This window comes from Paenibacillus sp. 2TAB23, from assembly GCF_052115165.1.
In the GTDB taxonomy this organism is placed as follows: domain Bacteria; phylum Bacillota; class Bacilli; order Paenibacillales; family Paenibacillaceae; genus Pristimantibacillus.
Genome location: NZ_JBFRGD010000015.1, coordinates 115,343 through 173,013, shown reverse-complemented (window position 1 = coordinate 173,013; position 57,671 = coordinate 115,343). Strand labels below are relative to the sequence as shown.

General features: G+C 48.2%; 38 protein-coding genes (1 of these 38 cut by a window edge). 8 read left to right on the top strand and 30 right to left on the bottom strand.

What is annotated here, in order from left to right:
• Positions 1-305 carry the end of an SLC45 family MFS transporter gene (locus tag AB4Z29_RS21060; protein ID WP_441944957.1) on the top strand. 865 nt of this gene lie to the left of the window's left edge, so only the last 305 of its 1,170 coding nucleotides appear in the window; its start codon lies beyond the left edge, outside the window; it ends in the stop codon at positions 303-305.
• 61 nt (positions 306-366) lie between these two features.
• Here the strand turns inward: AB4Z29_RS21060 and AB4Z29_RS21055 are convergent, their stop codons facing one another.
• Positions 367-1,233, bottom strand: coding sequence for a YitT family protein (locus AB4Z29_RS21055; protein WP_441944956.1), 867 nt, complete (start codon positions 1,231-1,233; stop codon positions 367-369).
• 165 nt (positions 1,234-1,398) lie between these two features.
• On the opposite strand from AB4Z29_RS21055, the gene AB4Z29_RS21050 reads away from it, so the two are divergent.
• Positions 1,399-1,689, top strand: a complete 291-nt coding sequence (locus AB4Z29_RS21050) for a hypothetical protein (protein ID WP_441944955.1) — start codon at positions 1,399-1,401, stop codon at positions 1,687-1,689.
• Here AB4Z29_RS21050 and AB4Z29_RS21045 read toward each other — a convergent pair.
• From AB4Z29_RS21045 to AB4Z29_RS21020, 6 genes are all read right to left on the bottom strand, one after another.
• Positions 1,598-2,695, bottom strand: a complete 1,098-nt coding sequence (locus tag AB4Z29_RS21045) for a GerAB/ArcD/ProY family transporter (RefSeq protein ID WP_441944954.1) — start codon at positions 2,693-2,695, stop codon at positions 1,598-1,600. The genes AB4Z29_RS21050 and AB4Z29_RS21045 overlap by 92 nt on opposite strands.
• A 20-nt stretch (positions 2,696-2,715) precedes the next feature.
• Positions 2,716-3,927 carry a Ger(x)C family spore germination protein gene (locus AB4Z29_RS21040; protein ID WP_441944953.1) on the bottom strand — a complete coding sequence of 404 codons (1,212 nt, stop codon included), beginning with the start codon at positions 3,925-3,927 and terminating at the stop codon, positions 2,716-2,718.
• An 8-nt stretch (positions 3,928-3,935) separates the two neighbouring features.
• On the bottom strand, positions 3,936-5,363 hold the full coding sequence (locus AB4Z29_RS21035) for a spore germination protein (RefSeq protein WP_441944952.1): 1,428 nt from the start codon (positions 5,361-5,363) through the stop codon (positions 3,936-3,938).
• A 249-nt stretch (positions 5,364-5,612) separates the two neighbouring features.
• Entirely contained in the window at positions 5,613-5,891 is a 279-nt protein-coding gene (locus tag AB4Z29_RS21030; protein WP_441944951.1) for a hypothetical protein, read from the bottom strand.
• Positions 5,892-5,963: 72 nt separating this feature from the next.
• Positions 5,964-7,703 carry an ABC transporter ATP-binding protein gene (locus tag AB4Z29_RS21025; RefSeq protein ID WP_441944950.1) on the bottom strand — a complete coding sequence of 580 codons (1,740 nt, stop codon included), beginning with the start codon at positions 7,701-7,703 and terminating at the stop codon, positions 5,964-5,966.
• A 3-nt stretch (positions 7,704-7,706) separates the two neighbouring features.
• The gene (locus AB4Z29_RS21020; protein WP_441944949.1) at positions 7,707-9,434 is read right to left on the bottom strand and encodes an ABC transporter ATP-binding protein; all 1,728 of its coding nucleotides are present in this window, start codon (positions 9,432-9,434) and stop codon (positions 7,707-7,709) included.
• 217 nt (positions 9,435-9,651) lie between these two features.
• Between AB4Z29_RS21020 and AB4Z29_RS21015 the strand changes: the two genes are divergently transcribed.
• On the top strand, positions 9,652-9,792 hold the full coding sequence (locus AB4Z29_RS21015; RefSeq protein WP_441944948.1) for a hypothetical protein: 141 nt from the start codon (positions 9,652-9,654) through the stop codon (positions 9,790-9,792).
• A gap of 93 nt (positions 9,793-9,885) precedes the next feature.
• Here the strand turns inward: AB4Z29_RS21015 and AB4Z29_RS21010 are convergent, their stop codons facing one another.
• The 9 genes from AB4Z29_RS21010 to AB4Z29_RS20970 all read right to left on the bottom strand — a co-directional run bounded on the left by AB4Z29_RS21010 (position 9,886) and on the right by AB4Z29_RS20970 (position 25,335).
• A complete protein-coding gene (locus tag AB4Z29_RS21010) occupies positions 9,886-16,065 on the bottom strand; it encodes an S-layer homology domain-containing protein (protein WP_441944947.1) in 6,180 nt (2,059 codons plus the stop codon).
• 1,159 nt (positions 16,066-17,224) lie between these two features.
• Positions 17,225-18,079: an aminoglycoside phosphotransferase family protein gene (locus AB4Z29_RS21005; protein ID WP_441944946.1), complete on the bottom strand. Its 855-nt coding sequence runs from the start codon at positions 18,077-18,079 to the stop codon at positions 17,225-17,227.
• A gap of 51 nt (positions 18,080-18,130) precedes the next feature.
• On the bottom strand, positions 18,131-18,691 hold the full coding sequence (locus AB4Z29_RS21000) for a hypothetical protein (protein ID WP_441944945.1): 561 nt from the start codon (positions 18,689-18,691) through the stop codon (positions 18,131-18,133).
• A gap of 333 nt (positions 18,692-19,024) precedes the next feature.
• A complete protein-coding gene (locus AB4Z29_RS20995; RefSeq protein WP_441944944.1) occupies positions 19,025-20,173 on the bottom strand; it encodes an ABC transporter permease in 1,149 nt (382 codons plus the stop codon).
• Between the two features lie 2 nt (positions 20,174-20,175).
• Positions 20,176-21,294 (bottom strand): ABC transporter permease, encoded by a 1,119-nt coding sequence (locus AB4Z29_RS20990; RefSeq protein WP_441944943.1) that lies wholly within the window; start codon positions 21,292-21,294, stop codon positions 20,176-20,178.
• A gap of 28 nt (positions 21,295-21,322) precedes the next feature.
• Positions 21,323-22,261 (bottom strand): ATP-binding cassette domain-containing protein, encoded by a 939-nt coding sequence (locus AB4Z29_RS20985; protein WP_441944942.1) that lies wholly within the window; start codon positions 22,259-22,261, stop codon positions 21,323-21,325.
• 126 nt (positions 22,262-22,387) lie between these two features.
• A complete protein-coding gene (locus tag AB4Z29_RS20980) occupies positions 22,388-23,521 on the bottom strand; it encodes a sensor histidine kinase (protein WP_441944941.1) in 1,134 nt (377 codons plus the stop codon).
• The gene (locus tag AB4Z29_RS20975; protein WP_441944940.1) at positions 23,522-24,178 is read right to left on the bottom strand and encodes a response regulator; all 657 of its coding nucleotides are present in this window, start codon (positions 24,176-24,178) and stop codon (positions 23,522-23,524) included.
• A 605-nt stretch (positions 24,179-24,783) separates the two neighbouring features.
• Positions 24,784-25,335, bottom strand: coding sequence for a hypothetical protein (locus AB4Z29_RS20970; RefSeq protein WP_441944939.1), 552 nt, complete (start codon positions 25,333-25,335; stop codon positions 24,784-24,786).
• Positions 25,336-25,710: 375 nt separating this feature from the next.
• Between AB4Z29_RS20970 and AB4Z29_RS20965 the strand changes: the two genes are divergently transcribed.
• Positions 25,711-27,723 carry a cohesin domain-containing protein gene (locus AB4Z29_RS20965; RefSeq protein WP_441944938.1) on the top strand — a complete coding sequence of 671 codons (2,013 nt, stop codon included), beginning with the start codon at positions 25,711-25,713 and terminating at the stop codon, positions 27,721-27,723.
• Between the two features lie 91 nt (positions 27,724-27,814).
• Here AB4Z29_RS20965 and AB4Z29_RS20960 read toward each other — a convergent pair whose 3' ends face one another.
• The 7 genes from AB4Z29_RS20960 to AB4Z29_RS20930 form a co-directional block, all read right to left on the bottom strand.
• The gene (locus AB4Z29_RS20960) at positions 27,815-28,162 is read right to left on the bottom strand and encodes a VOC family protein (protein ID WP_441944937.1); all 348 of its coding nucleotides are present in this window, start codon (positions 28,160-28,162) and stop codon (positions 27,815-27,817) included.
• Between the two features lie 396 nt (positions 28,163-28,558).
• The gene (locus AB4Z29_RS20955) at positions 28,559-29,437 is read right to left on the bottom strand and encodes a carbohydrate ABC transporter permease (protein ID WP_441944936.1); all 879 of its coding nucleotides are present in this window, start codon (positions 29,435-29,437) and stop codon (positions 28,559-28,561) included.
• Complete coding sequence (locus AB4Z29_RS20950) at positions 29,431-30,288, bottom strand: ABC transporter permease (protein WP_441944972.1); 858 nt, start codon at positions 30,286-30,288, stop codon at positions 29,431-29,433. Before AB4Z29_RS20950 ends, AB4Z29_RS20955 begins: the two co-directional genes overlap by 7 nt.
• A 127-nt stretch (positions 30,289-30,415) precedes the next feature.
• Complete coding sequence (locus AB4Z29_RS20945) at positions 30,416-31,948, bottom strand: extracellular solute-binding protein (protein ID WP_441944935.1); 1,533 nt, start codon at positions 31,946-31,948, stop codon at positions 30,416-30,418.
• Between the two features lie 347 nt (positions 31,949-32,295).
• Complete coding sequence (locus tag AB4Z29_RS20940) at positions 32,296-34,092, bottom strand: S-layer homology domain-containing protein (RefSeq protein ID WP_441944934.1); 1,797 nt, start codon at positions 34,090-34,092, stop codon at positions 32,296-32,298.
• Positions 34,093-34,189: 97 nt separating this feature from the next.
• Positions 34,190-39,517: a DUF4962 domain-containing protein gene (locus tag AB4Z29_RS20935; protein ID WP_441944933.1), complete on the bottom strand. Its 5,328-nt coding sequence runs from the start codon at positions 39,515-39,517 to the stop codon at positions 34,190-34,192.
• 451 nt (positions 39,518-39,968) lie between these two features.
• On the bottom strand, positions 39,969-40,796 hold the full coding sequence (locus AB4Z29_RS20930) for an AraC family transcriptional regulator (protein ID WP_441944932.1): 828 nt from the start codon (positions 40,794-40,796) through the stop codon (positions 39,969-39,971).
• Between the two features lie 107 nt (positions 40,797-40,903).
• On the opposite strand from AB4Z29_RS20930, the gene AB4Z29_RS20925 reads away from it, so the two are divergent.
• The 3 genes from AB4Z29_RS20925 to AB4Z29_RS20915 all read left to right on the top strand — a co-directional run bounded on the left by AB4Z29_RS20925 (position 40,904) and on the right by AB4Z29_RS20915 (position 43,786).
• Positions 40,904-41,677, top strand: a complete 774-nt coding sequence (locus AB4Z29_RS20925; RefSeq protein WP_441944931.1) for a sugar phosphate isomerase/epimerase family protein — start codon at positions 40,904-40,906, stop codon at positions 41,675-41,677.
• Between the two features lie 25 nt (positions 41,678-41,702).
• A complete protein-coding gene (locus AB4Z29_RS20920; RefSeq protein WP_441944930.1) occupies positions 41,703-42,725 on the top strand; it encodes a Gfo/Idh/MocA family protein in 1,023 nt (340 codons plus the stop codon).
• A 398-nt stretch (positions 42,726-43,123) separates the two neighbouring features.
• Positions 43,124-43,786, top strand: coding sequence for a class I SAM-dependent methyltransferase (locus AB4Z29_RS20915; protein ID WP_441944929.1), 663 nt, complete (start codon positions 43,124-43,126; stop codon positions 43,784-43,786).
• Positions 43,787-43,835: 49 nt separating this feature from the next.
• Here AB4Z29_RS20915 and AB4Z29_RS20910 read toward each other — a convergent pair whose 3' ends face one another.
• From AB4Z29_RS20910 to AB4Z29_RS20880, 7 genes are all read right to left on the bottom strand, one after another.
• Positions 43,836-44,204, bottom strand: coding sequence for an iron chaperone (locus AB4Z29_RS20910; protein WP_441944928.1), 369 nt, complete (start codon positions 44,202-44,204; stop codon positions 43,836-43,838).
• Positions 44,205-44,283: 79 nt separating this feature from the next.
• Positions 44,284-44,427 carry a hypothetical protein gene (locus tag AB4Z29_RS20905; RefSeq protein WP_441944927.1) on the bottom strand — a complete coding sequence of 48 codons (144 nt, stop codon included), beginning with the start codon at positions 44,425-44,427 and terminating at the stop codon, positions 44,284-44,286.
• 227 nt (positions 44,428-44,654) lie between these two features.
• Entirely contained in the window at positions 44,655-45,281 is a 627-nt protein-coding gene (locus AB4Z29_RS20900; RefSeq protein WP_441944926.1) for a GyrI-like domain-containing protein, read from the bottom strand.
• 123 nt (positions 45,282-45,404) lie between these two features.
• The gene (locus tag AB4Z29_RS20895) at positions 45,405-46,361 is read right to left on the bottom strand and encodes a sugar-binding transcriptional regulator (RefSeq protein WP_441944925.1); all 957 of its coding nucleotides are present in this window, start codon (positions 46,359-46,361) and stop codon (positions 45,405-45,407) included.
• Positions 46,362-46,546: 185 nt separating this feature from the next.
• Entirely contained in the window at positions 46,547-52,240 is a 5,694-nt protein-coding gene (locus AB4Z29_RS20890) for a 5'-nucleotidase C-terminal domain-containing protein (RefSeq protein ID WP_441944924.1), read from the bottom strand.
• 454 nt (positions 52,241-52,694) lie between these two features.
• Positions 52,695-54,467, bottom strand: a complete 1,773-nt coding sequence (locus AB4Z29_RS20885) for an ABC transporter ATP-binding protein (RefSeq protein ID WP_441944923.1) — start codon at positions 54,465-54,467, stop codon at positions 52,695-52,697.
• A 12-nt stretch (positions 54,468-54,479) separates the two neighbouring features.
• The gene (locus tag AB4Z29_RS20880; RefSeq protein ID WP_441944922.1) at positions 54,480-56,222 is read right to left on the bottom strand and encodes an ABC transporter ATP-binding protein; all 1,743 of its coding nucleotides are present in this window, start codon (positions 56,220-56,222) and stop codon (positions 54,480-54,482) included.
• Between the two features lie 330 nt (positions 56,223-56,552).
• Between AB4Z29_RS20880 and AB4Z29_RS20875 the strand changes: the two genes are divergently transcribed.
• The gene (locus tag AB4Z29_RS20875; protein WP_441944921.1) at positions 56,553-57,656 is read left to right on the top strand and encodes a glycosyltransferase; all 1,104 of its coding nucleotides are present in this window, start codon (positions 56,553-56,555) and stop codon (positions 57,654-57,656) included.
• The last annotated feature ends 15 nt before the right edge of the window (positions 57,657-57,671 follow it).

Genomic DNA, 57,671 nt, shown 5'->3' with positions numbered 1-57,671 from the left:
CGATTTCGTTCGTGGAATCGCTGCTCCCCCTTCGCTTGCTGCTGCTCGCCGGGGGCATTTGCTGGGCATTGATCAACATCAATTCCTATCCGTTTATCATCTCGCTTGGGAAAGAGAAAAGCATCGGCACGCGTACCGGCATCTATTATTTGATCTCATCGCTCGCGGCCATCGCTTCTCCTCCTCTGATGGGCGGGCTAATTGATTTAATGGGCTACTCGATCTTGTTTTATTTCTCATCAGGAGGAATGGTTATTGCCCTTCTTTTCCTGCTGGGCGTGAAGGATATAAAGTCTGATGTCTAAACAAAAAAGTCCGGCTGCGCATCGCTTTTGCGATGCAGCCGGACTTTTTATTGGGCCAACGTTAGTGGATACTGCCTTTGCTGAATCCGCCGCCCATCACGTCGGATACATGCTCAATGGCGATAAACGCATTCTCATCAATGGATTGCACAATCGCTTTGAGCTTAGCCAGCTCAAGACGGGAGACGACGCAATAGATCATTTGAGTCTCATCCTTTGAGTAGCCGCCACGCGCTTGGATCAGTGTCGTGCTCCGTCCCAATCGATCAATAATAGCCTGCGATACCTCTTCGTATTCCGCAGAAATAATTGTAACCGATTTGGATTCATCAAGGCCTTCTACAACAATGTCAATCAATTTGATAGCAATATAGTATGTAAACATAGAATACATAGCCGAATCCCATTCAAACACAAAGCCTGCTATTACGAAAATGACAACATTGAAGATCATAATAATTTGTCCTACAGGCATGCGCATCTTTTTGGAGATGAGAATCGAAACGATTTCCACGCCGTCCAGTGATCCGCCGAATCGAATGGCAAGACCCACTCCAGCGCCGAGTATCAGCCCGCCGAACAATACCGCCAGCAGCTTCTCTTCCGTAAAGGCATCCACATGGTGCAGGAGCGATGTTGTGACCGACATTACGATAATGCCGTATAGCGTTGAGATCGCGAATGTTTTGCCGATTTGCTTGTATCCGAGGATGAGAAACGGAACGTTTACGATAAACAAGTAAACGCCCAGGGGCAATGGCGTCAAATGTGCAAGCATGATTGAAATACCGGCAATGCCGCCATCGATCACGTTGTTCGGTACGAGGAACAATTCCAAGGCTACGCCCATTAGAACCGATCCAATCGTTATAAATATAAACCGCTTGAAAATTTCTAAAAATGATAACCCCTTATGTACCTTTGCCAACAGTTCGACCTCCGTCTTTTCAACATTCTATCCTTTGACTTTAGCACAAAAATAGGATTTTTTCAAAAAGGAATCGATTTTGTTTCATGTAAGCGCCGCATATCGAGCACCTGAATCCGCCACAATAAGGACATGTCCAACATAGAAAAAGGAGGCTTTCCATCCATGAAACTGCCAGTCCTCGTCATCGTCTACGGGGTCGCGAATTTCCTATACGATTACATGATGAACCTGTTTAACGGCATGACCTACCGCGAGGCATGGCTCAGTCTTGGCACATATTTCATTATGCTGACCAGCACGGAGTATATCATACTATTCACAGCTCTGCTCATTCTTATAGTCAGCATGTTCGCCCCGAGCATCAAGCAGCGGCTCGCTTCTTCCGCATCCATGCAACGATTAACAGCACAATGGGGATCGCCGTCTGGAAAGGGAACGCCACGTAAGGATTAACAACATATCCCTCAATATAATTCTCCACTGCATTCTCCGCAATCATGATCGAGGAGAAAAAGACAATCATGCCAATCGGGATCACAACTTGCTGGATCCCCTTCAATTTCCACAAATCCGATACCGCCGCAACGGCTGCATAGAAATATACGACAGCTTTGAAAAAATAACTAATGACCAGCGTAGATAAGGAAATGCCGTCCATTTTCTGAATGAAGTCCCCTATATTAATTTTGGATGTGGTGGCAAGCAGCGGGATTGTTGAACGGCTAAGCAGGTCCGGTCCCAGCACGGCCGTGTTGAGCGCCATGGTATAACTAAGCACAAATCCCGAGAAAACTGCTGCAAGAGTAACTATTCTTACGACAGGCCGTGTGCTTGCCGTTTGCACTTTCGGGAAAAACATAAGGACGACAACCAGCTCGGCATAGGGCAAAAAATAAGTTAGCGGAATCGTATTAATAACCGTTGTCCATCCATTCTCGAGCATCGGGAGCAAGTTTTTCACATCGATGATGCCTGAAAAAACGACGAATAAATTGCCGATGACGACGAGTATGGCCATGACGATTAGAAAGGTCACGATTGTACGCGACATCGCTTCAATCCCCTGATAAACGATGTACATTAATGCAATCGCCATTAGCGCAAGCAAAGCAATGAGCGGCGTTTCATCATACACCGCAGTAGACATGACATTGCCAATCCCGCGGAAGTTGCGGACCGCTTGATACATGAAGTGGACGCTGTAAATAAAAACAAGCGGCTTCCCTAGGTAGGGCCCTACTATTTTGGGAATAAAGGTGGTTAAAGTATCCTTGGGATAAAGGGTATAGAGCTTTCCGTACACGTACAGGATACAGAGACCCGGAACGAGACCGAGCAGAATGGCGAGCCAAGTGTCCTGCTTGGCGTTGCCTCCAACGCCCAGCGCTATTACCCCTCCCAATTCGAACATGACCATGACGCTGAACAATTGAAGCTTGCTCATTTTACCTGTTTCCATAAGCAATCACCTTTAATCGTTTATTTCGATATATTGCTCAAATAGGATTTATTCCGCAAGCCCTGATGACGGATTTCAGTATGCACGGTTACCGTTATCTCACTATCCGCAAATACGTTATTCCAATCGCCCTTCCGCTTATTCCATTGTTTCGGATGTTCACGCCTGAGCATTTGCCCTAAACCGAACATATCGCACTTATCCGACTGAGCCTGCTTGATCGCCGCTTCCACCTCTTCGCGAATGGTTTCGGCCCATTCCTTCTCCATGCTGTCTATGCCGCCGGGTTTCGTCATATCAAAGGGAACTTGGAGCTCCGTAATGAAGCCTTCTGCATCAATATGAAAGTGAAAGCGCAGCTGACCATTAGTGAACTGTGTCTTCACCTTCGTTTTCCCCCTGCTTACCTCGATGCTGACGGATTTTGGTTTGCCCATTGCATCAATCGTCATGACGGAGCTTTCCATTTTGTTCCGCGCCCAGATTACGCCTCTTGCTAATCGACCGTCCAGCCACTTTTTGAATTTCCCCTCCTGCATGACCGCCATTCCGCTAATGTTCAGAATGGCTGGCGGATTGGTCTGTTCCACATTTTTTTTCTTTGCCGACATTTCCTTATCCCCTGCGAGCTTAACGCCGCTTATAAGGAGCACATTCTCTTCCGACACCATCATGTTTATGACATCATCAATATATACGGTGAAATTCTCTGACCATAGACGCGAGCTGTACGTCATCTTCCCCAGTACGGCATTAGCTGGAAGCTTCTCCATCGGGGTGAGCGTTCGAACCGCCTGCTCCGCATCTCCACCACGCGCTACTAGCACCATAGCCGTTAACCGCGTTTCGCGAGATCGGTCAAAGAAATCGAAGATATCCTGCATGCCTGCTTTCGCAAGCGACTCACCAATGACAACAAGGCGGATATGCGCAAAAAACAGCTGTCGTGGCACCGAGCGGGACGTTTTCCTTATCGCTTCATAAATAGAGCTTCCCGTTCCGCTATATACCATGACTGGAGCGCCATATGCGCTGCCGCCTGCAACGATGCCCGGGGCCACCTGGCCTGAATTCGCGATTTGAAAGGATACCTTATATTTGTTCCCAGGTGCTTTGTCGATGCCGAGCGCCATAACGATAGCAAGCTGCTTAGGCTCCCTGCTGTTCCAGCAGCCTGTCATCGGCAATGCAGCGACCAGCAAAATCAGCACATATACGAGTCTGCTCCGCATGCTCATGCTCATCCTTTTCCTTGTCCACGCTTTAGTTGAAACGTAAAATACGGCAAACCGAGCGATTTCAGGCTGGACAAATGAGCCGTCAATATGAATAAGCCAATCAATATGCCGAACAAGCCGAACACGCTCGACAGAATCATAAGGACAAATCGAAGGATGCGTACGGATATGGCGATGTTGAACGCCGGTGCGGTAAAGCTTGCAATACCAGTCGCGGCTACGATAATAACCATTGCCGCAGATACGATTCCCGCCTGAACAGCTGCTTGACCTAATATTAAAGCCCCTACAATAGAAACAGCTTGTCCAACCGCCCTAGGCATTCGAACGCCCGCTTCCCTCATCAGCTCGAAGCTCAGCTCCATGAGAAGTGCTTCAATAATTACCGGAAACGGGACGCCTTCCCGCTGTGCGACCAGACTGATAAGCAGCGGTGTCGGAATCATTTCCTGATGAAACGTCATCGCAGCAATATATAATGCAGGAAGAAGCAGCGAAATCAGATAACCTACATAACGTAAAAGCCGAATGAGAACGCCGATATCGGATAACTGATAAAAATCTTCGACCGATTGGAAAAACTGAAAAAAAGTAATCGGGGCCACCAGCACGAATGGCGTCCCGTCAACAATAATGGCAATTCGACCGTCCATTAGATGGCCGACAACGCTGTCGGGCCGTTCGGTATTGAAAATGGTCGGGAATGGTGTCAGCTTCTGATCCTGCAAATGCTTCTCAATCGTGCCGGATTCCAGAATGCCATCCTCGCGAATCGCATTCAAGCGTCTGCGGAGCTCCTCCACGGTGCTCTCGTCAGCAATGCCATGTACGTACATCATCGCGACATCCGTCTCCGTTATTTGGCCGATCGAAAACATTTCAAGCCACAAGCTTTCGTTTTTGACACGGCGCCTTACTAAGGAAACATTCGTGCTAAGCGATTCCGTAAAGCTGTCCTTTGGTCCCCTGATCGTAACCTGCGTCGTAGGTTCCGTAATGGTGCGCCATTCCATTCCTTGAGCGAATACAATAATCGCTTCGCTGCTTCCTTCGAGAAAAATAATCATGTCTCCCGAAACAACCGCTCGAATAATCGCTTTCCAGTTCGACGATTTAGCCGCGCTGCCTACCAGCGAAGCTTGGATCATCAGCCAATGCAATCGGTTGTGATGCTCCGTTTGCTCCGGAGCAAAGAGCCTATTCTCATCAAACATATGGGAGATTGCATCATCGATAGCTTGGCGATTGGAGAGGTTGGCATTGTATGCGACAGCTGCCGTTAAGCGTGGTTCCTTGTCCCTGTCATAGTGCCGGACCACATAATCAGGGCTATGACCCGTTGCCTGCAGCAAACGATCGATATTGAGCTTCAGCCTCTTGTCCAACAGATCCGTTTCTCCTGCAGGTCGATCAACGATGTTCTTTTCCATTCCATCACCCCATGAGTGAGTATTCCCGGGAATAAATGGGAGTATGCGCCTTTTCTCCTTATTAGCCAAGCAGCATGCCATAAGGTGAAACGGCTATCGCCATCCTTTGGCGGTGCGGCGCGTTTCATTCCGAGAAATATAGAGAATGTATAGCACAAGGATATACGTTCCTATATTAAAAAAAGAGCCGCCCCTGGCGACTTCTCGCCTTGGGCAGCTCATCTTCACTCTTGCTTACACGTTGAAATGTTAGTCTACGTAACCCGCAATTCCCTTATCCATCAGATAATCCATTTCGGCATCCAGAATGGATTCCACAACAAGCTCGTTCGATTTCACGTCCGGACGGCTAAGCACGTAATCAACCAGCTCGTCGCCGTCAATTTCCACCTCGCCGTTTTTATCTTCCTTCGCATCGTTGATGAACGCTGCCTCATGCTTCAATACCAGCTTGATCAACTGCTCATCTGCGTTTGTTTCGCTCGCTATATGCTTCACAAGCTCTTGCTCATTTAATTGCTCACTCATCGTTTGTCATCTCCTAATCGTTGCACTCGTCTCATTGTACCACAATCATTTCTCTAATATGAGCATGGGAGACTAAGCGTTTTGTAAAAGTGCATTGCCGTGCAGCTCATAGTAGAGTCCTCTTCGGGCAAGCAGCTCCTCATGACTGCCGCGCTCTGCGATTTCACCGTCTTTAATAAAGAGAATCTGGTCCGCATGGCGAATCGTGCTTAGACGATGAGCAATCACGAAGCTTGTCCGACCCTTGAGCAGCTTCTTCATGGCTTCTTGAATCTGCAGCTCAGCCAGCGTATCGACGCTGCTCGTCGCTTCATCCAAGATAAGGAGCGCGGGATCGCCCAATATGGCACGCGCAATCGTAATCAGCTGGCGCTGCCCATGGCTTACATTGCCTCCCTCTGCTGTCAGTTCCGTCTCGTAGCCCTGCGGCAGCCTGGCAATAAAGCTATCCGCATTCGCTTGCGCTGCGGCTGCTTCCACCTCTTCATCGGTCGCATCCAGCCGACCGTAGCGGATATTCTCGCGAATGGAGCCTGTGAACAGGTGAGCATCCTGGAGAACGATCCCAAGCTGGCTTCTTAAGCTATTTTTGTCCACCTCGCGAATATCCTCGTTATCAATCAAGATTTGACCGCTCTTGATCTCGAAGAATCGTCCGATGAGATTAATGATCGTTGTTTTTCCTGCTCCTGTAGGACCAACCAATGCAATCGTCTCTCCAGGCTTTGCCGTAAAGGTAATGTTCCGTAGCGCAGCCGTTCCATCCTTGTATTCGAACCGCACATCGCGGAACTCTACCTTGCCGGCAATGGTACCCATCAGGGCAGCTTTGCCTTCCGCTTCGTATTCCGACGGCACCTCCATCATTTCGAATACGCGCTCGGCTCCCGCAATTCCCGACTGAATTAAATTATATTGGTTGGCGACTTCATTAAGCGGACCGCTAAATTGCCTCGAATATCCGAGAAAGCTAATAATCACGCCGACGGTTGCCTGATCATGAACGGCAAGCCAGCCTCCGACGCCTGCTATGATCAAGTAGCTGATATGGCCGAACATATTCATGAACGGTCCCATCGTGCCCGAGTAGATTTGCGCTTTGATCCCGACCTTCTTCAGCTTTGTATTTGCAGCTGCGAACTGCTCAGCCATCCGTTCCTCCTGATGGAACAGCGCTACGACCTTCTGACCGGAAACCGTCTCCTCAATAAAGCTGTTAAGACTGCCCAGCTCCTGCTGTTGTCCTTTGAACTGCCGCTTCGTCACCTTCGCGATTTTTTTCGACACGAATACGATGACCGGAATGACGATAAGCGCTACCAGTGTAAGCCAGCCGTTTAACAGCAGCATCATCGTGAACGAACCGATGAGCATGATGACGCTCGAAATAATTTGGATCAAGCTTTGATTAAGCGTATTCGTTACATTATCAATATCGTTCGTTGTACGGCTCATCAGCTCGCCGTGGTTCCTGCTGGCGAAGAAAGGGATAGGCAGCTTCTGCACGTGGCTGAATAGATCTTTGCGCAAGCCCCATACCGTTCGCTGCGATACCTCAGCCAAGAAAAAGGCCTGCAGCCAGCCGACCAAGCTTCCTCCCGCATATACCGCGAGCATGAGCAAGCATAGCTGCAGGAGACCGTCGTACTGCTTCGCTACAATATAATCATCAAGTGCTGTTCCAAGTAAATAAGGACCTGTTAGCGTAAGCCCTGCCGCCGCTATTGTTAGAATAATAACCGTAATCAGCTTAGCCCGTTGATGAAGCAAATAATGACCGATTTTTTTCAGTGTTGCCCATGTATGATTCATGCGTTAAGCTCCTTGCTGCGATAGCGCCATTTGTTGATATAGCTTGCTTGTACGAAGCAGCTCCATATGTGTGCCCATCGCTGTGATACGCCCTTCCTCAAGCACGATAATTCGGTCGGCTTGTTGAACGGAAGCAATTCGTTGACCAATAATGAGACAGGTGCTGCTCTCCATAATGGTCTGAAGCGATTGGCGGATCAGCGAATCGGTATGGAGATCAACTGCGCTCGTACAGTCATCTAGAATGACAATCTTGGGCTTGAGCAATAAGGTTCTAGCGATGGACAAACGCTGCTTCTGGCCTCCGGAGAGGTTGACGCCGCGCTGTCCAAGCTCCGTATCGTAGCCGTTCTCCAGCTTCATAATGAATGAATGCGCTTCGGCGGCTTTGGCAGCAGCCTCAATTTCCTGCTGGCCGGCATCCGGCTTTCCGAAGCTGATATTTTCTCGGATCGTGCCGCTGAATAGATGCGCCTGCTGGAGCACCATGCCGATCTGCCCTTGAAGCTCTTCCGGAGCGATCTCGCCTATTGGGCGCGAATCGATGCGAACGACGCCTTTAGTCGGAGCGTAAAAGGCTGGAATTAAACTGACAAGCGTTGATTTCCCCGCTCCGTTCACGCCTACGATGCCAATCGTCTCGCCAGGCTCTGCCGTGAAATCAATATCGCGAAGAACGGCTTGCTCTGCGTGCCCCTCGTAAGTGAAGCTGACTTGCTCGAACGAGATTCGCCCCTCACTGATCGGCTCGGCCTTGTTGGCCAAGTCTCCACGTACGCGCTGCTGATCCTCAGCCAGCTCCAATATTTCATTGATTCGGTCAGCAGACGCCTTGGCACGGGAAATCGCCATCAGCTGGTTGCCAAGCCCCAAGGTTGAGAACAGCAGCTGAGTGATATACGTTAAAAAAGCCGCTAAGCTGCCTACCGACAAGGCTCCCTGCTCAGATAAAATACCGCCGTACCATAACGCAGCCACGATGCTAAAGTTTAGAATAATGGACATAAGCGGCGTATTGAGCGCCACGATTTTCGCCGCCTTCAAGCTCGCATGGAGCAAATTCGAGTTCGTTGTTTGAAAGCGCTGTTCCTCGTAATCCGAGCGTACAAATGCTTTGACGACCCGGATGCCGGTTAAGTTTTCCTGCATAACGGTATTCACCTGATCAAGACGCTGCTGCATCGCAGCGAATAAAGGAACCGTAATCCGGGTCGTTATGACAAGGAAAGCAGCGAGCAAAGGAATCATGGCAAGAAGAATAACCGACAGGCGCGGGCTAATTGTAAATGCCATAATCAAGCTGCCGGCAATGATGAACGTATCCCGTGCGAACACGCGCAGAAGCAACAGAACGAGGTTCTGAATTTGCGTAATATCGCCGGTCAGGCGCGTTACGATCGAGCCGGAGCCGAAGCGGTCAAGCGAGCGCAGCGATAGGGACTGAATCTTTTGAAACAGCTCCTGGCGCAAGTCCGCCCCGAAGTTTTGAGAAGCAATGGTCGCAAACACCGTACAGCCTACGCCGGCAATTAAGCCGATCAGTGCCGCTATCAGCATCTTAGGGGCCGTGCCCGTAATCGCTCCAAGATGACCTGCAATTATGCCATCATTGACGATTGACGCCATAAACCTTGGCTGCAGCAAATCCATGCATACTTCTAGCAGCATGAATAATGGCGCCAGCACGGCAGGCCATTTGTATTTTTTTAGAAATCTAGCAAGCTTTAGCACCTTTGCACCTCAATCTCTTGTTGTTTGGTGAAACCGCAAATAAAGAGGGCAGCGCCTCACGCACCCTCTTGCTCGTTTCATTATAGCATCGTTGGACGGTTCGGTACGCGAAAAAACAGGAGCTAGGCTCGTTTTTTCAGAACACTCCCTAGAAAGCTTGGGATGGCAATGGCATTGAGCAGCTTAGTGAAAAGTTTAATTGGGTGAGCAGTCGTGAATGAGAGGTATTATCTCGAAGAAGCTGGATAGTCCGTACGTGGAGGTGAAAGAGCATATATATTGGTTCAAAAAGCGCAAAGTGGTGAGGATCGTTGCCGAGGCGAGGTGGTTTGGCGTCCCGATCACCTATCTCACTTAAATGCTTAGCGCACAGAAGAGTGAACAAGAGGGTTCCTCTAGTTACAGGAACCCTCTTGACTATCCTTCTGCTGTTTACATCGATACCCGTATCTTACATTCGCTCTAAGATCGCATAAATAATAACAGCAGCCTGTGCTCTAGTTGCCTGCTGTTTCGGTGCAAATTCTCCATTACCCATTCCATTAATAATGCCTTCCGCTTGCATCGCTGCTACAGCTTTCTGTGCATAATCAGAAATCGTTTGACGATCTGTAAAGGCTTCAGATGCGCTGACGCTTAGCTGCAATTGTACATGTGTAGCTGCTTGATGAACCATAACAGCCATGTCCTGTCTTGTAATTTCTTCATGGACGCCGAAGCTTCCATTTGGTCTTCCACTCACGATGCCGAGCTCGTAGGCTGTTGCCACTTCATCATAGTACCAAGCGCCTGCCTTAACATCAGAAAGCGTTGTTGCTGCATTGGCATCTGTTAGGCCGAATACATTCATCAGCATCGTAATAAACTCAGCTCTGGTCACTTTACCGTCCGGGTTGAACTGTCCGTTGCCCATTCCGCTGACAATGCCTCTTGCCGCTAATGCTTCGATTGGATCCTTCGCCCATGCTTTTGTTACATCTTCAAAGCTTGCTTCCACATAGGCTGCTGCATACTTACCGAAGTGCTTAGGCTTGAATTCTACTTTGCCTGTTGCTGCATTATACATACCATTCGTTACAACCTTTAGCTCTCCGTTGTCGCTGATGTAGTAAATCACAACCTTATTCGGATGCTCACCTGGTTGAAGCTCGTAGGGTACAGCCACTTGCACGTCACTTCGACCATCAAACTCGCTGATCTTCTTTCCATCAACTGATAGGCTGAGGTCATACACGACAGCATCCTTCAATTGATCTTGTGTCTCAGCTGGTACACTGGAGATATCCGCTTTAGCTACCGAAATCGTCACCTTCTTCGCCGCTTCGGAACCTTTAGAAATCAACTTCGTGGATACCGTTACGGTAGCTAAACCTGTATCGAGCTCGATGTTGTTGATCGAACCATTTCCACTGCTTAATAGATCAACCACTGGAAGCTCGACTTCTAGTTCATTCATACTCGCAGCAGCTTCTACTTTAATTTGAAGCTTACCGCCTTTGGCTTGTTCAAGTGCTTTCTTCATCGTTCCAGCGCCCAGCTTAGCTGATGCTTTACCATTAGCATGTAACGTCGGTTTAATACTCACTTCACCGTTTTCATTAACAACTGCACCGTCTGAAATGTTTCCAGAGGAACTTGATCCAACGGATGATGCTGCCTTTGGTGTTCCCTTCACGCTGAAACCTTCGGATTCGATACCATAAGCATCGATGGTGCTGATGTGAATGTTATATTCCGTACCATTAGCAAGGTTTGTTACCACATAACTTTCTAAACCTTGATCCACCGTATAAACCGCCGTGCCGGTTCCACCGCTAACCACAAGCTTCACTTGTGTAAGATCCGCTGGATCCTCCCAGGTTAAAGCTAATTGCTGATCTCCAGGCACTACTTTAACGTTTGTAACATCCCCTGGTTTTGATACAGCCGCTTCTACCGTCACAGCTGTTGTTGCTGTTAAGCCTCCATCTACCGATGTAACCGTGATGTTTGCTGTGCCTGCTTTTACTGCGATGACAAAGCCTTTAGTGTCCACTGTTGCTACATTTTCATTGCTGGAGCTCCATGTTACTGCCTTATTCGTTGCATTCTCTGGCGCAACGGTTGCAGTTAATGGGGTTTGCTTGCCTTCTGTCAATGTAACTTCATTTTTGTCTAAAGTTACACCTGCAACGGGTACATGATTAACTGCTGCTTCTACCGTCACAGCTGCTGTTGCTGTTAATCCTCCATCTACCGATGTAACCGTGATGATCGCTGTTCCCGCTTTTACTGCGGTTAATAAGCCGTTAGCATCCACAGTTGCTACATTTTCATTGTCGGAGCTCCATGTTACTGCCTTATTCGTTGCATTCTCTGGTGCAGCAGTTGCAGTTAACGATGATTGCTCGCCTTCTGTCAATGTGACTTCAGTTTTGTCTAATGTTATGCCTGCAACGGGTACATGAATAACTGCTGCTTCTACGGTGAAAGAAACAGGCTGCGTATAAATGTCATACTGATTGCCCGCGTCAATCGTAGTTGTGTAGCGCAGCAGCGCATGTGCCGTCCCCGTCTGCTTGGCTGTGACCGTCCTGCCCTTCACTTCTACGAAGTCCTGGCCATCCAGCAGAACGATCTCGGGCGCTATAGTATTTAGAGTCCCCTTATAGGTTTGTATTTCAGCGGATACGTCGACGCTTTGATTCTCGGAAAGCGTGTACTTCTCTTGACCCGGTTTAATCGATTCGGTCCAATCGGAAGCCCAGTTCGCATAGTCGGTTGTCAGCCCCCAGGTGCCGTACATGAAGAAGCGGGTGAAATCGCTTCTGTTGTTGAACGTCCACGGCGAGACCAGGAGACCGCGGTGCTTCGCAGCTTCAAGGTAGTCCTGACTAAGCACCGAGTAGGGTGGATTATATCCCGCATTAAGATTTTGAACGGTAAGCAGTGTCTGGCGCAGGGCACGGCTCACATTCGAAGAGTCGGTGATTCCAGCATTGCCCAGCAACCCGATAGGCATCTCGGGCAGCTGTCCGTTCAATCTTTTGATTTGATTGCTGTCAAACGCAATCACGTTGATGAGATCCTCGGCATGCTTCTCCCTGACTTGCTTGACGAAAGCTTCGATGACGGCAGGGTTACCCGTCTTGATTTCGTTCATAATCATTTTGCCCGATTGTCTCGCGAGGTCGATTTGCTCTTCCAGCGTCGGAATTTGGACATTGTGAAACGCTAACGGAAACTGCTTGTTTGCATTCAACTGCTTGATTTGCTCCAGCGTATAATTCTCGATAAATCCGGTTCCGTTTGTCGTGCGCTCCAGCGAGCCGTCGTGCAGAATGACCAGATGGCCGTCTCTAGAAAGATATACGTCATTCTCGATAAAATCGGCCCCCGCTTCAATAGCCAGAACATTGCTCACAATCGTATTCTCGGGCGCAACGGAAGGCATCCCCCTATGACCGACAATATAAGGCTTGCGAACAAGCGTCGTCTGATTCGAATAAAGCTTCATGGCGTCGATTGCTTGAAGAGGCGAATCCGTCACAATGCCGTTCGCACCTGCGGTAATCAGCGTATGGATGGCCAAATTTTTCTCGGCCGGAGCAGCCTGCTCCTTGGTCCAGACGGTCATCGCACGCTTTTGAAGATAAGAGACATTGTCACGTGAAGCGGCGTTCTGCGGAAGCAGTATGATTTTGGCCAGGTTGGCGTTCATTTGACCGCGGATGTCCATCAACTTCTCCGGAGACCAGTCGGTATTGGCGGTAAAGTCCACGATTCCGCGAACGATCGGATAAGCTGCGCGAGCTCTTTTCACAAGCGCGACGTTGTCAGAAACGATGTCCGCATCCTCCAGTCCCACGTTTTGCAAATATTCGACCAACCGGTCCACCGTCTGTCCGTCCTTGACATAGAAGGCCGGTATCATCTTGGTGTCTATTGCCGCAAGCACGGAATCCAGACTACCGATTTCCGTCTGACCTGAAGGGTCGGTGACCGTTAGTTTGTCGTTTACATACAGGAACACTGTCGCCGGAAGCTTCGGCCCGGCGAGTGACGCCAATTGCTCGGCGCTAATCAGCTCGGTCACCACTGTTGGCGCAAGCGCGATTTTCGTTTCCGGCTCCTTCACTTGCACAAAACGGTCGGCTGGCAGCGGTGGCAGTGCGTCCTGCTGCAGCGTGATACGAATATTGTCCACCCTCATTTGGCTGCCGTTGGCCTGAAGGCCAATCCTTCCTTTGGTATAGGCGGAAGCTGCTTCGGAATCGATTATAACCTTATTGTTGATCGATGCCTGCACGCGGTTGCCGTATGCTTTAATCGTGTAGTGATACATTTTCCCGCCGTCAATTGCCTCACTGAACGAACCCGTGTTCCACACGTTCCAGGTGCTGTCCGGCGTCTGCTCGGATAATTCGACACCGTTGGCTGCCGTGGCGTCCTTCCTGACGGCCATTTGATAATACGGGTAGTCGTTATTTTGAATACGGTACATGATGGAATTCCATCGTGCGGTATCGTTCGCTGCCAAATTCGTAACATCCGCTTCGATTTTGTAATTTCCGAACAATTCCAAATAATTAGGAAGCAGCACGCGGGTAGGGTTGTCCGGTGTGGTTCTCGCATCCATTTCGAAAACGCCTGCCTTCACTGCGGCTTTACTTGCCGTTGAACCTTGCTTTCTCGTCCAGCCCTGCGGCATGGAGCCGTCGGCGAGCGAGTCAAAGTTCTCTTCGTACAGCACATATTCGGTGTCGGTCGGATTCTTCGCCACGACTTGCATAGTGACTGTAATGCCGTCCTTTTGCGCGGTGACCGGGTACACGCCTTTATGAAGGGCCGTCATCTTCCCATCCGCGAAGGAAATGCCGCTGTCTGCGGTACTCCAGAGCAACTGGTCGCCTTCAATCGTGCCGGACGTGAGATCGCTGAAATCGGCCTTGAAGCTGACAGAAGCGAGATCAATAGGAACACCGCCAACTGCCATTACATAGCCCTGATCGTGCTGGAGACTATTCACTTTGATGCCCGTGAGAGAAGGCGTGACAGTCATGTCCAGCGATGATACCGCATTCGCGTAAACCGCCGTCAGCTTCGCCTTACCCGGCTTGATCGGATACAGCTGATTGTTTATCACCTTGATGACGCTCTCGTCAGACGAATACAGCTTGAAGCGATCGCTTGTTATCTTTTCGGTAACTCCGTCCGAGTAAGTGACATTTCCGGTGAAGCCGACCGGTTCCGTAAGCGCTTCCAGCGTATCCGACAGCGTAAGCTCAAGCCGGTCGGCCGCAATCCTCGTTACTATAAGATTATCGAACGAAACTGTGCTCTGGTCGGCCTGCAGACCGATTTTACCTCTTTCCAGCAGAACGTCGGAGGACAGATTTTTGTCCGTTACGAGCGTAAAATCGGCATCGTTTTTCGCTTTCAGATACTCTTTGACATTGTTACCGAATACTCTAACCTTCATCGTGTAATCCGCACCTAGCGTCAATGGCTTCCATGTACCGGTTACCGGTGTCGGGGAGTACCATGTGCCATCTGGCTTTCTGTAGGCAACTTCATAGGCGCCGTTCTGGCGGATCGCCATTTGATTGTACGGATTTTTGCCGTTGGCGGCGCCCCGGAACATGATAGCGGCCCACCTAGCGGAATCAAGAACAGCATGAAATCTGACGTCCGCTTGAATCGTGTAATTATCCCACTCAATTGGGGCCGTTATTCTCGCCTGCTTGCCGCCAGCCTTGCCGTCGAAAGTCAGGCGCCCGTTCCCGGCTTGGTCCTTCACGATGCTGAACGGATTGCTGCCCGCATTCACGTCGGAAATCCAGCCGAACGGAATGCTGCCCGCTGCATAAGAGTCAAAGTTTTCATCCATAAGAACCGGACTTACATTCCCGGAGACAGGATTGTCGTCAACTAGCTGAATCACCCCGTAGCCGCTCGTATCGTTCGAAAAAGAGCTGGATTGATAAGCGCTCCAATAGTTCGTTGTCTGCTTGCTTTGATCCGAATCATAACGGTCCGTAGCTGAAAATTCCATGCCGAGCTGCTTCGACAGCATCGGGTCCATATGCAGCATATCCCAAGGCACCGCAACCTCGCTGGACCAGCCCTTCTCCGTCTTGTTGATCGCCCGCAAAATCTTCTTCTCGTCCTTGCCCGCATGGTTGTTCAGCGCGGCTCCGAAATGAAATTCCGGCGTCGTCGTACCCGGCTGATACACGAGGCCGATCTGCATGTCGTCGCTGGTGAAGGGAGCCGACTGATGCAGCGTCGGATCGATGAACACATTCATATTGTCCTGATCGAGCCAAGCTCCCGAAGCGCCTGTCATCATGCTGTCATCCTCTGTCTTCATTCCGATGTACAAATATTGATTGTCCCACAGCATTCCGAAACTGGACTCTCGCTTAGGAGCGTCGCCGACTTGCTGCGTCATGGGCTGATCAACTTTCCAAATCGTTTCGTCCAGCTTGCCGTCGATAACGGGGGTGGTTAATGTTCTGCTCACTTCCAGCCGGGGTCTCCCTCCATCGTCATTCGCAGCATGTACCTGCGTAGACGCCGATAGCGGAGATAGTCCGATTAACAACGTCGTAATGATAAAACCGTTCAAATAACGTGAAACCGATTTCAATTTTCTTCATTCCTCTCATTGAATAGGAGGCAGATTGGGCAAGGATTTCCTTACACCACCTCTTCTGCTCTCCTCCTACTTTTGTAGGGAGATTTTTGTACCGGCCACAAGTTGAACTGAAATAAATATTTTCAAAAAGTAGCTCATTTCTCGAAAAACACATGAACGTTTTCTGGGCCAAAACCAATGTTGTCCGTTTGATAGAATTTGGTATAGTAGCATTAAAAAGAAGAGAGACTCGTAATTCTAAACGCGAGAATTAGAATCAAGAAAACGAATAGAGTCAGCCGATACGCCGCACTCAGCACGCACCTGTCTGAAGATACGCTCCTCCCCCCCTGTAAAAAAGCATGATGTTTGTGTTGCCTATCAACTCCGACTCTCCATAAGCGACTTATCCTCCCTTTACGTTAACTACTTTGGAGAGGTTATTTGAGAGACTTCAGCCGGCCTCGCGGCATGATGCGTTTTGAAGCCAAACAGTACAGACCGAAAGTTCATCGCCGCAAATGGAGATGATCGCTGGCTTGTGGCCACTCAAACTCCAAATATAGCCGTACCTTTTTCACTTAAACCAGAGATGATCGTAAGCTGTTCCCAAAAACGCCGCACGTCTCGGCAAGCGGAAGGTGATTTACAAGCGCGCACATCCGTCGAGCGTTCCAATAAGCAGAAAAACTGCAAGCTGAGATCCGGTCGACATCGTTCGACGATGATGTGGTACTTGCGAATCTCAGCATTATCACTTCTATCATATGGATGCCTAGTAGAACGGTGTGCTTTTAAGTTAACATAATCGGTTCATGATAGATTTGTAATTTCCTGATCTTTTTTATAATATTCTGTCTTTTCTTGTTAGCCCCCGAAAAAACCGGCTGCCTCATATGGCGCCGGCACCTTTCATAAATATTTGACTCTTGCAAATAAGTTGGTCACCACAACACAACTTTCCCCAGAAAAGGGGATGCCCAAATTCCACCAAATTCCATGGTGTCTATTCATTCCGTAATCATTAACAAAAAATAGAGGAGATTAGCTCAAAAAATGAACTAACCATCCTCTATTTACGTTGCTATAAATAACCTAGTCTAGAATTTTTGATACGCAAGGGCCTTCTCGTATTCGATATTAGTCAGGCATTAAAGGCAAAGGTGCGGCTTCAGCTGTGAAGCCTTCTTTTAATCTCGTTCACGAGCAGCTTTTTCTCGGATTCAGATATCCCGTCCGCACTAAGCTTGCGTGCTGCAATGGGAGCAATCCAAGGCTCGATATGCGCATAACCGATACCCGACAGCTTCTCGTATTCCTTCATGAATAAGCGAATGCTATTCTCCCTCGTAGCATCCAGCATCACGCTTGCTTCACTCGGCAGCTGCGGCGGCAATATCGCATATCGAATCATAATGATATATTCGGCCAAGTCTGCTTCCGGATTTCCAGACGAAGCATTGTTCCAATCAATAACGACGGCATCGTGTTCCCGCAGCAGGATATTATTCGGATTCGGATCGCCGTGGCATAGCTGGTACTTAATCGGCAATTGATCCAAAAGGGCAATTACCGCTGCTTTGTCAGACTCGGACAAATATTGCGCGCTAACAATGTCACGCTTGATGTTTGCCCACTGGCTTGGCATATTGGCTACCGAGTGGCTATGGATTTGATGAAAAAGCCGTCCTGTCACTCGAGCCTCTATGTAATCGTCGGACTCATGCAGCGGTTTCTGCGGCTCGGAGCGTTTCGCCGCTCTGTCGAGAAATCGCTTCATAATTGATTCGCCATAAATACGTTCAAATACAATACCCGGTTGACCCTCTATGTCCACCATCTCAAATGGCTGGGGAACAGGCAGTCCGCACTCCCAAGCGATTCGGCTATGATGCAGTTCTGCTTGCAAAGCTGCTGTACTCGTATTGGGCTTCGCTATTTTGACAATGTTGCTCTCGCCCTCCCATGCAAATACTTCCGAACATCCGCCTTCACCAATCTTATCCCCGAAGCTATTGTTCATCATGCTCGCTCCTTCTCTAAATTTAACTAGCGGGACACTCTTATTGTCAGCAGCTCACCGCACACGCTCAGCATCCAGCCAACGCTTCACTTTTTTATCCATCTCTATTTGCAATTTTTCTGTTGTTCCAGCATCTTCATACATCATTTTCAAGTATTTCTCAGGGAACATTTGTTTCAAGGAGGACTGATATAAACTCCCATCTTTAGGCTCCGTATATTCGATTACGGCGTATCCCTCAGCTTTTTTCTGCAACCGAATGACAGCAGGCAATGAATGCCCCGCTTGATTTTCTAACCCCGAGAACTTATTATACCCTCCAAAATAGGAATACAGATAGACAGTAAAGATACCATTTGTTTCACTAGCGCCATATACGTTATGAACCTCAAATTGCTTTTCTAGATGGGAATATACGGATGAATATTTTTGAATAACGTAATTTGAAATGGCCTCATTCATTTCTTCAGTTATATGAACCGTGAACTGGTTTTCTTCATATGCAATAGTGCGCTCATTCTCGCCACTATTAACAAGCTTAATACGCTCATCTGCCTTACAAGCACTAAGCACGCAAACAATCGTGATCATTAATAGCATCATTTTCAACTTCATACAGATCCTCCTTATAAACGCTTCTAAAACTTCAACAGTTGACATACTTGTATGGAAAAATGAGTAAAAAAATGCTTATCTGTATAGACTCTATAACCGTTGTTTAAGTTGCATTTTGGGCATTTTATTCAATTGTATATTTGAAGTATCTATTTCACTCTTTTATTCGTACCTATGCATACAAAACCGTTTCATCGTTGTTTTCTCTAAATATGACGCACAACTTAAACATAAATAAGAACGTAAACACATTTGTGCTTACGTCCTTATTCAATTAGACACTTTGATTAGAAAGGAATTTCATTCCATTTCGCCCTGAATGATCTCATTTTCTTAAATGTAGCTTCGAGTATCATTATTCCTGCCAAACTTATAGACGGCTATTAAAGTGAAGACCACTGAAAAAGCCATCAAAATGATCAGGTTCAAGGATAATTCACCAAGGGATCCCCCCTGCTGTAGATCGCTGAACGTATCCAGCAGCCAATATTGAGGAAGAAAGCGCGCGAGCTGCTGCATGGCTTCCGGCATTAGCACAAGCGGGAACATACAACCGGACAACAAGCTGGTAGGAATGAGGATCATATTCTGCATGCCGCTGGCGGTTGAAGAGCTGCTGGAAAACGCCACGATGACAAGTGATAATCCGATTGCCACCAGCGCAAATAACACAAGAATCAGGAACATGCTCCAATAAGGAATACCCGGATCAACATGGAAAATAGTCATCATGATCAACAAGGTCACTGCAATCTGCAGCATCATCATCGTCAAATTAACGATGATATTAGACAAGACATAGGTTCTTGGGGAAATTGGTGAGGATAGAAGGCGATAATAGGTTCTATTCTCTCTTTCCTTGATAAGAATGCCAGATAAGTTCGAAGCGGACACCAGCATGAGGATAAGCAAGTATCCTATCGATTGATTGGTTTTGTTGAAATTGACCGATTGATCCTCTACTTTCTTGGCTGCTAGTTCGAATCCCGGTTTTTGAAATTTGTCATACAGGGCAATAAACTTAGCCTCATCTCCTTTAGCTGCCCTGCCGATCGAAGCCATATTATTGATGTGCTGATCCAAGGATGCCTTTACCTGTCCGGTAACCTGGGCACCTTTAATCGATACGATCTTCACATTCGCGGGTTTTTGAGCGATTAAGCTCTGTGCGAAACCTTTAGGAAATGTAATGGCTGCATCCAGCTCGCCGGAAGCAATCCGCTCCTTTACCTCATTCTCCTCAAGCTCAATGACCAGCATGGAATCTTGCCTGCCCACCGAATCCATTATGCGTTTTGTAATCGCCTGGCCCCCATCTTGATTAACAATGCCCATTTTCAAATCTACTTCACCCGTGCCTCCTTGGACTAGCGTCGCGAGCAGAATGCCCATAAGAGGAAAGACGAAGTATATAAACAGATTTAAATAATTTTTAAAGGTGGAAATAAACGTTTTCCGGATTAGCCATAATGTGTCTCTCATTCTTACAACCCCTCCCTTCTGCGCATCATCGTTAATGCGATACCAAGCAAGACGACCGCGAAGCCCATATTCAACAGCACGGCGTTAATTGTTGCTGACATATTGTCTGCATAGATGAGTTCAAGAAGTGCAGCATTGGACCATTGCAGCGGAGAAAGTGAACTGAGAGCTCCCATGAATCCAGTAGCCTCCTCGACCGGGAAGTATGAACCGCCGAGAAATGCGGCCAATTGGATAATAATCATAACAACAGTGCCTGAAGCATTCCCCTTAATGATATAACTGAGCCCGAGTCCCAAGCTCACAGCGAAAATGATTTCAGTAAAGAGTATTAGAAATGCGAGGCCCAAATTTTCTCCCCAGTAGGCATTGAACATGTACTTACTGATAAGCACTACGACAATTGTGAGTATTGCATTCAGCACAACAAGCCCTGCTAATTTACCCGCAAAAATTTCGATTTTCGTCACCGGTGAAGCAAGCAATCGAACAGCAGTGTTCCTTTTGCGCTCACCATCAATTAATTGTGCGGCCGTCAAGGCGCTGTATAATATAATCATTGTCGTAATCGCTACAGCAAAATAGTCCATGGCACCCGGTTTCCTTGTCGCGTTCAGCGACTCCTCTACCACGTAGCTTTCACTGCTGCTTCCGCTCATGATCGCATCCGCTTGCTCCGAATCAGTACCTGCTACTGCAGCTGCCAATCGGTACCGATCTGCAAACGCTGTGAGCACACTCTTAGCAATGTCGCTTTCAATTAAACTCTGGCTGCTGCTGTAATACTCCAGTCCACTGTCCGTGATCTCGGCATAACCCACATAGCGGTTATTCTTCACTTCCGTTTTCCCGTCCGTCTTCTCGTCTGCCATCTCGAGCTTAATGCCTGCTTGACGCATTTGCCCCGTGAAGTCATCCCAATAAGCAGAGAAACCACTTGACGAGCTATTATTTTTATAAAGAACCTTAATCTCTTCAACCGTTAAACTGCCATTAAAAGCATTCGTTAAAGCCGTTCCCAAAATAAGCATGGTTACTAGCGGTGACACCAGCAAGAACAACAGCATCTTGGGATCACGGATAACCTTTAACTCTTTGAGCATGATTCTAAATACGTTCATATCCACTTCGCACCCTTTCCCTACTTTCTTATTGGTCCCGCAGGCTTCTGCCTGTCAATGTCAGGAACACCGTCTCCAAGCTAGGCTCATTCTCTTCCACTGAACGGATCTCCAGATCGTCTGCCATTAACTGCTGAATAATTCGGTTCAAGTTATTGACCTCGGAATCAGAGGTCACTTTAACGATTCGATCCTCCACTTCAACCCGGTTTACGCCCGCTATTCCCTCCAGCTTGCTCCTATCCAAATTTTCCGCCGAACGTACCTCTATACTTATATTTTTTTGATTCGTAATGATGGCTTTCAGCTGGCCTTTCGTTCCTTCCGCAATAATCTTGCCGTGGTCGATAATCGCGATTCTTGTGCAGATCTCCTCGACCTCTTCCATATAATGGCTCGTGTAAATGATCGTACAGCCCAGTTCATTCAATTTCTTCACGGAACCAAGAATGTAATTGCGAGATTGCGGATCGATCCCCACCGTTGGTTCATCCATAATAAGCAGCTTTGGCCGATGGGCGATTGCGCAGGATATATTCAATCTTCGCTTCATGCCGCCTGAGAAGTTTTTGGGATAGCTTTTGTGTTTATCGCCAAGACCTACGAATGCTAGCGCTTCAACCACCCGCTCCTTTAACTCCGCCCCTCTGAGTCCGTATAGTCCGGCAAAAAAACGAACGTTTTCGTATGCGGTCATATCCTCATAAATCGCCATTTCCTGCGGCACAATCCCAATGTTCATCTTTGCAAATTTGCTATGCTTGGCAATGCTTTTGCCAAGTACTTCGATTTCGCCTTTGGTAACCCGGAGCAACGAGGCAATCATATTGATGGCCGTGCTCTTGCCTGCTCCATTCGCGCCTAGAAATCCGAAAATCTCGCCTTCCTTTATAGACATCGTGATATTGTCCACCGCTATAAAATCACCGAATTTCTTTGAAAGCTGCTTTACTTCAAGCACGTTCATTTCATCACTCTCCCGTTTCGTCTTTCGAATAATGTAATTGTAATAAAAAAGGATGCCCTTGTGACAGTGCACAAGTTCATCCTTAACCCCTGAGAATCTTCCTATGTAATGATCGTAAATCTCATTTTATCCGTGAGGAATTAACGTAGTGACACTGAAGCCTCTTGAGCCATCGACAATAATCGTACCATTTACGCTTGCTGCCCGTTCTTCCATGCCGATGATCCCCAGGCCCTTAATCACCTTCTGCGCTCCCTGGCCGTTGTCCGATACTACAACCTTAATCAATGTTCTCAGCACCTGGATATGAATAGAGACGACGGTAGCATTCGAATATTTCATGGCATTGGTCAACGCTTCTTGGGTGTTCTCCTGAATGACCTTCCACTGAATCGGAGTCATGCTGTCGACATTTCCTTCATGAGTAAGCGATGTCCGTACCGTATGCGTCGCTGTAAATTCATCAATGAATAATTTCATCCGATTCATCCCCAGCTGCTCTGTCGGCGGCTTCATATTCTTAAGCACAAGGCGAATGGTCTCAATACCATCCTTGGAGATGTGAATAGCATTCTGCAGAAGCTCAGCCGACTTGTCCGGATTCGAAGTGAACAAGCGTTTCGAGGCTTCCATTTGGATCAATGCGCCCGTCATCGAGTGCCCGATCTTATCATGAATTTCCTGTGACAGCCGGTTGCGCTCCTCCAGCTTAATCGTATAATCAGACTGCCTGATATATTCTTTATTCTCATTCAGACTTTTAGTCAATTGCTGGATATGCTCATGCCTATTCTCTAAATCTGTTTTGAGGTCTGTCATTCTGCTAATGTAGGTGTGAAGCAAGAGGTTATAGAGGAAACTAAGCAACGCAACGAGTCCGTATRCAACCAGGATGGATTGCGCATATTGAGATACCAAGACGAGTGGAGCCAACATAAGCAATAAAATGATCCCATGTTTGCGCAGATATATAGCGAATAGCTCGTAAATGTTCAGAGGAAGCAGGAGCATAAACAGCGGATGGATATACGAGGAGGATACCGCAATCGCCAGCATGGCTAGCAGAAGCACGATCGTCTTGCTGCTAGCCTTTTTCACAATATGAATAGAAATATTCAAACATAGATAGATAAGGATCGACAGCATATACCATGGTGAAATCGAATCCGCCGATTCATAAGATTGAATGGCTACATAGCTTAAGAGGATCGCTTTTATACCCATGGTCCAGATCTCTACAGGGGTTCCTCTTTCCCTCATTCAGTCCACTTCCCCGGTTAGAAAATAAATCGCGATCTGTGTACGGTGCGATAGGCCCTTTTTTCCCAAAATCGAAGTAATATGGTTGGCTATCGTACCTTCTGAGATGAACAGCTTCTTCGAAATTTCACGATTGGAAAGTCCTCTCGCAATGAGGGACATAATGTCATATTCTCTATCGGTGAACAAGCTTCTATCGATTTTACTGCCTCTATCCATCTTCTTATCTGTATCCTTGTCCGCGAGCAAGCTAGATTTGAGCTTATCCAGCACAGCATCCTGGAGCACATTATGTCCATTGTATATCGTGATAATGGCATCCCGTATCCGCTCCGGATCGTTATTCTTCAGCAGATACCCCTTCGCTCCGCTGCTTATCGCCTCAAGTATAAATGCCTCGTCATCAAAGGTGGTCAGGATTAGCGCTTTGGTTCCTGTCTGCTCGGAGATCAGCTTGGTCGCCTCCACGCCATTCATATTGGGCATTTGCACATCAAGCAGTGCCACGTCTACTTCGTTCTGCCGGCAGAAATCTACGGCTTCTTGACCATCCTGAACCGATGCCAATACGTCGAATTCATCAAAGGTGGTCAGGATGATCCTCATGCCTTCTCGGACAAAGGGATTGTCATCGGCAATAATGACCTTTATTTTCAAAGCTGCTCACTCTCCGTTCACCGCTGTTAACCGCTCCATCACGCTTAGCTTGAGCTTGAGCTGGAGCATGATTCATGCAATCTCTAATTTTGATGTTATGATTAATAGCTAAATTAAATTTATTCTTAAATCTTATTCGCAGTCATATTAACTGCCTTACCTATTTAATTCGGTAATAGGACATGTTCTTCCTTTTAAAAACACATTTTCGGTAAAACTAACCACTTCAACTATCGCATCAACACCATCGATTGCAAAATAATTAATATTGTTACCGACTTATTCGTCTAGACCCAACTGATCAATCAAGCCTTGTTTGCGTCAATAATCATAAATACTCGCTAGCCAGGACATGTATTCAGCCCCTGCTTGTTAGCTATTTCTTGGAACTAACGTTGCCCGTTAGAATGATTCCTTGGCGTATTCTGAACATAATATTCTAATAAATCAGTCTAAAGCTTTTCAGAAATACCTTCTTCTCCTAAAGCTAATGGGTATAGGTCGCTATCCTCGAAGACATTATTTTTTACGGAAAACTCTTCAATGGTTTCATGTTAATATGACCTGATGATTCTTATTAATTTTCATTATATTTTTCAAAGAATTCACGCAAATAAGCTCAACAACCAGCCTATTACAAAAAAACCTTCACAAATACCGAATACCCATACCATTGTTTTTAATTTATTGGTTTCCGTCGTTTTGAAAAATGAAGTTGTCGTATCCCGGCACATATAACGAAGCAACAATACATCCCATAAAATTTTTAGCCCATACTTAACGTAATGCCCAGCAGCGTTTCCAGACAAGCCATATTGCTCTGTAATACCTGGTATAGAAAGTAGCGTATTCAAATTGCGGGTTAAGGAGTAAGAAAGATAAAAGATAGCTAGCCACCAGCCCCATATCCGCCCAATCCACATGCCGACTCCGGCTGCTATACCAATCAGTCCTAAAAAGCCAATTACTGCTTGAAAAAATAAACTTGATACCCCCATAAGCGACGAAAGCTCGCTCATAATGCTAAAGGCATACAATTGCGTAATTAAAAGAATAATGCCTCCCAGTATCATTAAAATCGAAATGATTTTAACGCCGAAAGGACGATCGTAATCGCCTTCCATAATCTCTTCTTCAGTTGGTTTATAATATGCCACTTTTGACTTTCCTCCTATATTCTAGTCTTACAAATTATAGATGCTGTCGATAAATGTAACAATATGGAATCCAAAAACAATTTTATTAGAATACTTCACAACCAAGTTTTGGTCGGTCGCATGGAATGTTGAGTTATTAACAAAAGTTCATGACATTCCCTTAAATAAATTCTTAATTAAGTAAACAACGGGTAAGTATGTAAAAAAATGCACATTGTTGCTCAGATAATGAATTAATATAATGAAAGCGTATACAATTGGAGCTCCTGAAACTTACACATGTATGAACAAATGAATAGGAGGGATGAAATTATTTACTTAGAAGCATCAATTGGCAACTTTCTAAAACATTAGTTTTGAAGGGAGCAGTGGAAAATGTTTAAGAAAAGATTCATTACGCTTTATGTTTTTCTCTTAGCGATGGTTTTTAGCATACCTTCGGCTTTCGCCTCAGAAGCAACACCGGATACCACTTTACCGTTTATTCTCAAAAATGTGAACTTTGCATTTGAGGAGCGTACGGATGCTGTCATTATTGACGCAGGAAAAATGGTAAGCAGTTCCAAACTGTCTGCATCGGACTTTAACGTACATGTAAAAGCTACTAGAAAAGTCAACGCTGATTTTGTTGTTTATGACGGTCCACGCGTGGTCACGGATGTTTATACTAGCCAAGTGAATGATTCCGGTACTCCTTCTGATAGCGGACGGTATATTATCGTTGATTTTGCTGACGTTGGTTGGGGAGACGGCGGTACAACGATTGATGGGGGCTACACCCTCGATTTGCAATATACGATCACGCATAAAGGGAACAAACTTGAATATGTGGACGGGTCCTCCATTGTACCCGCATTCAACCAGACTGGTGCTGTAAGCCCTGTCCTAGACAAATACAAATATGCAAACTATGACGGTCTGGATTACAGTTACTTCTATAACGAGGATGCTGAGGAGCCACTGCCTTTGGTCGTATTCTTCCATGGCGGCGGACAGGGCAACGATATCTATACGCCTATCAGATTCAGTAACGGCGGCACCATATGGGCCAACCCCGAAAATCAGGCCAAGTATCCTACTCATGTTCTAGCACCACGTAATGCAACAACAGCCCAAAGCATGTACAAAGTTAAAGCTATCATCGACGACATGATCGAATCCGGCAAGGTCGACCCGAACCGAGTCTATATTACCGGGTTCTCGATGGGCGGAGGCTCCACCTGGACCTTCCTGCAGACATTCCCCGACTTTGCTGCTGCGGCTGCGCCTTTATGTCCTGCTGGTGGACCTAGCAATGTGGAAAATGCTTTAAAAGTAGCCAATTTGCCGCTGTGGACTTTTGTCGATGCAGAAGACTTCTTGTATAACTCTGTAGTGAATATGAACAAAACCTACTCACCTTATTGGAACGACTCCATGTTGACCATAATTCCGTTTAACCAATTGCTTGATCCCCCTTATAACGGCCACAGATTTGATGGGCACTCCGTATGGCTTCCGATCTACAACGAATACGTACATCCGGAGCGCGGCATGCTTATCGACTGGTTATTCTCCCAAAGCAAAATTAAAGGGATAGCGAATGTGGAAGTTGAAACACAACCCAGAGTTGCTCCTGTTCTCCCTGAAACAGTGGCTGTAGATGTCAATCATAGCGCAACGGGAATTGCTACTGAAAACCGTCCCGTTGTATGGGATGCATTTGACCCGCAGCTTTATAACGCGCCAGGAGTATTTGAGGTAGCAGGTACCATTGAAGGTGTTGTTGAAAAGGCGGCTGCTAAGGTGATAGTTGTCTCCGCTTCCGCAACTCTGTCAGGCCCAGTATTGGTGCAGCCAGGTCAACAATTCGATATCACCTACGGTCTGCAATACGTGAAAAAGGATGTGTACGCGCAAGACGTTACGATCAAATACGACGCCGATAAGCTGGAGCTTGCCGGTCAGCCCGTATCGTTGGATTCCGAAAACTTTAAAATTGTGGATACGGATGAGCAAGAAGGAATCATACGAATTCTCGGCATTCATTTGAATGACAACGTAAATAATCCGAACAAGGATCTCATCAAGCTAAGCTTCAAAGCCAAAGAAATAGCCGGAGTATCGAATATTGAAGTCACGCAGCTCATGCTTGCTGACGGCGAAGGAGTAGAAGTGGAAGCTGACGGAGATACGCACACGGTTGAGATTCGTAAACCAGCAATACCGGGTGACAACAACGACGACGGCAAAGTAAGCGTTGGCGACCTGGCTCTGGTTGCTAAAGCCTATGGCAAATCCTCAGATAGTCCAGATTGGAATCAAGTGAAGAAGTACGACATCAATGCTGATGGCACAATCGACATTGATGATCTTTCAGCTCTGGCACGTCTCATCCTGAAAAAATAATTGTTATCATACAGCCCAATGGTATCGTCAAATATGGTCGATACCATTGGACCTTTCCCGCGTCCACCCATTCCGATTTCTATGTAACTCGTTATTTCTCCCAAAGCTCGACCAGTTGACCCTCAGGATCTTCAATCCAAATAAACTTCCCAAATTCACTAATCTCTTTTTTCTTTGCGAGAGGTACACCGATATGTTCAAGATGCTCAATAACCTCGTTTAGATTATGCACTTGGAAATTTAACATCACTTGCTGTTCTGTTGGGAAATAACTGTCATTCTCGGTGAAGAAAGAAAAGATAGTCTCATTTCCTACTTGAGGCTTTATCACTGTCCCGTTCCAATTTTCTATCTCAATCTTCAGCACATCACTGTACCATTTTTTTATAGCTTCAAGATTGTTCGTCCTCCAAAATATTCCTCCAAAACCTTTTATCATCGTATCCAGCTCCTTACTGTCATTAACTTTTTAGCAATCCGAATATATAAACTAACACGCCTTTGCAGCTTGATCTTACATTCTGACGTTGTCCCAGTGACAAGGAACATCAGCCACACCATCATACCCATTTTACTCCACATTTTTCTTGCGCTTTCCTGCTTTCGTGAATAGATATGCTTGAAGGTACTCACGGAAAAATTGAGCTATCCTATCCGTTAACTTAACAGATGACACCTAGAAAAACAAATGGCCTATGAAGACTTCGTGCAAAATGGAAGTTGCCCTATATGAACGAAAACAGCAGCCCAGAATAAGCTCTGAGCTGCTGTTTACATTTCGTTATTTGCTTGCGATATAACTTCAAAAGCTTCCCTACACGCTGGATGAAAGGGCTTACCCTTTCACCGATCCGATCATGACGCCTTGCACAAAATGTTTCTGAATAAACGGATAAACGAGCAGAATAGGTAGAGTTCCAACCAAGATGACCGCGTATTTGAGCGACTCCAGCACGACGGTACGGCCTCCGATCGAGTTGCTGACGGTCATGTCGCCGACTTGGCCGATCATCACGATGTTGCGAATCATGACCTGCAGCGGGTGCAAGTCTTCGTTCCGCAAGTAGATGAGCGCCGAGAAGAAGTTGCTCCAAATTCCCACGGCATAGAAAAGCCCGATGGTAAGCAATACCGGCTTCGAAAGCGGAAGCACGATGCGCAGCATAATCATCCAATCGGATAGGCCGTCAATCTTGCCGGACTCTTCCAGCTCCCGTGGGATTCCCTGGAAGAAGGTTCGCATTATGATCAAATAATAGGGAGAAACAAGGCCTGGTATCACCATAGCCCATATCGTATCAAGCAGTCCATAGCTGCGAACGACCAAATAGGTAGGGATTAGTCCGCCGGAAAATAACATAGTGAAGACGATAAGCATCATAAACGTTTTGCCGAATACAAGATTCCGGCGCGAGAGCGGATACGCGCCCAGGACGCTGAATAATAGTGAGCATGTCGTACCTATTAATACATAAATCAGCGTATTCTTATAACCAACCAGTACCCGATTATCATTGAATACGGCGGAGAATGCGTCAAAGTTCAGTCCATTAGGCCAAAGCGTGACTTCTCCCGCGATTACCGGTTCCGGATCGCTAAGCGCAATCGCTGCCATGTGCAAGAAGGGGAACAACATCGTGCAAATCAAAAGCGCCATTAACAGCACGTTCGCGTAATCAAAGAGAAGGGATAATGCGCTCTTGTTCTTTACCATAAGCTATTCTCCCCTAATCTTCTGCTAATTTTGTTGGTCGTGTAGACAAGCAGGAAGCCAATTACACCCATAAACAAATCAATGGCCGTCGCATAGCTGAAGCTGCCCTGTAGAATGCCAACGCGGTATACATAGGTGGAGATAACGTCCGCCGTGTCGTACGTAGCGGGATTGTAAAGCAGGAACACTTTCTCAAAGCCGACTTCCAGCATGCCTCCGATCTGAAGGATCAGCAGGATAACGATCGTGGCTGCAATTCCCGGCAACGTCACATGAAGGGTCTGCTTCCATCTGCCCGCTCCGTCCATACGGGCCGCTTCGTACAATTGCGGATCGATTGTCGTAATGGCCGCCAAATACAAGATAGAGCCCCATCCGACCTGCTGCCAAATTTCCGAGAGGACGTAAATCGTGCGGAACCATTCTGCTTCTTGCAGGAAGCTTATGGCCGGAAATCCAAACCATTCGATGATGCGGTTGATCCAGCCGGTGCTAGGAGACAGGAGCAGGAGCAGCATGCTCGCGACAACCACATTGGATAAGAAATGCGGCAGGTAGCTTATCGTCTGGACAAGACGTTTGTATACCGCGTTGCGAAGCTCGTTAAGGAGCAGAGCCAATATGATCGGCGCGGGAAACCCGAACAAGAGCTTGTATGCCCCCAGCAGAACGGTGTTTTTGATAATGACGAGAGCATCTCGGTTATCGAAAAACTGATGATAATATTTGAGTCCGACCCATTCGCTTCCGCCTAACCCTTTAAACAGATTGTAATCCATAAAGGAGATGACGATGCCGAACATAGGCACATACTTGAACATAATGAAATACAACAAGACCGGTGCGAACATAAGTATGAAAGCCCGGTCCCGCTTCAGTTGCTTGAGGATCGATGGCGAATGCAATACGGCACCCCTTTCGTTGAGAAAAAAGACAGGGCTAGATAAAAATCGTTATCAAGCCCTGTCCGAATTCAGATTACTTGATGTTGTTTTTCAAACGATCCAGCGCAACCTGATACGTATCGATGATTTTCTGCGCGCCGATCTTGTCTAACTCATCGAGGAACGCATCCCATTGCGACAACGGAGTTTCGCCAATAATGAACTTCGCGACGGAAGATTCATAATATTTGTTGAGTTGTTCCTCGATAGCTGTAATGCCGCTTCTCTCTTCGTCCGTCAGGACAGGCGTCAGGTTCATTGTCGGGAATTGATATTTCATCGCCTCCTTGAAAGAATTCTGCTCGTTTTCGTTGCTTAGCGACAGCGAGGCCTCGAAATCGGCAACTCCATACGCGGTCGAGGTCATAATGCCCAGCTCTTTCCGCAGGTCGTTCGGCTCTTTGTATTGCGGCAAAAATTTACGTTTGCCATCTTCAATCGTATACGTCTCCCCTTCTTTGCCCCAGCTGAGGATATCCTTCCCTTTATCGGAATAAATGAAGTCGAGAAAACGCAACGTGGCATCCAGATTTTTTGTTTTGGAAGATACGGCGATGCCGTAGTTTTCATAATCTGCCTTTTGAATATATGCCTTGTCGCCATACCCGAGCGGTGGAGCCATAAACTTCAAGTGGGCGCCGTTCTGAAGCTGGCTGTTCATAATTTCGATCTGGCCGATATATTGAATCGTCATAAACGTTTTATCCGTAGCGACCTGCTGAGTCCAAGCCTTATAATCCATGGACAGCCAGTCTTGCGGGATAAGCTTCTCTTGGTAGAACTTGTTCAAATATTCGACCATGACCTTAAAGCCGGGGTCGGTTACGCCATACTTGATTTTCCCTGTATCTGGAGCTTCATACATGTACGGATAGACGCCGAACTGAGGGCCGAAAGCAGCTAAGGTTCCGACGCCGTGACGGAACGTAAACGGATAACTATCCGGGTACAGCTCCTTCAGTTTCTTGGACGTTTCGTATAATTCATCCCATGTTGTTGGCGGTTGAAGATTATGCTTCGCAAATACGTCGTCCCGATAGAACCAGACCATCAGGTTGCCTGCACCCAATCCGTCGTTAAGCACATGGTACATTTCTCCGTCGGGCGAAGTCATGCGCTGCGCTACTTCTGGCTTGGAATCCAGGAATTTCTTAACGTTGGGCATTTTGTCCATATGCTCAGATAGATCGAGGAACGCCCCTTGTGGACCGTATTTCTGTGCATCGCCAGGGAACACCGTGAACAAGTCCGGCATGTCACCCGAAGCGATCGACAATGCCAGCGATTCCGGCCCCGTCCATGTCTCTTGATCGATGGTGATGTTGGTTTCTTCCTTCACCCATTTCCATATCGCCCAGTCGGGTTTTGGTGGATAAATATCCTTAAAATCGGTCAGCAGCCTTAGCGTAACTTCAGGAGCGCTGGCATTTTCCGTGCTCTCGGGCGAAGCCGAAGGCGTATCGGTTCCCGTCTCGGTTACATTGGTACCTCCGTTGTTGGAACATCCCGCAAGCATGGATGCAATGAGAATGGCTCCGAGCAGACTAAACCTTTTTTTTCTGTTCACTGTGAATACACCGTCCTTTTTAAAATTGATCTTTACGCTCCTGGCAAGTCTGATGAATTCGTTTTCAACTCAGCCGTCTTGTTTCGGATTACCACAATCATAAAGCCATGTTCGGCTGTTCGAAAATATACGGAACTGCATGACCTGGTATTCCTTTCAGGTTTTCTGAAAAAACGTTCAATTTCCGCAAAAGCGCCTAACCTTTCGTTGATGCGCGGCAGCTTTTATAAGGATAAAGTGAAACGGCGGTAAAAAAAAATGTTCTTTATTGCAACTTTCTTAAGTGGGAGAATGATCCCAAATCCTGAGATCCGGACTGTCATCCGATTAGAATCATTTATTCTTGGTTAGCCACTATACTTTCCTGCAAAAGCCAACACACGTTTCAAAACGGTCGCAGCTTCTGCTCTAGTCGTTTTCGCCTTTGGCCGGAAAGCGTTCTGCTTGTCGCCTTCCATCACGCCAGCCGCTGCAGCGGCTGCAATATCCTGTCGTGCCCATACGTCAGCCGCTTCCAAATCCACGAATGGATGTGCGTTTCCGCCGCCTTCGGAAGATACGAACGGCTGTCCGGCCAATTGGACCGCACGTTTCAAGATTACTGCCAACTCCTGCCTGTTAAGCGTGGCGTCGGGCCGAAATGTCCCGTCCGGATAACCTTTGACCAGACCTGCTTCCGCTGCAGCTTGAACGGAAGCTCCATGCCACTGTCCATTAATATCGGCAAAAGTAGTTTTGTTTTCAGCCTCGTCCAAAGAAAGAGCACGTACTAACATCGCCGCGAACTCTGCCCTGGTGACCGCCTTGTCCGGTTCAAACCTTTGGTCCGGCGTTCCTTTAACAATGAGCTTGTTAGCCATCGACTCTACCAAAGGCTGGCTCCAATGCCCGTTAAGATCGGTAAAGTGTTTGTCCAGCCTGATTAAGGAATAAGCGCTGTTCCCTTTTCTGTACAGCTCGGCGACGTATTTGCCGTTTACCACCCGGAAAGCTGTTGGCACCGGCAGCAGCTCGCCTGTTGCTTCATTCCAGTAAACGCCAACCATATGTTCGGGCTCAACATCGAAATCAAGCTCGAATGTTCGCGACACATAACCAGCGAATTTCGTTAATGTCACTTTATTGCCATTCGGCGTCTCTGCGAAAATTTCAAAATCAATCGGCTTAATCAATAGAGTCGTACCGAGCTTAGCCGCCTCCTGCTCCGCCTTGTTGATCAGTTCTTCATTAGCCTCAGTTATGTTGATCGTGAGGGTCGCTTCGCCTGCCTGTTCTCCCAATGCATCACGTAATGCAGCCGAAGCTAATTCGCTAAGCGGGAAGGAGTACGCAGCCTTTCCTACGACCACAACCATTACGGCGGAAGTATTTTGCGAACTCCATGATTGGAGCAGCTTCAAAGGAGCCTGAACGCGATCCTCAGCAGGGATGACGATTCGACCTGACCGGACCTGAGAGCCGCCCATCTCTTCCGTAACGATTGTCGTTCCGAAATCGCTAGTGCCACCGTTGCTGCCGTTGTTTCCGTTGTTTCCGTTGTTTCCGTTGTTTCCGTTGCTTCCGTTGCTTCCGTTGCTTCCGTTGTTTCCGTTATTCTCGTTGTTTCCGTTATTGCCGTTATTGCCATTGCTGCCGTTGCTTCCCGCAGTAATCGTCAGTTGAACGGTTTGTTGAATCGTATGAAGGGTACTAACTAATCCGGTATTCGTTTTTTTTATGCTTTTGACGCTTGTCAGCTTAATCGAAGCGCTGCCAGAATTGCTCGATTTTAGCGTAAAACGGCTTAACGCTTGCGTTCCGTTCTCCCCGTCGGCATCTCCTGACTTCGTCGATCCGTATCGAATCGTATTCCCTTTAACGACCGGGGCTACGGATAAACCGCCAGGCAGCAGGTCCTCCGCGTCCACCAACGTCATTCCTTGCGGCAATTCCAGTGTAACGTCATAAGCATACATTTCACTTAAGCCTGATCCTTCTATCGTGACATGGAATTGTTCATTTGCCTTAACGGTCGATACATCCGATTTCATCGTAAAGGTGCTTGATTGATCTTCCGCAGCGACGTTGTCCAATCCATTATGGAACCATAGCAAACTTCCTGCCAAGAGAATCGCAGTCCCCAACCGAATCCAAGTTTTTCTCAAAATATCACTCCTCCGACTTCTTATTCAACGCCAGCAATGGAAGGAATGCCGGCAGCTCGAAACCGTCGGCAATTCCTCCAGGGTGCTCCTTTTCCTATTACCCGATAATCCGGCTTGCGATAAACGCCACATCCTCCATATCGACGACACTATCGCCATTCAGATCCGCCGTCTTGGCCTGAGCCCAATCAATGCTAGATGAATCCTTGCCGTAATGCGTCGCGACGTTCATGAAGTCCGCAATATTAAACTGCTGATCCGCGTTCGTATCGCCAGTCGTTGCCGTAATTCTGTGTGCTTCAAACTCCGCGATCGCCGCGGCCAGAAGATTCTGGGCCGACTGAATTTGAGTATGGGAAGCATCCGTTTGTTGGAAGACGGTTTTAGCCGCGTTAATCACTGTCGTCAGTGCCGCCTTGAGACTATTCAGCGCTGAGCTGAAGAACGTACCGACGGAAGTTCCCGCGACGGCTTGATCCCTGGTCGATTCCGCCTGCGAGATGAGAGCCCCCAACGCCGCATGGTTCGTGATCTGAACTTGAGCGGCGGAATTAGCCAGCGTCATGAGATCTCCCGATTCCGAGGACGTCTTAACGACCGAGGTCGCGAAGCCGGACGTGCCCGAAGGCGCTTCCGGTTTCACTTGGAACAGTAACGTCAAGAAGTCGTCGTCAGTCGGCAACGTTCCCGTTCCGGTCCGTGCAGCCAAGATGCGAAGTGTCCCGGCTTCCGAATTGTTGGTTACGCTAACAATCTGTTGTTCATAATTTTTGGTATATCCCGTGTAAGTGAACTTAGCTGGATCATAGGACAACGTAAGATCAACGCCGGCCGCTTGAGCAGATCCCCCCAGCGCAATGCCGATGTCCAGCGGCTGTTCCTGACTTACGGCAGTGGCGCTTGGCGTCAGCTTAAGGGCCGACTCTTCGGCTGCTCCTGATTTGACCAACCCGACCCAATCCAAATTCATCGGACCCTGCACGTTCCACATTCTGAGCTGAACCTCTCCTGCGGGCAGAGACGCGCCGGATTGAACGGTCAGCGCCTTCCAATACTCCGGCATTGTTCCCCAGTCGAACGTTTTCTCCGCTTCTGCCGTATAGAACTGATTACCCAGCTGAATCAGCCTTGTCGGAGCTCCGGCAACGTCTTCCCAAGCGACATACTTAAACACGATGTCGTAAGTGCCCGCCTCCGGAACATTCAGATTCCACGTAATATTTTGACCTACAGTAGCCCAGTTGCTGACGCCTTGGCCACCCGACATCCAAGGCCTAGTACTGTACACACTGGTCGCGCCGCCATCGGTATGAATGAAGCTTTCGGCTTCTTGGAATACCGTCAAGCTTTCCTTGACGGTATCAAAGTCCGACGTAGCTTCCGCCGGCGTTAACGCTCCCGTACCTGCATTGCGAAGCTTCAAGGTCCCAGTCACTTCGGGGAGAATAAACCGCGCGTTCGCTCCCAAATAAACGACCGGCTGAGCCATGCCGACTTTGTCGAAGTAGAGACCCGGCGGCGCTTCGATGACCTCGTAAAGTCCTGCTGCATTGGTCAGGCCTCCCCACGCGGCCGTACCGCCAAGTCCATCGCCATAGGTAGACAAGCTTACCGTCGACTCTACACCGTTCATTTCAATAGAATAAGAGATCGGAGCCAGCGGAGCCGGCGCGGGGATATCGCTTAGAAGGAGCTTGTGCTGGCCTGGCTCGACATTCAGCGTTAATAGGTTACCTGCCGTATCCCAATGAACGCCGCGGCTGTTAACGGCATCCGCGATGCTGCCGCCTTGGGGAAGGCTGCGATACTCTTCGTCGAGCACGGTCGTTACGCTAGTCTTATGCAAGCTGATCTCAGCGCCTTGCGTTCCCGTAATCGAAAGCTCGTCGCCGGAGAGCGCGATAGTTGCCTGCTGCGTGCTGCTAATTCTCTCTACTCCATCCATCGTCAGTTGCGTTCCGCCGACCAGAAGAATAGAATCTCCTTTGACGGTAGCGGCAATACCGTCGAACTGAATATCTCCGGTATCGACTGCTCCGATTTGCGCGGTGCGCACATAAACGTCCGTTCCATCCACGAAGCTCAGCTTACGGTACGTGCCGTGATCCTCGGAGACAATGTTCTGCGGCGTAGTACCCGCCTCATACGGAACATAGGTGGACACGATTGTCGCTTGTTCCGTTTTCGGAGTCACGAATCCGCCATGCTGCCTTTTTACAGTAGCCCATTGAGAGGTTTCGAGCGGCGGCTGTTCGACGCCGTTCGCGTCCAGATACTTGTCGGTTACGGGGATCACCGTTAATCCTGGATAATAAAGCTTCACGTCCAAGGCCGCTTTGTTCTTGACAATCGTAGCGGAGGATTGTTCCGCATTCAGCGTCAATTGTTTATCGGCGTGGAGCCAGTACTCGAAGCTGGAGCCCCCTTGCGCCCTCGCGTCCAAGTTGTCCACAATCACAAAGGCGCCAGGCTTCACGTAGATGATGCTTCGCTGCGCCAAATCGAGACCGCTGGTGTTGGCATCGGTGTTGTAAGCCCCAGTGGCGTCGCCGACGGCGGCGTCGAAGTCCTTATTCGTCGCGAAGCCCGTAATTCGACCCGAAGCGTTCATATCGAAATTTTTCTGGCCTTTTTTGTTGTCGTAGGTGATTGCGTTTTTGGCAAACGTAAGTCTCGCGTAATTCAAATTATGCGGGCTGTTGTATGAATCATAGAACCCGCCGTCTACGGTAAGGTCCTCTCCGAAAGCTTTAATGACGATAGCGTTCTGATCGGCATGCGTATGATTATAGCTGCCATATTTGCTGGATTTGAAATACATGGAAATTCGTTTTGGATCGAGCAAATTGGAATGCATGGAAACAAGGCCGACCTGATCGAAGTATTTCGCCGTCGGAAGCTCAACAGGAGGACGCGCCGGCAAGCTGCTGTCTTCATACAGGTAAGTAAAGTAGTTGCCATAGCTGTAATTGTGCAGCTGCGCATACCACTGCGCCACCTCGTTCTGCTGCATCATGGCATTACGAGTGGAGCTTCCATGAACGTAGCTGCGATCGATGCCATAGCCGCCGGAGCCCTCGGTATTGTTCCCAAGCTGGCCGGTTGTCTGGCCGAATGGCAGATTGTATAGCGGGAACAAATATTCGTTGCGGTTATACGCCTTGTCGTAAACGCTGAAGCCCGTTGCGGCATAAAGCGTATCCAGGAACTGTTTTCCGCTTATCGTAGACCATTGCCAATAACCAACTCCATTGCCCCAGCCGCCGTCTTCGCCGCCCCAAGTTGGCGACAAGTTAATGTAAGCCGGAACGATCAGGTTAAACCATTCACGCGCATCCTCAGCAACGACCGTCCCGTTCACGCTAATTTCGTCGTGCAGCAAGGATGTTGCAATTACCCCCAAGTAGCCGAACACGGTCCAGCCGTGCGAATCATAAGGCATGCTGGAGATCGGTCTGCTATCGTACAAGACGTCATCCGCAATGATTTTGGCGCGTTCATGCACCATCGTTAACACGGTTTCCCGCTCCGCCGGGCTGAGCAGATCATAGATCCAGTCATAGGCTATCGCGCCTTTTAATGCGATCTCCCTGTGAACCTGGTCATTGCCTCCTTGATTATTGTGATATTGAGTCGGACCTTCGTCCGTTCTCCACGACGAGATATGCAACAATCGCCTTTTGGCGAATTCGCCGTAAGCTGGATCCCCGGTAATTAAATAGACGAAGGCTGCGTTGATCAAGGGCTCCGTTACTGCCGTCGTTTGAGACATTATGTTGGGACTATTGTTTGGATGCACGACAGGCTCGCCGGGCATCGCCTCTGGATTCGCTACTTCGTTCTCCACTCTAGTTTTTACATAGCTTTTAATGGCATCGAATGTTTTTTTGCCGTCACCGTCTTTCCTGGCTTGAAAATCTTCCAGTCCATCCGGAGTCGTCAAAATGCGTGGATGCTCGTTCGGCACAGCCGCCATTAGATCCGACACGGGAGGTACCGGGAACGGTACGTTAACTGCGTCGATCCGGAACTTCAGCACCTCGCTCCACTTGGACCAGCCTTCCTGTTTATGGTATCGTACTCTCCAGTAATAGGACTGGCCGCCCGCGAAGGTATGAGTAAAGTTATAGTAGTTGCTCGCGATATCGTTCTTCTGGTAAGCAATTGACTCGAAACTGCTGTCATTTGCCACCTGTAATTCGTAGATATCCGCACCTTCAATAAAGGGCCATCCGAAATCCGGCGGATTCTGAGTCGTTACGAGATGGTTAAATGGATGGAAGCTTCTTATCGTTGCCGGATTCTGCCCGGTCGGCCACTCTAGCGATCCGACTGGCGGCGGAGTAGGCGATGGCGCAATGGTCGGCGTTGGTTCAGGCGACGAATGGCTTGTTGTCAACGTGGCCTGATCGAAATACAGGTCGGCTGTCCCAGAGCCAGTCGTCGTAAGCTCTACCTGGATTTCCGTTGTTCCCTCCGGCGGTTCCGCTGTTAGGGTCAACGTTTCGAAGCCGTCCGCACCTGTTGTTGCCGCTTCCGCGAATTGCGCTCCCGTTGAATGAATAAAGTGCATGAGCAGACTTCCGCTGCCTGCGACCGCCTTCGCTCGAACGGCAGCCGTATACGATTGACCGGATACGACAGGAATCGTCGAGCTCTTAACCCCGTAAGCATCCGTCGTTGACTGATCAAGGATACGCAGAGACTTGCTGCCGTGAGACAGATACCCCGCGTCTGTTACGGTTGCGATACTGGATGTCACGCTATGATCAATGGCTGTCCAGCCAGTCGGTCTCGTGCCCGTCGTCACTTCGAAGCTTGGATTGAGCAGCAGCTCGTTTGTTTTGAACGATGCGTCATCCACATAGACCGTGCCGGTGTTGAAAAGGCTCGATACGACAATAATCATTTGAATAGTGACGGTATCAGCAGGAGCCGTTTCGCTAAGCTGTAGCGTTTGCCATTGCGGCTCCGTACCGCTGCTGTTTGCGACTTTTTGCGTAGAGCTGCCGTCCGCCTTGTAATAGCGAATAAACATGCTCACCCCGCCAACTTCGACCCTTACTTTAACACTGGCGTTATAGGCTGTCCCGGGTGAATAAGGCATCCTAATGCTGTGCACGCCCGCTGCAGCGCTGGCATTACTATCCGTAAGCTTGATGCTGTATGTTCCTTCCGCCGACTGGTCCGTGACCGACTCCACAGCCACGCCTTCCGGATTATGTGTCGCATACTTCGTCCAGCCTACAGGCATTCCGCCGGACACCTCCTCAAAGCCGGGATTCACAAGCAGCTCCGGCCCCAAGACGGACTCATCTACGGCTGCGCTTGCCAGTTGAGAAGAGAATAGGTTCAGAATCAAGCCGAGACCCATAACGCCAACCAAAACCGATGAGATTTTACGCTTCCACATCCGATTTACCACATTCGTTTACCTCCCGTATTTGAAATGGAAAATAGCAAAAACAAGCTACGCAAACTCACCTCCAATGACAACGCGATCTCAGAAAATCCTTCGCCAAAGAGTATGTATCCGCTTTCATATCTAGCTAGCCTCGGCTATTGCCATCGTAAAGCAGCGCATCGTTTTGAGTAAATCAACTTAACTGATAAACCTGCAACTACTTTCAGGTTTTCTAATAAAAATACCAACTTTCGCAAAAACGACTATGCGGAAAAATGAAAAAGCGATACCTGGGGATGATTCCGGCACCGCTTTTCCTAATTATGTACTGGCCTAACCGTGGTTGTATTCCGACCCATTCGACGGCTTCGGTTCAACTACCAGAGGTGGAACAGAGAAATCGACGGTCTCTTGACCCGCTAGAGTCGACTGCGCATTACGCAAGACCCTCCTGCAGTAAATCAAGATGTAGTCAGCTGTCACTTTGAATATCATGAGCAGAACGACGTTCCCTGTAAACCCTCGGAGAGCTGCCGTATTTCTTTTTAAAGCAGCGATAGAAATACGGATAACTGTCGAAGCCGCAGCTTTCGGCAATTTGCTCCAACGTCAGCCAGCTGTATTCCATGCGCTCTAGGGCGATAGATAGCCGAACATTCAACGCATAACGCACTGGCGTTTCGCCAAACGCAGCCTTAAATAGTCTTGTCGCCCTGGAGGGGCTGAGCAGCGCATGACGGGACACTTCCTCAATGGACAGCATGCGAGTCGCATTCAACTCGATGTACCGCTTCATCTGATAAGCGGCAACCTGTTTATTCCCGCCAGCTCCCTTGCTCTTGCTGGAACTGCTCATCGCCAACGTAATGGCCGAACAAAGCGCGCGAAGCAAATAATCGACCAAGGCGCCATGATTCTCTCCGATTCTGCGCCTCTGCAGAATGATCAGCTTCCATATATCGACGAGGTCTTCCATCGCATAAATCCGGCCGCGACGCTGCCGTAAGCTCTCTGCCCACCATCGATCCAGCCACTCCCCGCGGCAAATAACATAATAGTCGCCGCTGCCCGGTTTGTTGGACTGCCCTTCGTCTACTATTAACTGATACCACTCACCAGGGGCAAGGATGAGCAGATCACCCGAGACGAGCTGCTCGTCGCCAGTGTCCAGTCTAATCCGGCTCTCGCCTTCCGTCTGCAATCGAATTAAGTAATGCTCCCCGCTGTTCCACTCGGTTCCCCGAAATGGCCTGTCATGATAAGAGTAGCCACAGTATAGCACTTCCGTTCCCGTCTTCATTCCTCACCTTCCGCCGAAAAAAGATAGGTTTTATTCAAAATGACAATTCAAAGCAAGGCGCTTTCTCCTTACAATTAGCTCATGACTTCAAAAAAGGAGTGAAACGAGTGATTACCGCGAAAATCGGCTTACAGCTCTATACGTTACGCGAAGAATGCAACAAGTATCTGCTAGGCACGCTCCGCCGCGTAGCTGAACTTGGCTACGAAGGCGTTGAATTTGCCGGTTATTTCGGCATTCCCTCGAATGAGCTGCGCAGCGTCCTGCAAGAGCTTGGGCTGACCGCGATCGGAAGCCACGTTGGATTACCCGCCCTATGGGACCGGCTTCCTCAGGAAATCCAATATTTGACGGACATCGCCGGCTCTTATCTGGTATGCCCGGGCGTACCGCCTCAGGAGCACGATTCCGAGAGCTGGCGGCGCAACATCCCTAAGTTTAGGGATACGGCACGTCTTGTCACGCAAGCTGGCTTGCGGTTCGCCTATCATAACCATGCCTACGAATTCGAAATTCAATTGGACGGAGCGCCGATTTTCGAAAGATTGTTTCCGCATGAATCGCTCCACCCGGAGCTCTTGTCCGAGCTCGACACTTGTTGGGTCGCCTATGCCGGATACGACCCGTTAGCCACGCTGAAGCGAATGGACGGGCATGTCCCGCTGCTGCACTTGAAGGACTACCGGATCACGAGCCTTGGCGCGCTCGAGACGGTACCGTTAGGCGATGGAAATTCTCCGCTTGACGCCATAATCGATACGGCAAGCGACGCCGGCGTTCGCTGGCTGATCGTCGAACAGGATGACGCCGGCGATGCGTCCCCCTTAGCTTGCGTCGAACGCAGCATGCAATGGTTAGTCGCCAATCGCTACAAAACATAAATCCATTATAGAGAGCAGGATTGTCATGAACAAACTTAAAGTGGCCATTATTGGCTGCGGCGCCATCACTTATCATCGTTATGCGCCTGAATACGCATCCCATCCTCAAGTGGAGATCGTTGCTTTCGTAGATGTTGTCCCCGGACGCGCCGAAGAATTTACAAGCCGATACGGCGGTCGTGCATACTTTGATTATCTCAGAATGCTGGAGGAAATAAAGCCCGATCTCGTCACCGTTTGTACACCGAACGTCTTTCACGCCGAAATGACGATTGCGGCCGCGAACGCAGGCGCTCATGTCCTGGTCGAGAAACCGATGGCCGCCTCCGTCGAAGAAGCCGAAGCCATGATCGCGGCCGCCCGCAGTAACGGAGTGCAGCTGATGGTTGGGCAAAGCCAACGTTTAATGCCTCCGCATTTGAAGGCCAAAGAGCTGCTCTCATCCGGTCGATTAGGGCGAGTGCTGACGTTCCGCTGCTCCGCCGGCCATAAAGGCCCGGAATCCTGGAGCGTGGACGGACGAGAGAGCTGGTTTTTCCGCAAGCAGGAAGCTATCATGGGCGCTGCCGGCGATCTTGGCATCCATAAGGCGGATCTCATTCGCTGGCTGTTGGAGGATGAAGTGGCGGAGGTATCCGCATACATCTCAAACCTGGACAAGACCGGTTCGGACGTAGACGACAATCTCGTATGCAGCCTTCGTATGAATAGCGGTGCCCTAGGTACGCTTGTGGCAAGCTGGACATACTATCAGGGCGAAGACAACACTTCCATATTCTGGTGCGAGCACGGTACTCTCAAAATCGGCACCGAACCCGATTTCCCTGTCATTATTCAATTAAGAGACGGAACCATAGAGAAATATGGCGTTCCGGGCATTGCCACCAATGACAATATGCATAGCAGCGGCGTAGTTGATGTATTTGTCGATGGGATTCTCAAGGGAAACCCGTCGTTTATCCCTGGCGAAGAAGGCCTCCGCTCTCTCAAGGTGATCTTAGCCGCCTTCGAATCCGCTGAATCCGGCAAAGCCGTAGCGGTTATATAATGTTGGCGGAGAGTAGTCATACTCTCCGCTTTTCATATTTCACCCTTGTCAAAACTAGCATATACCTATCATCGTACAATACCGAATATCTTAAATATATGATGCAGAACACTGAGATTTACCATGTCACATTCGAAGGCTTTGAACATACACCGATTCACGGCTGGTCTATTGTCCTTATTGCGCTTGGAGACATACTCCTATCTCACGAATACAACCATGAGGCTCCAGCCAAATCATTAACGATAGATAAAGCACTGCATTCCTTCAAGTAGACGGCTCCGCCTGAGGACGGAGCTTCATTTCATCCGTCAGATGGTTCAGACGAGATCATTGATTCCCTATAATGAAATCGATAAGATGCTGAAAAATCGATCTAATGATAAAGGAGATATTTTATGATGAAAAATATGCGCAAAAAAAAGGATGTCGGTATTTATGGCTTAACTGCAAAGTGGTACGACAAAAATTCTCGCAAAAGTCGAATGACTCAAATGCAAGAATATGCGAATGAAGTTGCAGCTTTAGTCGGCAAAAAAGCGAATATTTTGGAGGTTGCGCCTGGACCGGGTTATTTGTCAATTGAACTCGCCAAGAAAGGGTTTAATGTTACTGGAGTCGAGATTAGCCCGGACTTTGTGAAAATTGAAAAAAACAATGCAAATGAAGCAAATGTTACGGTTGATTTTAAAGAAGGCAACGCATCTAAGCTGCCATGTGAAAATCGTTTTTTTGATTTTGTTGTTTGCAGTGCTGCATTCAAGAACTTTAAGGATCCAGTAAAGGTTTTGTGTGAAATGCATCGTGTGCTGGTAGAAGGCGGAACAGCCCTCATCATCGATATGAATTACGAAGCAACAGCTGAAGACATTAACAACGAGATTGTACAGACAGGAATGAAAGGATTTGACAAGCATTTTGTAAAATTTGCATTTAACACTTTCCTAAAGCAAGGCGCTTACACAAAAACAGATTTTGAGTCCCTTTTACAAGAAACTCCGTTTAAGAACTATACGATCAAAAAAGAGGGTATTAGTTTATTTGTCTATCTTTATAAATAGAAGCTCGAAACTACTCATAGCATAGCTATGGCTATCCTTTTTATCTCGATTACCGCCAAAACGTCGTAACGTCTGCCTTGTCCAAAATATTGAACTCGATCATCTTCTCCAATAACGAGAAATCAACCGGGGCATTCCATTTGATACGTACCAATTCCTTGGTGTGATCATAGCCCGCCTGAACAATATCATCAGAAAAACGATTAATTCCTGCCTTCTCAGGGGCAACAGCCAAATGCTGCTTAGCTGCGCTAAATCCAATAATAAAAGTGCCATGATCAGTAAACATTGGCTGATTCCAAGCAATTTTAGGCACTAAATTTGGATACTTCTCCGTTATCCAGCCAAAAATCTCTTCCGCCCGTTCCCGATGCTGCGGGTTAGCGATACGTTCTAAAAATTCCGCAAAAACTTCCATGCTGCAGCCTCCTAAAATATAAAAAACGGTATTCGTTTTAATTGTATATTCATACCCCTATATTACTACATTCACAGGACTATTCCATTTTCATTTCTTGCTCTTTTTCTTTGTAATATCGATTTATAGCTTCCTCAGCCAAATCACGCTTCGGTAATTTCGAGTTGATTCTAAGAAGGATTGAAATAATGATAAGCAGCAAAATGACGATTACAACATCCATCAGAATCATCTCCGCTCATAATGAATTGTAAACACTTCTTATATATTACCATATTTAAGGAAAATACGACTAAAGCCCATTAAGCCACTCTGATCGTTGCTTCACACAAAAAAGGAACAGCTGCGTAACATACAGTTCCTTCTGTACTCACCTATGATGTTCTATACGCCTAATGATTAAAACTTGTATTTCAGTTCATTGCTCTTCATTAAGTGGTAAAGCCAATGCTAACCTTTACGCTTTGCAGGAAATCTTAAAACCGTTCTCATCTTCGACATTTCGGTCTTGCGTGGGTCGGATAAATAAATTTCCCGGTGGGTCTTGTCCGTGCGCACATATCCGTTCTCCTTGCAAAATGCTTCCATCCTAGCAAAGCTTTCCGGTTCATCGTCAAAACTTCCGATATGCATCATTTGGCAGCATAAGCCATCTGTCATTTTTTCGAATTTTAATTGCTCAAGGTATGGGTTTGTCTTTTTCTTTCTGATCTGCTCTACAAATTTCAAAAATAACGCATTGGTGAGAAAGTCTGGCTGGCGTATCATCATCGTATATTTCAAATTATTTTTATCTGTGGCCGGCTTTGACTTATCGACTAAGTCCCAAATTCCCTCAAGCGGAAAAACGGTATATTCATAGTAGCCGTCCGGTACATCATCGCTTTTGTATGACATTTTTATTGCATAAGTGACGCTATACAATGCTTCTGTCACTCTCGCAAACTCAGCTCCATTAGGATCGCCTGTGCCACTAATCATTATAAAGGGCATCTCGGTGATATCTATAATATCCGGGGTCGTTTTGGGCACATAAAATGATTTGTAATCTTTTTTATATTCTATTTTCCGGTTCACAACTAATCTCTCCTCTATACACGTTTGATATTAGTATAGAACCCGTAAGTGGACAGCTATATGTCTAGTTTCCCCGTCTTTCCCGCTCATTCATCCCATTCACCGTAGTAAATAAGCTCGCAATTAGATGTCACGCTCCAGCAAATATCGCCCCGTAAACTGATCCGTAATTAGCACGTTCGTATAGCCTCCACGCATTGCTCCATATATCCCGTTGACCTTTTTGGCTCCGCCCGCTACGAGAATCGACTGTTCCTTTCGCTTCAGCTCATCAAGACTTATGCCGATTGTACGTTCATTAAGCTCCTCTGAGCACAGTGCGCCTGTTGAGTCGATATAACGCGAGCAAATATCCCCAGCTGCCTTCGAGCGAATAACCTCCAAATCCGAATCCGTGAAATAATTGGCTCGAATCAACACGGAATCCTCCGTTGGCGCCCCAACGGTTACAACCGCGATATTGGAGAGCTTGCCCAGCTCCAAAATATTGCGAATATGTCGATCCGATTCAATCGTCCGCTTCACAACCTCATGATCGACCAGCGCCGGCAGCGGTATAAAATACGGAATTGTATGAAACGCCTTGCCGAATAAATGAACAATTTCATAAGCATACGTATTCGTTTCGGAATGGCTGACCCCGCCGTTTAGCTGAACGACCTTCACATCACGAACCGGCTTGTCCTTCAGCTGCGTCGCCATTTGAAACAGTGTCGTTCCCCATGTCGTCGCGATAATGTCGCCATCCCTAACGGTATCATAAAGATAGGCAGCAGCTGCTTCGCCGATGTAGCGCTTGACGATACTGTCCTCGTATTGGGGAACGGAGACGATGACAGCCTTTTTCAACCCGAATTTGGATTGCAGCCGCTCGGCAAGCACAAAGTTGTTTTCGTTAGGGTGCACGATCTTAATCTGTACGTAGCCCTCGTCCTTTGCCTGCTGAAGAAACCGAGATATGGTGGGACGGGATACTCCCAGCTTCTGCGCAATTTCCTCTTGATTATAGTTTAATTCATAATAGAGCCTTGCTACGTCAATCATCTTGCTAAGCTTCTCATCCATTCGGTCATCCGCCATCCAAGCTCAACTCTTTCTGTGTATAACTATCCGCTCTCCTCATTTCCACACAAACTATAGCAAAGCAGCATGAAAAATACAATAACGCAATCCACCCTTCCTTCGTAAAATAAAACGCCCCGTCCCACTATTTGAAGTGGAACGGGACGTACAGCTTTAGATCGCGTTTTCAGTCAGCCTCTTTCTTATATAGCGCTCTGTTTATAACCGAGCGCTGCCAGCAAGAGCGTTACGACCTCTGCTCTCGTCGCGTTCGATTGCGGAGCAAAACGGTTGCCTCCCGTGCCTTCAACAAGACCTGCGGTCTGAGCAGCTGCAATGTAAGGCTGCGCCCATACCGGAATGCTGCTTGCATCGGCAAACGTTGGCTTTGCATTAGCATCGACTTCAATACCAAGAGCACGTACGAGAATGACAGTCATTTCCGTTCTAGTCAATGCACTAACCGGCCTTAACGTATTGTCCTCGTAGCCCGCAATGACTTTATCTTCAATGAGCTGCGCGAAGAATGAGCGAGCCCAAGCAGGAACCTGGCCTGCATCAGCGAAATTGAGCTGTCCTCCCGTTGCTTCCAGCTTAAACGCACGTCCGACCATCGTGACGAATTGCGCCCTAGTCGCTTCTTCGCTTGGCCTGAAAGTACCGTCCCCGAACCCGTTAACGAACCCAAGCGTTACGGCCTCTTCGATCGCTTTCGCAGCCCAGTGACTGCCCACATCGCTGAATTCCGATCCTTCGTTTCCGCCAGGAGTTGGCGTTGGCGTTGGTGTCGGTGTTGGCGTCGGTATTGTTGGTGTTGTTGGTGTTGGTTGCGTTGTTGGTGGAGTTGGCGTTGGTGCTGCTACGCTCACATCAACAATGCGTCCCTCGACCGCGGCTTGTATCGTTCCGAGATTACTAATGTGTTCAAGGAATACCTCGTAATCAACGATGTTCAGCTCATGCTGGCGTCCTGCATCCTTCGCCTGCTTCATGGAGCGGTAGAAATCTCCGCCATTGGCCATAAACGAATTGGTAGCCACGAAATAATACGCTGCTTCATCGATCGGACTATAAGAACCGTCCACGTTTTTAAGTTCCACCCTCGTAATGCGTTGTCCAGCCTGCGTCAGTTGACCGCTTGCGTCTAGTATCTCCGGCTGCTTCTTGCTGTCATAATAGAAGCGCATGCCTGACACCTGCGGGAAGCGGCCTTGACCTGTTTCGATTCCGCTCACGCCGTTCTCCAGCGCCGCAATAATTTCTTTACCGGTCATCCGCAGCGCCGTCAGGTTGTTGCCGAATGGCATAACCGTCAGCAGCTCGCCAAGCGTAATGTCACCGTCTTGCTTACCTGCTGCGCTAACCTTTATCGATTCGCGGATCCCGCCGCCATTCTGAATGCCGACAAAACCTTTTACATCATATTGCTGCAACTCCGGTGTGCTGGTCACGAGGCTTTTCACTTTAGCGACCATACCGTCAGTCATCAGATTGCCCAGATTCGTTTCTTTGGCGCGTACAGACGTGCGAGCGCCGTCAAGCAGCACATTCGTTTTCCCAATAACTTCACGTTGAATATCGGCGACTCCTGCGCTGTAAGGCTCCAGCATTTCTGTTGCTTCCGGGTCTGAAGCAAAGGTAGCAATATCCAGCAGCTTGCCGTTCCACTTCGTAAGCACGCCAGCTTCATTGAATTTCAAATCCAGTCGGCCCAAAAATTTGTTATATTCCTCTGCCTGAACGACCAGCGTTGGCTCCGTTTCGGCGTGGAATACTTTAGGCGCATCGACCTTCGTATGGCTGTGACCGCCCACGATAACATCGATACCCAATACTTGCTCAGCCAGCACAAGGTCAAATTCATGTCCTAGATGCGTTAAGGCTACGATCTTGTTAATGCCCTTGTCCTGCAGCATTTTGACCGTTTCTTTCGCTTTGGCGATATAATTCTCGAAAATAATGTTCTCACCTGGCGATGCCAGAAACTTCGTATCCTCGGTTGTTAAACCGAAAATGCCGATCTCCTCTCCGCCTTCTTCCAAAATAATAGCCTCGTAAATTTTACCGTCCTCAGCCGCCTGTCCTGCCGCTTGATTCGCCACGAAGCCGTTAAGCTCAGGCTCTTTGCTGAAATCGATATTAGCGCTGACGAATGGGAATTTCGCTTTTTCCACAAAGTCAGCCAGCACGGAAGGACCTTTATCAAACTCATGATTGCCGAATACCATCGCGTCATAGCCAAGCTTATTCATAAACGCCAAGTCTGCTTGACCCAAATATCTGTTGAAAAACAGCGTACCCGAGAACACGTCCCCCGCATCAAGCAGGATCGAGTTAGCCGTAGTGCTGCGAACCTGTTTAACTGCCGTGAACCGTTTGGCAACATTGGCAAGGTTGGCATGCGAGTCATTGACATGCATAATCGTTACCGCTAGACCGGCTGTGAAATCCAGCTGCGCGAGCAGCGGATCATGATCGCTTACCCGGCCATGCTCGGCTGCAAAATCAGCGTTCACATGTACAACATCGATAACAGCATTATGGCCCGTGTCCGGATCTACTAAGATGTGATCCAGCGTTTGCGAGTTTCCGTCGTAGATGTAGGAATAACGTTCGGAGACGTCCAGCTTATCAACCAGGTTCGTTAGCTCCGAGCCTTTCAGCTTGTTTAACGTTCCCGAGAACTGAAAATCGTTAAAATCGCCCAATACGACGACGCTTGCTTCAGAATCCTTTGCTTTCAGCTCCTGAACAAAGCTGTTTATGGTTTCCGCTTGTTTCGCGCGTTGAACCTCGCTGCTGCGGATTACCGGCTGAATAGCGCCCCATGGCTTGCCGTCCCCGCCCTTGGAGTTCAAATGGTTCGCAATCGCGACTACCCGTTTCCCGTTAAAAAGAAATTCTGCAACGAGCGGCTTGCGCGACGCGTTGAAGGTAGAAGCGTCTGCGGAGCCGATCCGTCCCGGGTTTTGCGTCAAGCTTCCATCTGCGTCCACAGCTATGGCTGACGTAAAGTCTCCTTTGATTCCTGGAGCAAGCGTAACGCGATCAGCCTTGTACAAGAAGCCTACGCGGATGTTGCCGCCCGGCGCGCCGCCATCCTTGTTATTCTCTGGAGCAATATCCGTATAAGAGTAAGTAGCCCCGCCTTTGTCTTTTATTGCATGGATAAGCGTTTGGAAGCTTTGGGAAGCATCAGTTGTGCCGGAATCCTTCTCGCCGTCATTGTCCTGAACCTCCATCAAACCGATAATATCCGGCTGCTTCATGTTCGTAACGATAAGCGAAGCAATTTTACCTGCTTTTACCGTATCTGCTGCGCTGAAATTCTCGACATTAAACGTAGCAACCGTCAGTTTTTCACCATCAGGCTGGATAGTAGTAACTTTCTGAGTGTTCGTGCTGCGCGTAATTACGGGCAATGCCTCCGTTGGCAGCAGCTTGTACAAGTCGCCTGCGTATTGAATGACGCCAACGATGCTGCCTTTGAATGCATCGCCTGTTTTAATCTCTTCACCTGCCGGCTTCGAGCCGCCAATGAACAGCTTCTGAGGATTGAGACTGCTGTCCGTGCTGTCTAAACCATTGCCTTGAAGCACGAGGCCGCCGGCCGTCGTCCGTATCGGATTTTTCGCGGTTGCGCCGTTATCGATCGCCACTGGAATTACCGCGTTGGCATAAGGACCCGTAATCGTCGGATTTTTCACCTCTACAAGCATGCCTTCTAAGCTTTCGAAGAAATCGATTGCGTCAACCTCAGGATTAAACGCGCCAAAGCTGTCCGTATCGATCATGCTCGGTATGAAGCGCTCTTTTGTTTTATCTGCATTTTTTCCTAATAAAGCCGCTGTAGGAAGCACGTTGTTGCTGGATACCTTTTCAATTGCAGAAGCATTGATTTGAGTAACAGAGAGAGAGGAGCTGCCGCCGTACTCCTCCACCGTTCCCGCAACGGAAACAGAATCCTTCACCGCTAAACCATGCCCAGGCTTGTACACTTGAATGGCTTCCGATGTTTTCGGATTGTCATCCTGCTTCGCATCTGGTGTCTGCATGTAGAACGAGCTCGCGCTTACAGAAGTTATGATGCCTGTGACATTGGATACTTTAACATTATAATAAATGGATGAATGCGCTTCGCCTTGGATCGTGTGGATGGCGATGCCATCTGTATTCGCAAGCACCTTGTACGTAAAGACTGCAACTTCACTCGTCTCGCCGCTGGCCGTTACGACCGCTTTGATCACCGTATCCTCGTTCAAAACAATGGGTGCCGCATAAATCGCTCCGATCGTTGCGGAAGGTGTGGTTCCATCCGTTGTAAAACGAATGACTCCGCCTGCAGCTAGCGTGTTCAGCTCAATAGATGCGCCTTGATTCATATTTCCAGAAGGAATGCTGGCTTGCACGGTCAGCCTCTTCTCGACAATATCGAGCGGCGTGCGAGGCAGAACCTCAAGCCCCACGCTGGAGTGATAGGTCATGACGCCGGTTACCAGCTCAAATGTTTTCCCAGCGACAAACGCGGCATCGGAGGAATAAATGATGATTTTGCCATCGCTTACCGTGTCCGTTGCCGTAACAACACCGCCTGCCGCGCTTTCAACGGTTATGTTCTCAAGCTGTACAAGACGGCCCTCGAACTGGCTGCGGTTTTCTATCGTTTTGCCAAAGCTTGTAGAATCTACGCTTGTCGGCGCAGGTAACGCAGCAGAACCTGTAATCGCCGTATGATCTACGGTCGCCTCCAATTGAAGCAAACCGGAAAATTCGGTCAGCTTGCCATAGGCTTCAATGAGATTGCCGGGCTTTGCCTCGGTGCTGCTTGGAACACGAACGATAATCCCATGATTATCATCCTGTACGAAGAGATTGACGAACGCGCCCGACTCAGCCCGATGCGTAACGATTCCGCTTAGCGTGGCATTCGTACCTAATGCGGCTGCACGTGCATCAGCAATCGTCCCAAGACTCGATATGCTGTAAGCAAACTCGCGTAACGGACTGCTTGTCAGCCCTTCTTTTTTGGCGTAAGCATGAACCGTAGTCGGCCCCGTTACTTCGATTGCCGTACTTCCCGGCTGGTACCAAGTGAAATCCTCAGGATCAACCTGCGCATCACCTGCACCATATACACTGTAGTACACGCTGGCCCCTACAGTCGGAGTAGATAGCTTAATGATCGTGCCTGACTTTACAGCTCCCGGAGTGATATCCGCCTTAACCGCTTCGACTTCCTCCGCAACTACGCCATAAGACGAATTGCGCGGGTCAGGTGTCGCGATTACAAAGTCCGTGCTGTTGTTATCCGTATCGAGAGCTCTATCGCCTGGAAGAAGCGATTTGCGTATTGCCGCTTTTGTTGAGCTTAACTCCCCGGCTGGTGCTGTCTCCAAGGTGTCAGAGACACTCGCCGTCCCGTAGCCGACTGTATCCACAACAGCAGATGAACTGTTATACAATCTAACCTTTCCGTTCGAACCGCTCATATCGATCGCGGTTGAACTCAAATTCGGCGAGCTGAGATCCACTGTGCCGCCAGTTCCTGCTTTAAGCTGTATTAAATAATATTGGCCAGCGCCAATCTTACCAGATAGTTCAAGCGTATTCGAAGCGGTCCTTGCCGGATAAGCTGCTGCTCCGGTTGATGCATAAGCGATATACCATCCAGTAAGCGAAACCTCAGATGAAGTAGGATTGTAGAGCTCCACGAAATCATTTTTGATAACCGCTCCGCTGTTCCCCCCGCCGCCAAACACTTGCGAGATGACAATATTGCCTCCTGCTGGAGCAGCCTGAGCGGAACCTCCGATGCCGCTCAGCGTGCTCCCGGCAACGAGAACAGCCGCAAGCAGCATGCAAGCCTTCTTTTGTATTCGTTTAACGATCTTCTGCATTTTATTTCTCCTCTCTCACTCTAGAAATTATGCATTTCCCTTAATATGCCACTGTAAGCGTATAAAAAATATGTCATCGCAATATCAGTGTGAAATTAAGTTCTAGTAAAGATGCACATTTGTTCATGAACGACAATAAAAATCCCCTTTCTCCAAAACATGCATGACATCCTTTAACAGACTATTGCATTGATGAAGGCAGGGGATTATCGCTTTGGGCCCAAAGCAGCTAAAACCGCTCAATTTAAATGTAAAGTAAACTGACATTAAACTTATTGTAGAGTATACATTGGAACTTTTTCCCTGTCAATTAGTAGAAGGATGTGATTTGATAGGCAGAAAAACAGGGCTATAGACATAAAAAAGCGCCATTTACAAGACTTGTAACGTCATGTATATGGCACTTTTTACTCAATTCACTAGAATTAGTTCGTTACTGCGAACGATTCCCTCTTTAAACCTCATTCGGCATTCCTGCTGTCTCCAGCATGGCTTTCTCGCCTTTCTGAAGCTGGTACATCTTAAAATACCTGCCTTCAAGCGCCATTAACGCCTCATGGTTGCCGCGCTCCACAATCTCGCCCCGATGCAGCACGAGAATTTGGTCAGCCTCGCGAATGGTAGACAACCGATGTGCGATAACGAGCGTTGTCCGCCCCTCGCTGACAACGCGGAGCGCCTGTTGGATTAGCCCTTCCGTCTCGCTGTCAATGCTCGCAGTCGCTTCATCAAGTATAAGAATGGATGGATCGAAAGCAAGCGCCCTTGCGAAGGAAATCAACTGCCGCTGCCCCGAAGACAGCGTACTGCCGCGTTCTACCACAAGCTCATCGTAGCCGCTCGGCAGCTGCTCGACAAACGGCGCGGCGCCAACATCCTTCAGTACTCTTTTGACCCGTTCAATCGTGATGTCTTTATTGTAGAGGCTGACATTGAATTTAATGTCCCCCGCAAATAAATACGGATCCTGGAGCACGATCCCCATATGCTTGCGCAGCTCTTGCTTTGAATAACCCGATATGCTGCGTCCATCGATCGATATCGTCCCTTGATCCGGTTCATAAAATCCGAGCAATAGGTTCATAATCGAGCTTTTGCCCGATCCCGTATGTCCGACCAGCGCTACGGTCTCGCCCTTGCGGGCTTCGAATGAAATCCGTTTCAGCACGTTCTCCCCTTCTTTATAAGCGAAGGTCACGTTATCGAATTTGACGACGCCATCCGGCTTTGGCACCTGATGAACCTCTTCAACCTCCGTCCCTTCCATATCCAGAATAGCAAATACTTTCTCTGCGGATACGAAAGCACGCTGCGCATTCGTCAATTGATCAAATATACCGATAATCGGTTGAAAGATGCGCCCCAAATAATCAATGAACGCGTAGAATACGCCGTACATAATAGCCGTTTCGAGGGACTGGCGGCCAAAATACCAAATAACCATCGCCGTAACAAGCGCGCCAATCGTACCTACGATATTCCTTGAGGACAAGGAAAATACACGGAACTGCTTGATCTGATTGACATATCTGTCCTCGTTGAGAACCTCGAATTCCTCAAGCGTCACCTTTTCGCGGCGAAAAGCCTGAATAATGGGCATTACGACGATTGATTCATTAATCATGGCATTCATATCGCTAAGTCTGGCACGCATGACCGTAATGTATTTTTTGGAATACTTCAGATGCACGACCATAATGAGCGCAAATAGCGGCGGTAGCAGCAAGCAGAAAAGCGCTAAGCGCACATCTAGTATAAACAACGCCGTGAAGATGCCTACCAGCTGCACAAAGCTCACGACGAAGGTAGCCATGAAGCTCATAAATAAATCACGTACAGCCTCCGTATCGTTTGCGATTCTCGAAACGATTTGGCCGATTGGCGTATTGTCGAAGTACCGCAGCGGAATACGCTGAATATGCCGCATCAAATCCATACGCATGTTCTGTATGATGCGCAGAGCGGTCGATTGCAAAATATAGGACTGCGAGAAATTCCCAATGCTCGCCACGAGCAAAAGGCCCATATAAAGAGCAAGCAGCCATAGTACTGGGGCGAGCTCTTCGCCTCCGGCAGCCAAATGCTTGTCAATAATCGTTTTTATAATAAAAGGACCGCCAAGCTCGGCGCCTACCGCGCAGCAAAGAATAAGCAGGGCGCCGATAATTCTAAATTTATAGACGAGAGCATATGCGAATAGTCTTCTCGCCGTCGATTGCTTTGGCATGCTAGAGCCTCCTCATTCTTCCAAGCTTGCTTCCATTTGCTGCCTATCCCACTGTTCTTTATACCAGCCTCCGAACAGCATAAGCTCGTCATGCGTTCCTTCTTCGACGATACGTCCCTCGCTCAGAACGATAATCCAATCCGCATGGCTGACGGCCGAGAGGCGGTGGGTCGCGATAAAGGTCGTTTTCCCCTCGCGCTCCAGCCTGATGTGGTGAAGAATCCGGCTTTCGGTACGGGCATCCACCGCAGACAACGAGTCGTCCAGCAGCAGGATTTCGGAGTCGATGAGCAGGGCGCGAGCAATGGCAAGCCGCTGCTTCTGTCCGCCAGAGAGCATGACGCCATTCTCGCCGACGATTGTTTCCAGCCCTTGCGGCATTTGGGCAATATCCTCCGTGAATGAAGCCATCTCGACGGCGCGGGCAATGTCGGCAGGCGTCGCGGCAGGCTTCCCAAGAGCGATATTATCGCGGATCGACTTCGAGAGCAGCAAATGCTCCTGCGGAACGTATGCCACCCAGCGCCGTATCTGATCAATCGCGATTTGCTCGATTGGGAAACCAGCGATCATTAGCAGCTCACGATCCACCGGATATTGGCGCAGCAGCTGCTTCAGCAGCGTGCTCTTGCCGCTTCCGGTTTTGCCTACGATGCCAAGCGTCTGTCCGCGCTCCAGCTGGAGCGTGATATCTTCCAGGGCTGGCTTGCTTGCAGACGGATAAACAAAGGTCAGCTTCCGCATTTCGATGCTTCCCGGCACATCAACCTGCACCAGCTTTTCCGCATCTTTAAGATCCGGCTGCTGGTTCAGAGCTGTATCCAGCCGATCGGCTGAAGCGCTTCCGCGCTGCAGCACATTAATAAACTCGCCAAATGAAATCATCGGCCAAATCAGCATGCCCAAATAAATATTGAACGATATCAGCTGCCCAAGCGAAATCTCATTCTGAAAAACAAGATACGAGCCATAGCCGATTCCGATAGAGTAGCTGATTCCTACGATTAATGAAATGATCGGCTGGAACATGGCGTTGAGTACCGATACTCTTTTGTTTTTGAGCATGACGTCATTCGTAACGCGATTAAATGCATGCAAATCGTCATTCTCCTGCACATAAGAGCGGATTACGCGAATGCCTGAGATCGACTCCAGCGCGTGGTCATTCATTTTCCCAAAAGAAGCCTGCGCGTCTAGAAACCGGGTTCTTACCTTTTTGCCAAGCTTGCTGATCACGACCGCCAACAGCGGAAGCGGTATGAGTGCCGCGATCATCAGCTTGTAGCTCACTAGCGAAACCATCATAATGACTACGACGGACGCGCCAACGAGCGTGTTGACTAGCGTCATGACGCCATAGCCTGCTGTTTGTCCAATTGCCAATATATCGTTTGTGGCAAGCGCCATAAGCTGCCCCGTGCTGTTGCGTTGAAAAAATGCTGGCGTCATCCGCGTTAAGTTCGCAAGCAAACGTCCCCGCAGCACCTTCTCAATAAGCGCCGAGTTACCGAACAGCGTCGTTATCCATATGTAAACCATCACATAGAGCAGCACCGCTAGACCTATGAGCAGAAGAACCGTTTGCGTTAATCCCGATGAGGTCAGCTCGCCTTCACGGATATGATCGACCGTTCTTCCAATTAAATTAGGCGGTATCGTAGAGAGCAAGCTAACGAGCGCCATAATGCCTATTGCGAGCGCATAGCTCCCCCACCGATCTTTAAAAAACCACCGGAGCCGATTAACAAAAGACATGAGATCCCCCTTTTCCTAGTACCAGCTTTCAGTATAGCAGTATTCTGCAGACTAATTCACCTATTCATTTTTACTCGGCGAGCACAATTAGAAGAAGGAGCGGCCGCCTGCGCCCGCTCCCTTTAAGAATGATTACAATAGTCTTCCAGGCGGCTTGGATAATCGAAACGGCAATCGGAAATAAGCATCAACCGCGTATCACCATTGCTTCATTCATAATTTTACCACTTTTAGGAGTCGAATGGAGCAGGCTGCGATAGTTTTTAAAATAATAATTGTTCTTTATAACGAATATGATATGATCATTTTATAGCCTATGAACGAACTTGCATGGAAATCCAATCCGCTCCCGAGGTGAAGCGCATGACTGTCTCCATTAGTGTTATCGTGCCCGTATACAATGCCGAGAAGTGGATAAGCGACTGCTTAGACAGCATTATCAACCAGCCATTTCGTCATATCGAGCTGCTGCTCATCAATGACGGATCCACCGACCAAAGCGGGGCGGTCTGTGAGGCATTTGCTGCGAGAGACTCACGAATTAGAGTCATGCACAAGCCTAACCGCGGAACGAGCAGCGCGAGAAATATCGGATTAAAGGCTGCTACGGGCAAATACATCTCATTTGTGGATGCGGACGATGAAATTGACAAACTGTTCTTCGTTAAGCTTTACGCTGCTGCGGAACAATTCGAATGCGAGGCTGTCATTTGCGGATATGAGTGTTTGCAGACAAAGGAAGAAAAACCGCCGCAATTCACGCTTCATGCCGTCATGAATGGCAAGGAGCTTGTGCTCAGCGCCGAACGAGCCCATTCCGGCAACGAGCTTTGCTTCGTGTGGCGCTGCCTTTTTCTGCGCAGCTTGATTGAGAAGAGAAACATTAGGTTTCAAGAGGGGTTAACCATCGGAGAGGATACGATCTTTTTGCTCGAGGTTGTACTGTCCGCCAATCGCGTATATGCGATACCAGATCTTCTATACCGCTACAACACCCATAATAATGCAGACAGTCTTACCCGTTCCTCCTTTAAGCCTCTTCTGGAGAAATGCTTGATTCTGCAATATGAGCTTAGAAAGCGTCTATCTGACAAATCCGGTTTACTTGCCAGTGATAGGTATAAAGAGGATATGGCCTCTTATTACATTAACGCGATCCGGCCCATGTTGTTTACGAATATGAGGAACAGTCCGGATACTGCTACCAAAGAGGATATGAAGCGTATCGTCCATCTGAAGATGATGACGGACAGCACAAAGCAGCTTGGCTTCAGTTACAAATGCGGCAGCCTGAAAGAGTACCTTTATTATATCGCATTTAAATACAAGCTAGCCGCCCTGCTCTTTCACTCGGAATTCGGCAGGCGTTCCAAGCGTTCGAGACGCTCCAACCTGTTCCCCGGCTTATTCGGTAGAAGCAAGAGCGGCATATAGGTCAATCATGCAATC

Coding starts and splice junctions, on each gene's coding strand:
- AB4Z29_RS21050 (WP_441944955.1), top strand. CDS start 1,399: ATGAAACTGCCAGTCCTCGTCATCGTCTACGGGGTCGCGAATTTCCTA.
- AB4Z29_RS21045 (WP_441944954.1), bottom strand. CDS start 2,695: ATGGAAACAGGTAAAATGAGCAAGCTTCAATTGTTCAGCGTCATGGTC.
- AB4Z29_RS21040 (WP_441944953.1), bottom strand. CDS start 3,927: ATGCGGAGCAGACTCGTATATGTGCTGATTTTGCTGGTCGCTGCATTG.
- AB4Z29_RS21035 (WP_441944952.1), bottom strand. CDS start 5,363: ATGGAAAAGAACATCGTTGATCGACCTGCAGGAGAAACGGATCTGTTG.
- AB4Z29_RS21030 (WP_441944951.1), bottom strand. CDS start 5,891: ATGAGTGAGCAATTAAATGAGCAAGAGCTTGTGAAGCATATAGCGAGC.
- AB4Z29_RS21025 (WP_441944950.1), bottom strand. CDS start 7,703: ATGAATCATACATGGGCAACACTGAAAAAAATCGGTCATTATTTGCTT.
- AB4Z29_RS21015 (WP_441944948.1), top strand. CDS start 9,652: ATGAGAGGTATTATCTCGAAGAAGCTGGATAGTCCGTACGTGGAGGTG.
- AB4Z29_RS21005 (WP_441944946.1), bottom strand. CDS start 18,079: ATGATGAACAATAGCTTCGGGGATAAGATTGGTGAAGGCGGATGTTCG.
- AB4Z29_RS21000 (WP_441944945.1), bottom strand. CDS start 18,691: ATGAAGTTGAAAATGATGCTATTAATGATCACGATTGTTTGCGTGCTT.
- AB4Z29_RS20995 (WP_441944944.1), bottom strand. CDS start 20,173: ATGAGAGACACATTATGGCTAATCCGGAAAACGTTTATTTCCACCTTT.
- AB4Z29_RS20990 (WP_441944943.1), bottom strand. CDS start 21,294: ATGAACGTATTTAGAATCATGCTCAAAGAGTTAAAGGTTATCCGTGAT.
- AB4Z29_RS20985 (WP_441944942.1), bottom strand. CDS start 22,261: ATGAACGTGCTTGAAGTAAAGCAGCTTTCAAAGAAATTCGGTGATTTT.
- AB4Z29_RS20965 (WP_441944938.1), top strand. CDS start 25,711: ATGTTTAAGAAAAGATTCATTACGCTTTATGTTTTTCTCTTAGCGATG.
- AB4Z29_RS20960 (WP_441944937.1), bottom strand. CDS start 28,162: ATGATAAAAGGTTTTGGAGGAATATTTTGGAGGACGAACAATCTTGAA.
- AB4Z29_RS20955 (WP_441944936.1), bottom strand. CDS start 29,437: ATGGTAAAGAACAAGAGCGCATTATCCCTTCTCTTTGATTACGCGAAC.
- AB4Z29_RS20950 (WP_441944972.1), bottom strand. CDS start 30,288: ATGTTCGCACCGGTCTTGTTGTATTTCATTATGTTCAAGTATGTGCCT.
- AB4Z29_RS20930 (WP_441944932.1), bottom strand. CDS start 40,796: ATGAAGACGGGAACGGAAGTGCTATACTGTGGCTACTCTTATCATGAC.
- AB4Z29_RS20920 (WP_441944930.1), top strand. CDS start 41,703: ATGAACAAACTTAAAGTGGCCATTATTGGCTGCGGCGCCATCACTTAT.
- AB4Z29_RS20915 (WP_441944929.1), top strand. CDS start 43,124: ATGATGAAAAATATGCGCAAAAAAAAGGATGTCGGTATTTATGGCTTA.
- AB4Z29_RS20910 (WP_441944928.1), bottom strand. CDS start 44,204: ATGGAAGTTTTTGCGGAATTTTTAGAACGTATCGCTAACCCGCAGCAT.
- AB4Z29_RS20905 (WP_441944927.1), bottom strand. CDS start 44,427: ATGGATGTTGTAATCGTCATTTTGCTGCTTATCATTATTTCAATCCTT.
- AB4Z29_RS20895 (WP_441944925.1), bottom strand. CDS start 46,361: ATGGCGGATGACCGAATGGATGAGAAGCTTAGCAAGATGATTGACGTA.
- AB4Z29_RS20890 (WP_441944924.1), bottom strand. CDS start 52,240: ATGCAGAAGATCGTTAAACGAATACAAAAGAAGGCTTGCATGCTGCTT.
- AB4Z29_RS20885 (WP_441944923.1), bottom strand. CDS start 54,467: ATGCCAAAGCAATCGACGGCGAGAAGACTATTCGCATATGCTCTCGTC.
- AB4Z29_RS20880 (WP_441944922.1), bottom strand. CDS start 56,222: ATGTCTTTTGTTAATCGGCTCCGGTGGTTTTTTAAAGATCGGTGGGGG.
- AB4Z29_RS20875 (WP_441944921.1), top strand. CDS start 56,553: ATGGAAATCCAATCCGCTCCCGAGGTGAAGCGCATGACTGTCTCCATT.